This is a genomic window from Devosia lucknowensis, from assembly GCF_900177655.1.
In the GTDB taxonomy this organism is placed as follows: Bacteria; Pseudomonadota; Alphaproteobacteria; order Rhizobiales; family Devosiaceae; genus Devosia; species Devosia lucknowensis.
The window spans coordinates 908736-964558 of record NZ_FXWK01000002.1; the positions used below are offsets into that span (position 1 = coordinate 908736).

The 55823-nt window shown below is 64.4% G+C and carries 52 protein-coding genes and 1 tRNA gene (2 of these 53 cut by a window edge); 25 read left to right on the top strand and 28 right to left on the bottom strand.

Annotation, left to right across the window (positions count from 1 at the left end; all coding sequences use genetic code 11):
• On the bottom strand, nucleotides 1-827 hold the beginning of the coding sequence (locus CCK88_RS18840; protein WP_086471715.1) for a dipeptide ABC transporter ATP-binding protein. It extends 1018 nt beyond the left edge of the window; only the first 827 of its 1845 coding nucleotides appear in the window; its start codon is at nucleotides 825-827; its stop codon lies off the left edge, out of view.
• 70 nt (nucleotides 828-897) lie between these two features.
• Nucleotides 898-2637, bottom strand: coding sequence for an ABC transporter substrate-binding protein (locus CCK88_RS16790; RefSeq protein ID WP_244557572.1), 1740 nt, complete (start codon nucleotides 2635-2637; stop codon nucleotides 898-900).
• A gap of 294 nt (nucleotides 2638-2931) precedes the next feature.
• On the opposite strand from CCK88_RS16790, the gene CCK88_RS16795 reads away from it, so the two are divergent.
• Together CCK88_RS16795 and CCK88_RS16800 are read left to right on the top strand one after the other, a co-directional pair.
• Nucleotides 2932-4179, top strand: a complete 1248-nt coding sequence (locus tag CCK88_RS16795; protein WP_086471717.1) for a metal-dependent hydrolase family protein — start codon at nucleotides 2932-2934, stop codon at nucleotides 4177-4179.
• A gap of 29 nt (nucleotides 4180-4208) precedes the next feature.
• On the top strand, nucleotides 4209-6266 hold the full coding sequence (locus CCK88_RS16800) for a prolyl oligopeptidase family serine peptidase (protein WP_086471718.1): 2058 nt from the start codon (nucleotides 4209-4211) through the stop codon (nucleotides 6264-6266).
• Nucleotides 6267-6353: 87 nt separating this feature from the next.
• On the opposite strand, the gene CCK88_RS16805 is transcribed toward CCK88_RS16800, so the two are convergent.
• From CCK88_RS16805 to CCK88_RS16835, 7 genes are all read right to left on the bottom strand, one after another.
• A complete protein-coding gene (locus tag CCK88_RS16805) occupies nucleotides 6354-8273 on the bottom strand; it encodes a glycoside hydrolase family 127 protein (RefSeq protein ID WP_086472017.1) in 1920 nt (639 codons plus the stop codon).
• A gap of 14 nt (nucleotides 8274-8287) precedes the next feature.
• Nucleotides 8288-9154 (bottom strand): carbohydrate ABC transporter permease, encoded by an 867-nt coding sequence (locus CCK88_RS16810; protein ID WP_086471719.1) that lies wholly within the window; start codon nucleotides 9152-9154, stop codon nucleotides 8288-8290.
• Nucleotides 9151-10077, bottom strand: a complete 927-nt coding sequence (locus tag CCK88_RS16815) for a carbohydrate ABC transporter permease (protein ID WP_086471720.1) — start codon at nucleotides 10075-10077, stop codon at nucleotides 9151-9153. The genes CCK88_RS16810 and CCK88_RS16815 overlap by 4 nt, the downstream gene beginning before the upstream one ends.
• Before the next feature lie 192 nt (nucleotides 10078-10269).
• Nucleotides 10270-11508 carry an ABC transporter substrate-binding protein gene (locus CCK88_RS16820; protein ID WP_086471721.1) on the bottom strand — a complete coding sequence of 413 codons (1239 nt, stop codon included), beginning with the start codon at nucleotides 11506-11508 and terminating at the stop codon, nucleotides 10270-10272.
• 46 nt (nucleotides 11509-11554) lie between these two features.
• The gene (locus CCK88_RS16825; protein ID WP_086471722.1) at nucleotides 11555-12568 is read right to left on the bottom strand and encodes a LacI family DNA-binding transcriptional regulator; all 1014 of its coding nucleotides are present in this window, start codon (nucleotides 12566-12568) and stop codon (nucleotides 11555-11557) included.
• Between the two features lie 204 nt (nucleotides 12569-12772).
• Entirely contained in the window at nucleotides 12773-13231 is a 459-nt protein-coding gene (locus CCK88_RS16830) for a GNAT family N-acetyltransferase (protein ID WP_140049029.1), read from the bottom strand.
• Nucleotides 13228-13629, bottom strand: coding sequence for a rhodanese-like domain-containing protein (locus tag CCK88_RS16835; RefSeq protein WP_086471724.1), 402 nt, complete (start codon nucleotides 13627-13629; stop codon nucleotides 13228-13230). Before CCK88_RS16835 ends, CCK88_RS16830 begins: the two co-directional genes overlap by 4 nt.
• An 86-nt stretch (nucleotides 13630-13715) precedes the next feature.
• On the opposite strand from CCK88_RS16835, the gene ftrA reads away from it, so the two are divergent.
• Nucleotides 13716-14684 carry a transcriptional regulator FtrA gene (gene ftrA, locus CCK88_RS16840; protein ID WP_086472018.1) on the top strand — a complete coding sequence of 323 codons (969 nt, stop codon included), beginning with the start codon at nucleotides 13716-13718 and terminating at the stop codon, nucleotides 14682-14684.
• Between the two features lie 70 nt (nucleotides 14685-14754).
• On the opposite strand, the gene CCK88_RS16845 is transcribed toward ftrA, so the two are convergent.
• Nucleotides 14755-14830, bottom strand: a tRNA-Ala gene (locus tag CCK88_RS16845).
• Between the two features lie 78 nt (nucleotides 14831-14908).
• Nucleotides 14909-15925 (bottom strand): NAD-dependent epimerase/dehydratase family protein, encoded by a 1017-nt coding sequence (locus CCK88_RS16850; protein ID WP_086471725.1) that lies wholly within the window; start codon nucleotides 15923-15925, stop codon nucleotides 14909-14911.
• A gap of 70 nt (nucleotides 15926-15995) precedes the next feature.
• On the opposite strand from CCK88_RS16850, the gene CCK88_RS16855 reads away from it, so the two are divergent.
• Nucleotides 15996-16556, top strand: coding sequence for a TetR/AcrR family transcriptional regulator (locus CCK88_RS16855; RefSeq protein WP_170926537.1), 561 nt, complete (start codon nucleotides 15996-15998; stop codon nucleotides 16554-16556).
• Nucleotides 16557-16696: 140 nt separating this feature from the next.
• Here the strand turns inward: CCK88_RS16855 and CCK88_RS16860 are convergent, their stop codons facing one another.
• Nucleotides 16697-17698, bottom strand: a complete 1002-nt coding sequence (locus CCK88_RS16860; RefSeq protein WP_086471727.1) for a Gfo/Idh/MocA family protein — start codon at nucleotides 17696-17698, stop codon at nucleotides 16697-16699.
• A gap of 185 nt (nucleotides 17699-17883) precedes the next feature.
• On the opposite strand from CCK88_RS16860, the gene CCK88_RS16865 reads away from it, so the two are divergent.
• The 3 genes from CCK88_RS16865 to CCK88_RS16875 all read left to right on the top strand — a co-directional run bounded on the left by CCK88_RS16865 (nucleotide 17884) and on the right by CCK88_RS16875 (nucleotide 20400).
• Complete coding sequence (locus CCK88_RS16865; protein ID WP_086471728.1) at nucleotides 17884-19239, top strand: hypothetical protein; 1356 nt, start codon at nucleotides 17884-17886, stop codon at nucleotides 19237-19239.
• Nucleotides 19236-20054, top strand: a complete 819-nt coding sequence (locus CCK88_RS16870) for a COG3904 family protein (protein ID WP_244557573.1) — start codon at nucleotides 19236-19238, stop codon at nucleotides 20052-20054. Before CCK88_RS16865 ends, CCK88_RS16870 begins: the two co-directional genes overlap by 4 nt.
• A 67-nt stretch (nucleotides 20055-20121) precedes the next feature.
• Nucleotides 20122-20400: a hypothetical protein gene (locus tag CCK88_RS16875; protein WP_140049030.1), complete on the top strand. Its 279-nt coding sequence runs from the start codon at nucleotides 20122-20124 to the stop codon at nucleotides 20398-20400.
• Here the strand turns inward: CCK88_RS16875 and CCK88_RS16880 are convergent.
• Entirely contained in the window at nucleotides 20390-21592 is a 1203-nt protein-coding gene (locus CCK88_RS16880; protein ID WP_086471730.1) for a GGDEF domain-containing protein, read from the bottom strand. The genes CCK88_RS16875 and CCK88_RS16880 overlap by 11 nt on opposite strands.
• A 65-nt stretch (nucleotides 21593-21657) precedes the next feature.
• On the bottom strand, nucleotides 21658-22671 hold the full coding sequence (locus CCK88_RS16885) for an LLM class flavin-dependent oxidoreductase (protein WP_086471731.1): 1014 nt from the start codon (nucleotides 22669-22671) through the stop codon (nucleotides 21658-21660).
• A 221-nt stretch (nucleotides 22672-22892) separates the two neighbouring features.
• Between CCK88_RS16885 and CCK88_RS16890 the strand changes: the two genes are divergently transcribed.
• On the top strand, nucleotides 22893-23462 hold the full coding sequence (locus tag CCK88_RS16890; protein WP_086471732.1) for an acyloxyacyl hydrolase: 570 nt from the start codon (nucleotides 22893-22895) through the stop codon (nucleotides 23460-23462).
• Between the two features lie 27 nt (nucleotides 23463-23489).
• On the opposite strand, the gene CCK88_RS16895 is transcribed toward CCK88_RS16890, so the two are convergent.
• A complete protein-coding gene (locus CCK88_RS16895) occupies nucleotides 23490-24680 on the bottom strand; it encodes a BaiN/RdsA family NAD(P)/FAD-dependent oxidoreductase (RefSeq protein ID WP_086472020.1) in 1191 nt (396 codons plus the stop codon).
• A 441-nt stretch (nucleotides 24681-25121) separates the two neighbouring features.
• Between CCK88_RS16895 and CCK88_RS16900 the strand changes: the two genes are divergently transcribed.
• The 3 genes from CCK88_RS16900 (at nucleotide 25122) to CCK88_RS16910 (ending at nucleotide 28160) form a co-directional block, all read left to right on the top strand.
• On the top strand, nucleotides 25122-26165 hold the full coding sequence (locus CCK88_RS16900; RefSeq protein ID WP_086471733.1) for an aspartate-semialdehyde dehydrogenase: 1044 nt from the start codon (nucleotides 25122-25124) through the stop codon (nucleotides 26163-26165).
• Nucleotides 26166-26400: 235 nt separating this feature from the next.
• Nucleotides 26401-27279, top strand: coding sequence for an EamA family transporter (locus tag CCK88_RS16905; RefSeq protein WP_086471734.1), 879 nt, complete (start codon nucleotides 26401-26403; stop codon nucleotides 27277-27279).
• Nucleotides 27279-28160, top strand: a complete 882-nt coding sequence (locus CCK88_RS16910) for an EamA family transporter (protein ID WP_086471735.1) — start codon at nucleotides 27279-27281, stop codon at nucleotides 28158-28160. The genes CCK88_RS16905 and CCK88_RS16910 overlap by 1 nt, the downstream gene beginning before the upstream one ends.
• 41 nt (nucleotides 28161-28201) lie before the next feature.
• Here CCK88_RS16910 and CCK88_RS18575 read toward each other — a convergent pair whose 3' ends face one another.
• The 3 genes from CCK88_RS18575 to CCK88_RS16925 form a co-directional block, all read right to left on the bottom strand.
• A complete protein-coding gene (locus CCK88_RS18575; protein ID WP_140049031.1) occupies nucleotides 28202-28558 on the bottom strand; it encodes an EF-hand domain-containing protein in 357 nt (118 codons plus the stop codon).
• A gap of 159 nt (nucleotides 28559-28717) precedes the next feature.
• Nucleotides 28718-28969, bottom strand: a complete 252-nt coding sequence (locus CCK88_RS16920; RefSeq protein ID WP_086472021.1) for an EF-hand domain-containing protein — start codon at nucleotides 28967-28969, stop codon at nucleotides 28718-28720.
• 391 nt (nucleotides 28970-29360) lie between these two features.
• A complete protein-coding gene (locus CCK88_RS16925; RefSeq protein ID WP_086471736.1) occupies nucleotides 29361-29999 on the bottom strand; it encodes a carbonic anhydrase in 639 nt (212 codons plus the stop codon).
• A 72-nt stretch (nucleotides 30000-30071) separates the two neighbouring features.
• On the opposite strand from CCK88_RS16925, the gene CCK88_RS16930 reads away from it, so the two are divergent.
• The gene (locus tag CCK88_RS16930; RefSeq protein ID WP_086471737.1) at nucleotides 30072-30278 is read left to right on the top strand and encodes a DUF1737 domain-containing protein; all 207 of its coding nucleotides are present in this window, start codon (nucleotides 30072-30074) and stop codon (nucleotides 30276-30278) included.
• Between the two features lies 1 nt (nucleotide 30279).
• On the opposite strand, the gene CCK88_RS16935 is transcribed toward CCK88_RS16930, so the two are convergent.
• Nucleotides 30280-30873 carry an NUDIX domain-containing protein gene (locus CCK88_RS16935; protein WP_086471738.1) on the bottom strand — a complete coding sequence of 198 codons (594 nt, stop codon included), beginning with the start codon at nucleotides 30871-30873 and terminating at the stop codon, nucleotides 30280-30282.
• Between the two features lie 190 nt (nucleotides 30874-31063).
• Between CCK88_RS16935 and CCK88_RS16940 the strand changes: the two genes are divergently transcribed.
• Nucleotides 31064-31480, top strand: a complete 417-nt coding sequence (locus CCK88_RS16940) for a hypothetical protein (RefSeq protein WP_086471739.1) — start codon at nucleotides 31064-31066, stop codon at nucleotides 31478-31480.
• Nucleotides 31481-31560: 80 nt separating this feature from the next.
• Here the strand turns inward: CCK88_RS16940 and CCK88_RS16945 are convergent, their stop codons facing one another.
• On the bottom strand, nucleotides 31561-33576 hold the full coding sequence (locus tag CCK88_RS16945; protein ID WP_086471740.1) for a methyl-accepting chemotaxis protein: 2016 nt from the start codon (nucleotides 33574-33576) through the stop codon (nucleotides 31561-31563).
• Nucleotides 33577-33864: 288 nt separating this feature from the next.
• Between CCK88_RS16945 and sdhC the strand changes: the two genes are divergently transcribed.
• From sdhC to CCK88_RS16970, 5 genes are all read left to right on the top strand, one after another.
• A complete protein-coding gene (sdhC, locus tag CCK88_RS16950) occupies nucleotides 33865-34251 on the top strand; it encodes a succinate dehydrogenase, cytochrome b556 subunit (protein ID WP_086471741.1) in 387 nt (128 codons plus the stop codon).
• A 1-nt stretch (nucleotide 34252) separates the two neighbouring features.
• Entirely contained in the window at nucleotides 34253-34645 is a 393-nt protein-coding gene (gene sdhD / locus CCK88_RS16955) for a succinate dehydrogenase, hydrophobic membrane anchor protein (protein WP_086471742.1), read from the top strand.
• Nucleotides 34646-34650: 5 nt separating this feature from the next.
• Nucleotides 34651-36462 (top strand): succinate dehydrogenase flavoprotein subunit, encoded by a 1812-nt coding sequence (gene sdhA, locus CCK88_RS16960; protein ID WP_086472022.1) that lies wholly within the window; start codon nucleotides 34651-34653, stop codon nucleotides 36460-36462.
• 128 nt (nucleotides 36463-36590) lie between these two features.
• Nucleotides 36591-36881, top strand: coding sequence for a hypothetical protein (locus CCK88_RS16965; RefSeq protein WP_140049032.1), 291 nt, complete (start codon nucleotides 36591-36593; stop codon nucleotides 36879-36881).
• Between the two features lie 43 nt (nucleotides 36882-36924).
• Entirely contained in the window at nucleotides 36925-37707 is a 783-nt protein-coding gene (locus CCK88_RS16970; protein ID WP_086471744.1) for a succinate dehydrogenase iron-sulfur subunit, read from the top strand.
• 129 nt (nucleotides 37708-37836) lie between these two features.
• Here the strand turns inward: CCK88_RS16970 and CCK88_RS16975 are convergent, their stop codons facing one another.
• The 4 genes from CCK88_RS16975 to CCK88_RS16990 form a co-directional block, all read right to left on the bottom strand.
• The gene (locus tag CCK88_RS16975) at nucleotides 37837-38193 is read right to left on the bottom strand and encodes an iron chaperone (protein ID WP_086471745.1); all 357 of its coding nucleotides are present in this window, start codon (nucleotides 38191-38193) and stop codon (nucleotides 37837-37839) included.
• A 99-nt stretch (nucleotides 38194-38292) separates the two neighbouring features.
• The gene (locus CCK88_RS16980) at nucleotides 38293-39846 is read right to left on the bottom strand and encodes a hypothetical protein (protein WP_086471746.1); all 1554 of its coding nucleotides are present in this window, start codon (nucleotides 39844-39846) and stop codon (nucleotides 38293-38295) included.
• An 84-nt stretch (nucleotides 39847-39930) separates the two neighbouring features.
• Complete coding sequence (locus tag CCK88_RS16985; RefSeq protein ID WP_086471747.1) at nucleotides 39931-40887, bottom strand: DMT family transporter; 957 nt, start codon at nucleotides 40885-40887, stop codon at nucleotides 39931-39933.
• A 143-nt stretch (nucleotides 40888-41030) separates the two neighbouring features.
• Complete coding sequence (locus tag CCK88_RS16990) at nucleotides 41031-41960, bottom strand: tyrosine recombinase XerC (RefSeq protein WP_086471748.1); 930 nt, start codon at nucleotides 41958-41960, stop codon at nucleotides 41031-41033.
• A 133-nt stretch (nucleotides 41961-42093) separates the two neighbouring features.
• On the opposite strand from CCK88_RS16990, the gene CCK88_RS16995 reads away from it, so the two are divergent.
• The 7 genes from CCK88_RS16995 to CCK88_RS17025 all read left to right on the top strand — a co-directional run bounded on the left by CCK88_RS16995 (nucleotide 42094) and on the right by CCK88_RS17025 (nucleotide 52060).
• On the top strand, nucleotides 42094-44262 hold the full coding sequence (locus tag CCK88_RS16995; RefSeq protein WP_086471749.1) for a primosomal protein N': 2169 nt from the start codon (nucleotides 42094-42096) through the stop codon (nucleotides 44260-44262).
• 245 nt (nucleotides 44263-44507) lie between these two features.
• Entirely contained in the window at nucleotides 44508-45068 is a 561-nt protein-coding gene (locus CCK88_RS17000) for a F0F1 ATP synthase subunit delta (RefSeq protein ID WP_086471750.1), read from the top strand.
• Nucleotides 45068-46603, top strand: coding sequence for a F0F1 ATP synthase subunit alpha (gene atpA, locus CCK88_RS17005; RefSeq protein ID WP_086471751.1), 1536 nt, complete (start codon nucleotides 45068-45070; stop codon nucleotides 46601-46603). The genes CCK88_RS17000 and atpA overlap by 1 nt, the downstream gene beginning before the upstream one ends.
• 22 nt (nucleotides 46604-46625) lie before the next feature.
• Nucleotides 46626-47513 carry a F0F1 ATP synthase subunit gamma gene (locus CCK88_RS17010; protein ID WP_086471752.1) on the top strand — a complete coding sequence of 296 codons (888 nt, stop codon included), beginning with the start codon at nucleotides 46626-46628 and terminating at the stop codon, nucleotides 47511-47513.
• 21 nt (nucleotides 47514-47534) lie between these two features.
• On the top strand, nucleotides 47535-48974 hold the full coding sequence (gene atpD, locus CCK88_RS17015) for a F0F1 ATP synthase subunit beta (RefSeq protein WP_086471753.1): 1440 nt from the start codon (nucleotides 47535-47537) through the stop codon (nucleotides 48972-48974).
• 85 nt (nucleotides 48975-49059) lie between these two features.
• Entirely contained in the window at nucleotides 49060-49485 is a 426-nt protein-coding gene (locus CCK88_RS17020; RefSeq protein ID WP_086471754.1) for a F0F1 ATP synthase subunit epsilon, read from the top strand.
• Nucleotides 49486-49897: 412 nt separating this feature from the next.
• Nucleotides 49898-52060: a methyl-accepting chemotaxis protein gene (locus CCK88_RS17025; RefSeq protein ID WP_086471755.1), complete on the top strand. Its 2163-nt coding sequence runs from the start codon at nucleotides 49898-49900 to the stop codon at nucleotides 52058-52060.
• Here CCK88_RS17025 and CCK88_RS17030 read toward each other — a convergent pair whose 3' ends face one another.
• The 4 genes from CCK88_RS17030 to CCK88_RS17045 all read right to left on the bottom strand — a co-directional run.
• The gene (locus CCK88_RS17030; protein WP_086471756.1) at nucleotides 52061-52747 is read right to left on the bottom strand and encodes an aspartate/glutamate racemase family protein; all 687 of its coding nucleotides are present in this window, start codon (nucleotides 52745-52747) and stop codon (nucleotides 52061-52063) included. It lies immediately after the preceding gene.
• Nucleotides 52748-52751: 4 nt separating this feature from the next.
• The gene (locus CCK88_RS17035; RefSeq protein WP_086471757.1) at nucleotides 52752-53288 is read right to left on the bottom strand and encodes an RNA pyrophosphohydrolase; all 537 of its coding nucleotides are present in this window, start codon (nucleotides 53286-53288) and stop codon (nucleotides 52752-52754) included.
• A gap of 10 nt (nucleotides 53289-53298) precedes the next feature.
• Complete coding sequence (locus CCK88_RS17040) at nucleotides 53299-54435, bottom strand: divergent polysaccharide deacetylase family protein (protein ID WP_086471758.1); 1137 nt, start codon at nucleotides 54433-54435, stop codon at nucleotides 53299-53301.
• Between the two features lie 86 nt (nucleotides 54436-54521).
• Nucleotides 54522-55823, bottom strand: partial view of a S41 family peptidase gene (locus CCK88_RS17045; RefSeq protein ID WP_086471759.1) — the 3' portion only. 123 nt of this gene lie beyond the right edge of the window; only the last 1302 of its 1425 coding nucleotides appear in the window; its start codon lies beyond the right edge, outside the window; the stop codon is at nucleotides 54522-54524.

Genomic DNA, 55823 nt, shown 5'->3' on the forward strand with positions numbered 1-55823 from the left:
AGAAGGAGGCTCGGGGGCTGGCCGGGAATGGAGGGCAGGGCGCCGCGCGTCTCGTGGCTGGGCGACGAGCGCAGGAGGCCCAATGTGTAGGGGTGCGCCGGCGCGGTCAGCACTGCGTCGCCCGGGCCGCTCTCCATACGATTGCCGGCATACATGACCATGGCATGATCGGCGATGGACGAGAGCAATTCGAGATCGTGCGTCACCATGATGATGGCCGTGCCCAGTTCGCGCCGCATCTCGTTGAGGAGCGCGATGATCTGGGCCTGCACGGTGACGTCGAGGGCCGTGGTCGGCTCGTCGGCAATCAGCAAAGCCGGGCGCAAGACAATGGCCATGGCGATCATGACGCGCTGGCGCATGCCGCCGGAAAACTGATGCGGATAATCGTGGACGCGCTTGTCGGGATCGTGGATGCCGACGCGGCCCAGAATGTCGACGGCTTCGCGCAGCGCTTCGGCCTCGCTCACCTGGCGATGGGTGCGGATGGCTTCGACGATCTGCGCGCCGACAGTGTAGAAGGGATGCAGGCTCGAAAGCGGATCCTGCGAAATCATGGCAATCCGGTTGCCGCGCAGCCGCTGCATGTCCCTGGCCGGGAGATCGAGCAGGTTCTTTCCCTCGAAGATTATTTCGCCCGAAATGACGGCGCCGGGCAACAGGCCCATGATGGCCTGGGACAAGACGCTCTTGCCCGAGCCGGATTCTCCGGCAATGCCGAACAGCTCCTCGGCTGCCACGTCGAAGGACACGTCCCGGGCGGCGTGGACATGCCCATCGCCGGTCGGAATGTCGATGGTGAGGTGACGAACGGAAAGAACGGTCATGAACGGAGAGGTCGCCCGGGCCTGAAGTGGGGAGGCCGGTTGCGCCGGCCTCCTGGGATTGGTGTCGCGATCAGCGGCTCAGCCAGACATTGGTCCAGTCGCCATTGCCGCCAGCGGCATAGGGCAGGAAGTTCTGCACTGCGGCACCGTGATAGAGAACGGTGGTCTGCGAGATCAGCGGCACGGTGGGCGGGTTGGCCATGACGATTTCATCGACCTGGTTCCAGAGCTTGGCTGCTTCCTCGAGATCGGACGTTGCCAGTGCCTTGGCGGCGATCTCGTTGGCCTCTTCGTTGTTGTAGTCGGAGAAGTTGAAGGTGCCGTGGGTGCCGTCATAGGTATATTGCGGCTGGAAGATCGAGCGCGCTGCGCCACCCGGCCAATCCGGCGACCAGCCCGATGGGACGAGATCCCACACGCCGTTGAGCGCGTTGTCGAAATTGGTGATGAGGCGCGGGTAGAAATCCGAAGCCGGGGTCGGCACCAGTTCGACCTTGAACCCGGCGGCTTCAAGGCTCGCCTGCAGCACCTGGGCCTCCGCCGCGCCATTGCCGGCATTGCGGAACGGCATCTTCAACGACAGGCCATCGGGATAGCCGGCTTGTGCCAGAAGCTCCTTTGCCTTGGCCGGGTCGCCTTCATTGTTGTTGGTCGGATAGGGCGCGAAATCGTGGTGGCCCAGAATGCCCAGCGGGAAGATGCCGTTGAGCGGCGTCGCAAATTCGGGCCCGCCCAGCTGCTGGACGATGGCGGCCTTGTTGACGGCATAGTTCAGCGCCTGGCGCACCAGCGGATCGCGCAGCGCCCCATCATTGTTTTCCGAAACGGTGTTGATCCAGATCATGCGCGAGCTGCCTTCGGCCAGCGTCGAGATTTTCTCGTCGCCCTGCATGGTCAGCATCTGCACCGTCACCGGCGGCACGTTGATGTCGTAGAGCATGTCGCCGTCGCCCGACTGCAGCTGCTGCATGGCGGCATCGGGCTGAACGCCGGCAACAACCTCGATGGTGTCGACATAGGCCTTGCGCAGCGGATCGCTCTCGGCCTGCCAGGCCGGGTTGCGCACCAGGGTCACCTGCGTATCGGGCGTGTAGGAGTCGATGGTGTAGGGGCCGCTCGAAATGAAGTTCTCGCGATATTCCGGGCTGTCGGGAAGGTAGTCGAGCACTTCCACCGGCGCCGGCGTCGTGACCGGCAGGGTGAGGAGATAGATGAAGTCGTTGGCCGCATATTTGAGGCGGAAGACAACCGTGTCGTCCGAGGGCGTTTCGATGCCTTCGACGTCCCCGGCCTCAATATAGGCCTTCATGGCCTCGACGGTCGGCTCGACGTCGGCAAAGCCGGCACAGAACTCGGCATAGCCAACGATCAGGTCTTCGAAATAGGACACGGCCGGATTGGGCAGCGAGGGATTGCAGATGCGCATGAAGCCGCGCTCGATGTCGGCCGCCACGATCTGGCGCGCTCCATCAGGCGCATCCCAATTGGCGCCCTGACGCAGCTTGAACGTGTAGGTCAGGCCCTCATCGGTGGGCACGGGAACGCTGTCGGCAAGGTCGGCCTGCGGCGCGATCTGCTCGTCGGCGTCGTTGGAGGCCGCGAAGTTGATCAGCTGGCGGGTGACGGCGCGGAAGAAGCTGCCGGTGTCCGCCGTGGCCGGCGGCACGGTGTCGAAGCGGTCGATTTCGGCGGTGCCCAGCACGCGCAGCGTACCGCCGGTCTGGGCATCCTGCGCCAGTACGCCCGTCGATCCCAACAAGGCGAGCGTCAGGCCCGCCAGAGCCATCCTGGCAGATGTGCGATGTGTCATTTGTTCCCTTTCTGCCCTTGCGGCAGTTCCCTTCAGCCCCGTGATCGCAGTTAAGCATCCCCTCAGGCGCCGGCGACCAGTGTCTGAGCATTTGATCAAACGCATGCATAGTAGGGGCCCGGTTGTGGCGATGTCAACGCGGGGCATCCCGCAAAAGCGCGTGCAACAGTCGCTTCGGCAGTTTTGTGATTTTTTGATCAAACGACTTTACAGCTGCCGGTGATGCCGACACATTAGCGCCGCACATCGGCCGGTCGCGGCCCGACATCCCGTGCGCGCCGGAGGATTTTTTATATGGCTGCCATTGCTTTAACCAACGCTACCGTGTTCGATGGACGCCGTGACGAAGCCATTCCGGGCATGAACGTGCTCGTCGTCGATGGCCGGATCGAGGCCGTCACCGATCAATCCATCTCCGGCAAGGGCGTCACCGAATACGATGTCGGCGGCCGCACGCTGATGCCGGGCCTGATCGACGCACATGCCCATGTCTTTGCCATCAACCTCGTCGCCGAGCACGACCGCAACATCCCGCTCACCGAGATGACGGCGCGCGCCGTGCCGCGCATCCGCAAGATGCTCGATCGCGGCTTTACCAGCGTCCGCGATGTGGCCGGCGGCGATGTCGGCATCCGCAATGCCATCGCCGGGGGCTTTATTCCAGGGCCACGTCTTTTCGTCGGCGGGCCCGCGCTCAGCCAGATCGGCGGCCACGGCGATCACCGCAGCACAACCGACGAAAGCCTCGATATCGACCTCAATTCGAGCGCCTTCTACTTCACCTGCCGCATCGTCGAGGGTGTCGACAATCTGCGCAGCGTCGTCCGCAACGAATTGCGCAAGGGCGCCGACCACATCAAGGTACTGGCCTCGGGCGGCGTCGGTTCGCCCACGGACGCCATCGACGTGCCCCAGTATAGCGAAGAGGAAATCCGCACCGTGGTGCGGGAAGCCTCGGTGCGCGGCAAATATGTGTGTGCGCACGCCTATGAAAGTGCAGCGATCGCCCATTCCATCCGCGCCGGCGTCCGCACCATCGAGCACGCCAACCTGATCAACAGCGAAACCGCCAGCATGGTCGCCGCTGCCAATGCCTTCGTCGTGCCGACGCTCGTTGCCTACGAAGTGACTGCACAGCACGGCGAGCGCCTTGGCCTTTCCCCCTATGTCATGCAGAAGCTCAACATGGTCAACGATGCCGGCATCGTCATGCTCGGCCTTTGCGAGGACGCAGGCGTCAAACTCGGCTTCGGCACCGACCTGATGGGCGACATGGAATTTGCCCAGCTGCAGGAATTCACCATCCGCGCCCGCGTGCAGCGTCCGGTGGACGTGCTGAAGTCGGCGACGTCGGTCAATGCGGAAATCGTTCAGCGCCCCGATCTGGGCGTCATCGCGCCCGGTGCCACAGCCGACATCATCGTTGTCGACGGCGATCCGCTCAAGGACATCGCCATCCTCACCGAACCCGAGAAAAACCTGCGCCTGATCATGAAGGAAGGCCAGATCTACAAGACCGATCTCGGCGCCAAGTCCGCCTGAGCCCTTCCTTTCCAGCGCGAGTGCCGCCCATGACTTCTCAAGACCCGCTGACCTTCGATACGCTCTACAGCGAACCGAGCATCATCGGCACCCTGCCGATCGCGCCGGCCTGGTCGGCCGACAGCGAGCGGCTGGCCTTCCTGTGGAACGACGAGGGACACACCTTCAAGGACATCTGGGTCTGGGACAAGGACAGCCAGACGCGCCGGCGCGTCACCCATCTGGGCGCCGGCCGGACCAGCGGCGAGCCCTCCGGGATCTCGGAGCTTGCCTGGGTGAATGCCGACCAGCTGGCCTTTGTCTTGGCGGGCCAGCTTTATCGCACGGACCTGAGCGGCACGATCCAGCCGCTCGCCATCGGAAGCTCCGGCATCACCGCGCTGGCCGCGTCGCCGGATGGCAAGGTGCTGGCGTTTCGCTCGGGCAACAGCCTCGTGGTCGTCGCGGCCGATGGTGCAGGCCAGCCCAGAACGATTCTGAGCGGCTCCACCTTCGTCGGCGTCGAGTCCTTCCAGTGGACGGCAGATGGCCGCCTCGTGCTGGTCGAGGCGGACGACACCAATACCCGCAAGATCGAAATTCCCTACGACGCTCAGGGCGAAGCGCGAAAGGACCGGTTCGTACGGGCCTTCCCCGGCGATCTCCTGACGCGCCGCCGCGTCGGCCTCGTGAGTGCCGCTGGCGGCGATGTCACCTGGTTTGACCGCTTGGACGCGGAGGATGCCATCTGGGGCTATGGAGTCTCGCCAGATGGCAAATCGGTGTTCGTCAGCAGCAGCGATCTTTCGATCAAGAACTACACGATCTTCACCTTCGACGCCGAAACCGGCGCCCGGACGACATTTTATGCTGCCCACGATCCCATAAAGATCCGACCGGACTGGCAGGTCGCCTTCGCGCCGGACGGCGATGGGCTTATCGTCCTCAGCGATCCCGATGGGTTCAACCACCTCCATCGCCTGCGACGGGCCGGTGGCGCGCTCGAGCCGATTACGGCCGGTCGCTGGGAGATCGCCGAGTTCTTCCTCGATCCCAAAGGCACGGTTCACTTCATTTCCAACGAGGCGCACCCGGCAGAACGCCACCTCTATTCGGTCCGGATGACGGGTGGTGACGTGACGCGTATCACCGGTCCGGCCGGCATCCATGTGCCCACCCTGGCTCCGGATTTTTCCGTCTTCGCCGATCTCTTCAGCGACGACATGACCCCGCCCGAACTTTTCGTGCAGTCGCTCGGCACGACCGACACGCCCCATCAAGTGACCCAGTCGCCCTTGCCCGCTTTTGCCGGGCGCAGATGGGCGAGCGTGCGCTACGTCCCCTTCAAAAGTCACGTCGATGGCGCAGAGCTCATGGCCCGCGTCATGCTGCCTCACGGCTTCGAGCCCAACGGCACCCATCCGATGGTCGTGGGCTCCGTTTATTCCGATGGCTTGCTCAACCAGTGGGGTGGCCGCGCGGCTCATCCAAGCTGGGGCATAGACCAATATCTGGCGTCTCGCGGCTTCGTCGTCGTCAGTCCCGAAATCCGCGGCAGCTTCGGTCGCGGCAAGGACTGGAACCGCGCCATGCTCAACAGCTATGGCACGCAGGATATCGAGGACATCGCCGATTGCGTCACGACGCTTTGCGAGCTCGGCTATGCGGACGCCAAGCGCGTCGGCATCTGGGGTTCGAGCTATGGCGGCCTCATGACGCTGATGTCGCTGTTCAAGAAGCCCGGCTTTTATGCCGCGGGCTTTGCCGGGGCACCGGCCACCAATGTCTGGCATGCCTATCCCGAGCAGGGCTGGATCATGGGCCTGACCGAAGGGGAGGACTACATCGAACGCTATCGGGCCCAGTCGGCCCTGTTCCATACTGCCGGCCTCGAAGATGCCCTGACCATCCTGCATGGTACCAAGGACGAAGTGGTTCTCTACGCCGACACGATGGCCCTCGTTGAAAAGCTCATCCGTCAGGGCAAGACGTTCGAGCTGGTCTCACTGCCCGGCACCGGCCACGCTTGGGCGAAACAAGACCGCACCCTCACCCGCTTCGCCTACGGCAAACTGGCGGCCTTCTTCGAGAGACACCTGAAGTCGTAGGCGGGAGCACACTGCCGGATAGCTGCTTTTGATGGTGATGCCGATTTCGAGCACAAACCTCGAAATCGGCGTGGCACCATGCGCCCGCTACTGCGTCGCCTGCCGTGTCCAAACCAGCATTTCGCCGGGCTCCCGATTGTCCCACAGATGATAGGGCACCAGCCGGACCGTAGTGGTTTGGGTGTTAGCGGCCTTTTCAGCGTAGAGGTCTGCCCCCCAGGTCTCGGCATTTTCGCGCAGTGCCGGCAGATCGATGGCGATGGCACCGCGCAGATCGGGGATAGCGGCGGTTTCCGCCCGGCCGAGGCCGCGCTGGAGCAGGATGGAGTTGAGGCCGGTGCCATTGTCGGTGGCTTCGAGGCAATAGACCAGCGGGCCGCGCATCACGGCGACGCGGCCGGCATCCTGACGGACGCGGGGATTAGCGCGCAGGACGCGCGGCTCGAGCGGAAGGTCGAGGGCAAGGCGATCGCCCTTCTGCCAGGTGCGGTCGAGCCGAGCATAGCCATCAGCATCGACTGCGAGGTCGACGTGCTGGCCGTTGACGGCGAGTTTTGCGCCGCGGGCCCAGCCGGGAATGCGGAGGGACACGGCGAAGCGGGCCGCGGTTTCTGGCTCGATGGCGATGTCGATGGCGCCTGACCAGGGGTAGTCGGTATTCTGGGTCAGGGTGAACCTGGCGCCGTTGGCGAGGACAACGCGAGCCTCGCTCTGCGCGTAGAGGTGAATGGCGATTTCGTCATCGGCGACGGCGTAGATGTAGGAGCCGAGGGAGGTCACCAACCGCGCGATATTGGGCGGGCAGCAGGGACAGGCATGCCAGGTCCAGCGGTGGTGCTTGCCGGTGGATTCGAGGGGATTGTCGTAGAAGAAGGTTTTGCCATCGGTCGAGAGGCCGGTGATGGCGCCGTTGTAGAGCGCCTGCTCCATGGTATCGGCATAGACGCGCTTGGGGCCGCGACCGAGCATGCGCGAAGCCCAGAAGACGAGGCCCACAGAGGCGCAGGTCTCGGCATAGGCGGTGTCATTGGGCAGGTCGTAATAGTCGGTGAAGCCTTCGTTGGATTCAGCCGGGCCGATGCCGCCGGTAATATACATCTGCTTCTGCGTAAGGTCGGCCCAGAGCGTTTCGAGCGCGGCGGTCAGGCTGTCGTCATTGTATTCGGTCGCAAGGTCGGCCATGGCCGAATAGAGATACATGGCGCGCACGGCATGGCCGACCACCTTGGTCTGTTCGCGCACCGGAAGATGGGACTGGTTGTATTCGAGCGTGTTCTTCTGGACGCCCTTGGGATCGCGATTGTGGGCGACCGCTTCCTCGATGAAGAAGTTGGGCGCTTGGCCGCGCTCGTCGACGAAGAATTTCGCCAGGTCCATATAGGCCTGGTTGCCGGTAACGCGGGCGAGCCGGACCAGGGCCAGCTCGATTTCCTCGTGGCCGCAATAGCCGGGCACCTGGCCCGGGCCCTTGCCGAATTTTCTGACGCAGTAATCGGCCATGCGGCACATGACGTCGAGAAACTTGCGCTTGCCGGTGGCCTGGTAATAGGCAACCGCGCCTTCGATCATGTGGCCGGCGCAGTAGAGCTCGTGGAAATCCCTGAGATTGGTCCACTTCCATTCGGGCTTGATGCGCTGAAAGAAGGAATTGAGGTAGCCGTCCTCGTCCTGCAGCTTCTCGTACATGTCGATGATGGCATCGGCCCGGGCTTCAAGCTCCGGGTTGGGCTTGCGATAGAGCGAATAGGCGATGGTCTCGATCGATTTGCCGAGGTCGCTGTCCCAGAACATCTGCGGCGTGCCGAGCCAGTGGATGATGGGAATGACGATGCCCGGGCTCGGCACATCGGGGTTAACCTGTTCGAGCATGCGCGCTTCCACGCAGCGATCGAGCAGGATGGCGGCGGTATGGTCGCAGACGGCGTCCTGCCAGTCGCCCCAATAGCCGCCAACGGTGACGGAGGGGACGGGCAGGGGACGGAACTGACGTGTGCTCAAAGGGGTCATTTGGCTTTCCATGGTCATTTGACGGCGCCGGCCATGAGGCCGCGCATGTAGTAGCGTTGCAGAAGGAGGAAGACGACGAGGCAGGGGATGGTCATGACCATGACGCCCGCCTGCACCGCTCCCCAGTTGATGGCGCCGAGCCGACCGGCACGGACGGCGGTCATCAGCACCGGCAGGGTGTATTTGTCGTTGTCGGAAAGCAGGATCAGCGCCGCAAGGAACTCGTTCCAGGCGTTGAGGAAGGCGAAGATGCCGACAGTGGCAATGCCGGGCATTACCAGCGGCAAGAGCACGCGAACCAGAAGCGTCCAGTCGTTGGCGCCATCGATGCGGGCCGCCTCCTCGATTTCGCGCGGCACGGCGTCAAAGGCGTTGCGCATCATGAACACAGAGAAGGGCAACTGCAGGGTGACATAGACCAGCATCAGCCCGACAAGCGAATTGTTGAGCCCGAGCCGCGCCAGGATGATGAAGAGCGGGGTGAGGATCGACTGGAAGGGGATCATCAGCGTGGCGATGATCAAGACGAAGAAGACATTCTTGAGCGGGAAGCGGAAGCGGGAAAAACCGTAGCCGGCCAACACCGAGACAAGGACGGTGAGGACGACCGTGCCCAGAGACACCAGCAGCGAATTGACGGTGTGCTGCCAGATGCCGGCGCCGAAGAGGTCAAGCGTCGCATAATTGTCGAAGCTGATGCCCGTGGTCGGCCAGGGCGGCAGCGGCGGGGTCGCGGCTTCTGCGCCCGGGCGCAGCGAGGCAAGGCCGGCCCAGATGAACGGCGCAAGGAAGAAGAACGAGGCGAGGACGCCAAAGGCGTGAAAGCCGATATTTCCCAGGCGTTTGCGGCCGCGGATGGGGGCGTTGGCAAAGTCGGTCATTTGTCTTCGTCCTCGCGCAGGAGCCAGAGCTGGATGACCGAGAGCGCGACGAGGATGCCGAGGAGCGCGATGGACAGCGCCGAGCCATAGCCGAGCTGGAAGGACACGAAGGACTGGTTGAAGATGTAGTAGACCACCGAGATCATGCGGTTCTGGGGGCCGCCCGAGGTCATGATGTAGAACTGATCGAAGGCCAGCACCGAGCCGGTGACTGAGAGGATCAGCGCCAGCGCCAGGGTGCGGCGCATCAGCGGCAGGGTGATCATGCGGAAGCGCTGCCAGGCGGTGGCACCGTCGATGCGGGCCGCCTCGATGAGGTCGGTCGGGATGGACTGGAGGCCGGTAAGCAGGATGATCATGGTAAAACCCACGATCTTCCACACCACCATGACGATGATGGTCCAGAAGGCGCCGTCGAAGGTGGCAAGCAGGTTGGCACTGCGTCCAGTGACGCCGAACATCCTGAGGATGGGGCTGAAAAGCCCGCTGTCGACATTGGCGAGCCACACCCAGAGCAGCGAAGCGGTGGCGAGGCCGACCACGACCGGCATGAAGAAGATGGTGCGGTAGGCGCCGACGCCGCGCCGCTCGCGCTCGACAAACAGGGCCAGCGGGAAGGCCAGCGCGAAAATGGCGATGGTGACGATTACGGTGTAATAGCCGGTGAAACTCAGCGCCGACAGGAAGCGGTTGTCGGTCAGCATGCGCGTGTAGTTGCCAAGCCCGATCCAGCTCGGCGACCCCAGGAGTGGCCAGTTGTGAAAGCTCATCCAGACGGTGAACACAACCGGAGCGATAAAGAAGACAATGACCAGCGCCACGGCCGGGGCAATGTAGAGAAGGCCCAACCATTGTCGACGCGCGGAGCCGCGGAGGCGGGGAGCCGTTGCGGTCGCAAGAGGCGAGGCGGCGGTGATGGTCATGGTCGGCTCCGGCTACAGGCGAGGCTCGGTACGGGTGGGAACACCCCCACCCGGCCTCCCCCTGAAGGAGGGGGAGGAGAAGGGACAGCGTGTGACTGTAGGACCTGCCACACACTCAGAGCTGCCCCTCCCCATTCTTCAGGGAGTGGTTGGGTGGGGGTTCTGACCCCACCACCCCTGCTCGACAAACGCTTAGGGCGCGTTGTCGATGATCGACTGCATTTCGGCCTGGGCATTGGCGAAGGCGCCATCCACGTCGTCGCCGTAGATCGCGGCATTCGTGAACGTGGCCCAGGGGCTGTTGGCGCTGTTGATCAGGTCGTTGAAGAGCAGCGTATAGGGCGTTTTGGCGACGCTGATCGCGTCGACGGCGACCTGCAGGCGCGGGTCGAGGCCTTCGAGCGTCTCGGAGGCGATGTCGAGCCGGGTCGGCAGCGAGCCGTTCTGTGCCAGGATTTTCTGACCCTCGGGAGAATAGGCGAACTCGATGAATTCCTGCACGGCCGCGAGGCGCGGCGTGCCCTTGGTGACGACGATATTGTCGCCGCCGGCAAAGGACGAGGTGCCGCCATCGATGCCGGGAATCATGATGACGCCGAAATCGACATCCGGGTAGTCATTGATCAGCGAGCCCATGCCGAAGGCACCGATCGACTGGTGGCCGATCTTGCCATTGGTGAAGCTCATGAAATTGACGCCGTTATCGGTGGCCGAGCCTTCGGGCACCAGGTCCTTTTCAACCATCGAGCGATAGGCGTCGACGGCGGCGCGCATCTGTGGCGTGTCGAGGGTGGCGGTTTGGCCATCCTCGGAGAGAATGTCGGCACCCGAAGCCCAAGTGAGCGGGGTGAAGGTGAAGATCATGCAGCCGCCGCAATTGCCGCCCGAGAAGTAGAAGCCGTAATTGTCGCCGCCGAGGGCGCGGATCTTTTCGCCATTGGCTTCGACTTCCGCCCAGCTGGTCGGGCCGACTTCGGGGTCGAGTCCGGCCTGTTCATAGAGGCCCTTGTTCCAGGCGAGGATCGAGGTTTCAACGAGGAGTGGCAGGCCATAGACCTTGTCCTCATAGGTGCCGAGCTTGACGTGCGATGGCGCGAGGTCGTCGAAATATTCAAGGCTCGAGGCCCAGGGCGTCAGGTCTTCGAGCTGGCCGGCCGCAGCGAAGGCAGGTGTATAGATAAGATCAAGCGAGAGGGCATCGGGGGCCTGACCGCCGGCAATGGCCGTCGCATATTTCTGCACCAGCTCGGCGAAGGGCACTTCGGTCAGCGCGATCTGGTTTTCGTGGCTGGCATTGTAGGCGTCGGCCAGCGCGGTAAAGGCGGTGCCGATGCCGGTGCGCACCCACATGTTGATGGTTTCCTGTGCCATGGCATTGGACACCAGGCACAGCGAGGCAAGACTGGTCGCAGCCAGTAGTTTGCGGATCATGGTTTCACTCCTCCCAAAGTGGACCCGTACGCCGGTCCTCGCGTTTTCAGCTGCGGGGACCACCCCCGCAGGATTGTCTGACCACAAGCGTGCAGGGCAGCTTGCGAATTCCCGGCGCGACGGCCTCCCCCGCCGCCAGAGCCAGAACCAGGCGGCCGGCTTCGCGGCCCAGTTCCTTCAGATTCATGTCGATCGTGGTGAGCGGCGGGCGCGTGGCTTCGGCCACGATCTCCCAATTATCGAAGCCGACGACCGAAACATCGGCCGGAAGCGACACCCCGCGCTCGCGCAGGGCATCGACGACGCCGCGGGCAATCTGGTCGTTGCCGCAGAAGATGGCATCGGGTTTTTCACCCGCTGCATCCCAGAGCCGGGCGACGGCTTCGTGTCCCCATTGCTCGGACCATGTGCCGAACAGCACTTGGGCATCGGCTCCGACCGCGGCTCGGTAGGCACCCGCACGCTCTTCCACCGAGGCAAAGCTGCGCGGCCCGGTGACATGCACGATGCGTTGCCGCCCCAGACCCTTGAGCCACTCGACGGCCTCGCGTGAGCCCGCCGCATCGTCCGAAACCAAGCTCACGCCATTTTCCGGCGCCTGGGTGAAGGCATAGACCACCGGTACGGAGAGGTTTTCGAGATCCACCGGCAGTTGCCGGTCGATGCGCTTGCCCGAAGCGATGATGCCGTCGACCTGCTTGTCGAGCATGGCATCGACATGGATTTTGGCCAGCGCCGGATCATCTTCGATGGCGCAGAGGAAGACCGAGACACCCTGATCGACCAGCGCCTCGGAAACCCCGGCCATCAGCGGCAGGGTGAAGCGGCCATAGGTGTCATTGGTCAGGAGGCCAATGGTGAAGCTGCGCTGGTGCAGCAGCGCCCGCGCCATGGCGTTGGGGCGAAAGCCGAGCCGAGCCGCCACATCCTTGACCCGACTGCGGGTCTCATCGGTCATCCTGCCGGTGTCGTTGAGGGCCTTCGATGCCGTGGCGATGCTGACGCCGGCGGCAGCGGCCACGTCGTAGATCCGGACACGCGTGCTGGTGCGAATTGACATCAAACGCCTTGAGAAAAGGATTTCTTAAGCGAGGTTAAACCTTTTCTCTTATCAGTCAAGTAGTGTGTTTGACGTGACATGCCGGGCCGTGTGCGTCGGCTGCGTACCCATGTCGGCCGCTGACCAAAAACCTGTTTCAGGTGCCCCAAGTGTCGGTCGCCGCGCACTATTCTTCCGACTTCGTCCGTGCAGGACGCGCCTGCGCTACAGGCGAATTTGCGACGATATCGCGAGGCTGTAGCGTATTTTATCGGCTGCGACGGCGCCTTCACGACGGTAGAATGCATCTGCCTCGAGGTTCCACGCAGGGGTCTGCCATTCCATGCGGTCGACCCCTTCGTCCAAGGCGATCCTCCTGGCTCCAGCGAACAGCAACTTCCCTATTCCCTGCCTGCGATCGTTTTGTGCGACATAGAGGCAATCGAGATGTGCGAAGCGGCGTGCCCTCCAGACGGACCAATCGAAGGTGACAGCTGCGTAGCCCAAAAGCTGACCGTCGCGGTCCGCCACGATGAAGCGAACGGGCATGCCTGGTACCGCCATGACGGCCGCGAGCGCATCAGTGCTGAGGGGAGCGACGCTCCTTTCAAAGGCCGCGTGCTCCTCGATCAACCTATGAAGGGCTGGCACCTCCTGCAGCGTCGGCTTGCGTATCAACGTCACTCTGCCTCGGCCTTTGCCAGCTCGAAGCCCTCGTCGATCCAGCCTGTCATCCCGCCTGCCATGATCTTGACCGGACGGCCGAGTTCGGCAAGACGCAGAGCCCCGCGCGCGGCGCCGTTACAGTGGGGACCGGCACAGTAGGTGACGAAGACGGTTTCCGGGGGCCACTGGTCCATCCTCGAGCGCACGATCTTGCCGTGGGGCAGGCTGATCGCGCCCGGGACATGTCCGGCAGCGAAGAGGGCGGGACTGCGAACGTCCAGCAGGACGAAATCTGGCTCATGAGCAAGCGCGCTACGAACATCCCAGCAATCGGTCTCGAACGTGAATTCGGCTGCGAAATGCTGCCGCGCCAGGTCGCTGGGGGCTGCGGCAATTGTGGTAACGGCGCTCGGCATAAATGATCTCCCTGAGGTTCTGCCGCTAGTTCGCAGGGCGGATGGTCATTTCGCAATTGGCAGGATAGACAAAGTTCATGAAGATCATGCCAAACACAACTGGTCCCCTTGTCGTTGCCCTTCTCTACGATGGTCTTTGCACCTTCGAATTCGGCATCGTGGCCGAGATTTTTGGTCTGGCACGGCCGGAAATGCCCGTCGGCTGGTACCGCTTCGCCAGTTGCGCGATCGAGGAGGGACCGCTTCGTGCGCATGGCGGCCTGAAGTTCACGCCGGAACACGGGATCGATCTTGTCGATCAGGCCGACCTGATCGTGGTGCCGGGCTGGAAAGGCGCCGACCACCCTGTTCCGCCGCAGCTGGTCGAGCGGCTCCGGCGTGCTCACGAGCGCGGCGCGCGGCTGGCTTCCATATGTTCAGGAGCGTTTGTTCTTGCCGCGACGGGACTGCTCGATGGAGCGACGGCAACGACCCATTGGCGCTACGCCGAGACGCTGGGTGACCGGTTCCCTGCCGTCGCTGTCGACAGGGCGTCCCTCTACCGCTCTCACGGCCGAATATATACGTCGGCCGGCAGCGCAGCCGGCATCGATCTGCTGATCGAAATTGTCCGGCAGGATTTTGGAGCCGATGCCGCCAATTCCGTGGCGCGGCGTCTCGTCATGCCCGCGCATCGCCTGGGCGGACAGGCACAGTATCTCGAGCGGCCTGTCCCGGCGCCCCATCAGTCGGAGGTTGCGCCGCTGCTCGACCGCATACGGGCGGATCTGGCTGGGTCATGGACTGTGTCCAGAATGGCCTCCGAATGCAGAATGAGCCTGCGCACTTTCGTCAGACGGTTTGTCGAGGCGACCGGCGTATCGCCGGGCGAGTGGGTGACCGCCGAGCGGATCGAGCAGGCCAAACGGCTTTTGATCGAACGGCGCCACGGACTCGATGAAATTGCGCTCGCCGTCGGCATGGGCTCGGTCGACACGCTGCGCCATCATTTCCGCAAACGCATGGGCATCAGCCCCAAAATATTCAGGGATCAGTTCAGTACGAAAACGGAATGAACACGGACTTGTCCCGCCTGATCGTCCCACCAGGCAAATCCCATTACTAAGGCTTCGATTTTCATTGGGGTGGTGGAGCTGAGCGGGATCGAACCGCTGACCTCGTCATTGCGAACGACGCGCTCTCCCAACTGAGCTACAGCCCCGCACCGCTCTTGTATATGGAGCCAATCGGCTCCATCGGCAAGGGGCGAGGGCCGGGTCGCTCTGGCGGAGCGGTGCATCTAGACGAGCCTGTAGGCGACGAGACTTTCGCCGGTCGCGACCAGGGCGTCCTCGGATGATATCAACGGACGGTCGAGGAGCGCAGCGGCGGCGGAGGCGTCGAGGCGCTTGGCATAGCCCAGCTCGCCGATATTGTCGCGCACGTCGCGATCGAACAGGGCGTAGAGGCGAACGGCCCAGTCGGGCATTTCCAGACGGGGGACGCGCTTATCGGGGAAGCGTGACCGCAGGATGCGCGCCGCCGCGATGAAATAGATGGGTTCGACGGCCATGGGGAAGCGCTGGCCTCCGGCAGCGGGCGCGGTCATGGCGGCGACGTGGGCGGCGGCGACATCGCGTACGTCGACCGGGGTGATGGGTATGCGCGGCGCGGCCGGCACGGACCCATCGAGCAGGCGCTTGACGAGAATGGCGGAGGTGCCGGGATCGTCATCGAGCAGCGGGCCGAAGATGGCGCCGGGATTGATCGTGACAAGATCGTTGTGGCGGCCGGCCGCGTCCATCAATTCCCAGGCCCGGCGCTCGGCGCGGGTCTTGGATTCGATATAGGCGTTGACCGGACGGCCATCGAGGCGGGTCCAGTCTGCGGCCGTAAACTGCGGCGCGTCCACCTTTTCGTGGCCATAGGCGATGGCCGCCATGGAGGAGGTGAGGACCACACGCTCCACCCCGGCAGCGAGCGCCGCCGCGAGGGCCCGCTCGGTGCCGGCGACGGCAGGGCCGATCAGCTCGTTGCGATCCTCGGGCATCTTGAGCTGGAACGGCGAGGCGGTGTGCTGGAGAAAACGCACGCCGCGCATCGCCTTTTCCCAGCCGGCATCGGCGCCCAGGTCGAGGGCGACGAAATCGAGGCGGTCGATGTCGGCCCCGGCACGCGCCAGAGTCTCGCGGACCCGGTCGGCCTTCGAGAGGGAGCGGACGGAGCCGCGTACGCGGTAGCCGGCCTCGAGCAGAGCCAGGGCGACATGGCCGCCCAGGAAGCCGGAAATGCCGGTGAGAAGTACCGTATCGGACATGGTTCACTCCTTGATTTGAACGAAATATACGAGTATCGTTCAAATAGTTCAATATGTGGAGCGTAATTTGGTGACGGGTGCATCTCCGCGACGGTCGAACAAGCGTGCGCGTGTGCTGGCTGCGGCCAGTACCCTATTCCTGCGCAACGGGATCAGGGCCACGACCATGGAAGCGATCGCCCGCGAGGCGCAGATCGCCAAGCCGACGCTTTACGCCCAGTTCGCCGACAAGCACGCGATCTTTTCGGCGCTGCTTGAACAACTTGTCGCCGACAAGCATGCCGCCTTCGATGCCGCCCTAGGTGGTGAAGGCGCCGTGACCGAACGGACGGGGCGGGCGCTGGCGGCAAAATTTGGTGTGATTTCTGCCGCCCTCGCGGGGGCCGCGCATGTCGAGGAACTGTTCGCGGCCCATTACGAAGGCGCGGCCCTGTTTGAGCGATCCAACCAGCGGATTGCCCAAAAGCTGGTCTCGGTCTTTGGAGAGGCCGGTGTCGCGGCGCCGGAGCGCCTGGCTTTTCTCGTGCTGGCGGCTGCCAAGGGCGTGGCCGAGGCAGGGATTACGGAAGCGCGCCTTGCCGATGACCTGATGCTGCTGGCCGAGCGGCTGGTAGGGCCAGAGGTAACCTAGCCGACAGGTTGTCTCGATCCTTCAACGTCGTCACCACCCGGCTCGACCGGGTGGTCCACGCGATGCCTCCAGAAGGTGGGTTGCCCGGTCAAGCCGGGCAATGACGATAGAGTGGAGGGCAAAGGGAGTTCCGACGCCTGCTAAACCTTCGCCCACGCCCCCGTCTTTTCGCTTTCAAAAATGGCGTCGATGACCCGCATCGAGGCAATGGCATCGTCAACGCCCCAGGGCAGCGGCTTGCGGCCAAGCACGGCCTGGGCGAAGGCCTCGGCCTGTTCGGTGTACTGATCGCAGGCGGGCAGGATTTCGCGCCGGGCCAGCGAGCCATCGAAGGGGGCGCCGGTATCGACCGTGATGGCGGTGCGCTCATTGGGCGGGGCGTTGAACGGAATGATGATCTCCGCCTTGCCCTTCGTGCCGAAGACCTGCACGCGCTGATGTGGCGTGGCCTGGGTGGAGCAGGTGAAGCTCAGCTGCCGTCCGCCGCCGAAATCGGCGAGGACGCTGGCCAGGCGATCGGTGCCGAAACCGGGGTCGCGCTCGACCAGGGAAACGACCCGCTCGGGTTCGCCTTCGAAGAGATAGCGCCCCGCGGTAATGGGATAGCAGCCGATATCCATGATGCCGCCACCGCCGATATCGGACTGGTTGCGCACATTGGCAGGATCGACATTGTGGTAGGTGAACACCGCGTTGATGGAGCGGATGTCGCCCAGTTCACCCGAGCGGATGATCTCGCGTATGCGCGCCCATTGCGGATGGAAGCGCACCATGAAGGCTTCGAGAACGATGATGCCGTCGGGAATGTCGCGCAACTGCTCGGCTTCGCGCGCCGACAGCGCGATCGGCTTTTCGCAGAGGACATGCTTGCCGGCCCGGGCCGCGGCCAGTGTCATGGGGACATGGAGATGGTTGGGCAGCGGATTGTAGATGGCGTCGATATCAGGATCGGCAAAAAGCTCTTCGTAGGAGCCGTGGGCCCTGGCAATGCCGAGCTGGTCGGCCGCGGCGCGGGCCTTGCCGGCGTCGCGCGAGGCGATGGCGACGACCTCGGAACTGGGCGAGCGCTGGATGGCCGGCGTGACCTTCTGCATGCCGATATTGGCGGTGGACAGGATGCCCCAACGAATTTTATCGGCCATGACGGTCTCCTCGATTGCTCCACGTGCCTACGCTTGCCAAGCGGGTCAGCGCAAGGGGTCGCGGGGAAAACCACTCACCGAGATGTCATCGGCGCCTTCCTGCAGTCTGCCTCGGTTCCGCCGCCAAACCCGTGTTAACGTGCGCTTAAGGCCCGGTGGCGGGCCGCTTGCATCCGGGGCCATCAATGCAGCTCAAGCCTAATGCCTTCCGCCTGCACGAGACCGCGCGCGGCGTCGAAACCATGAGCCGGTTCGCGCTGGCCGTGCTGGCGCTTGCGTCCGGCGTCTACACCTATCTCGGCGTGCGCGACCTTCTCGACGGGTCGGCGACGTTCGTCTTCTTTGCCGCCATCATCTATTCGGCCGCCGTGTCGGTCGCCATCTACGCGTTCTGGACCTTCATGCTGCGCTTCGTGCCACTGGTGGTGAGCGGTGCGCAGCGGGCGGCGATGTTCGTTACCATGCTGGTGGGATGCGGGATGATCATTGCCATGAGCTCCTGGCTCAACGCCGCGGCGCTGGCGGGTTCGGCAGCGCTGGAACAGCATATGGCGGTGACGCTGCAGGGCTATGCCGAGGATCTGGACAATGCCCATTCGCGGGCCCTGGCCAGCCAGAGCCTGCTGCCCGACGTCGAACGGGCCGCCGCGCGGTTCTCGACCCTGGCGCAGGACGAGCGCGAAAGCGGGGCGCTGACGGGAACGACCGGCTCGGGCAGCGTCGTGCAGCTGCTGACCCAGATGAGCACGCAGATGAACCAGCTGGCCGGCACGATCTCGGGATCGCGCGAGGAGGTCGCTGGCCTGTTCACCCAAGGGTCGGACCGCCTCGCCACCATGCGCGAGCTGGTGTCCACACCCGGAGCCATCGGCCCACGCTCGGATGCCTTCCAGGCGGAGGCCGTGCAGCTGACGGCCCTGATTGCGGCGCTGCAGCAGACCGATGTGGCAGCCTCGGTGAAGCGGGCCGCCAGCGACCTGTCGGCCGGCTTCATCGCGCCGGTGGCTGATGGCAGCGTGGGCGATCTCGCCAACCGCCAAACGCAGGTGATGGAAACGGTGCGCGTGTCGGTGGATGCCCAGTCGGCAGCCCTGACGGCGGCGGCCGACGAAATCCTCGCCACGCCGGCGGTCGAACAGCGCCGCTTCGTGCCATTGTCGTCGGCGGAAGCGGTTATTCGCTACTGGGGTGATTTCATCCCGTCCTGGGCGGGCGCGATCTCCATCGACCTCCTGCCGGTGGTGCTGGTGCTGACGCTGATGATCGTCAACGATGCGATGCGCCGCGAGGCGGAAACGCTGCAGGAGGCCGAAACCATCACGGCCGCGGAAATGCTGCGCGCCATGGCGCTTTACAAGCGCATGGAAGCGGAAGGCGGTGCGGAGGCTGCCGCCGCGCTGGCCCCGCACATTGCCGAGATCGACACGCCGCAGCCGGCGGAGGGGTCGCCCCCCCAGGAAAAACCGGCAGCCGAGGACGGGACCGTCACGCCGATCGATGCGGCGCAGCGCAAGCGGGGCGACGGACCGCGGCCGGCATGAAGAGCGACGCCAATGCCCGGGCCGATAGCGACGAGGGACCATTCTACCGGCATCTGATCGCCTCGCTCGCGCGCATCGAGGATGGCGCCATCCTGCGCTTCGCGTTTTTCGCGCTGCTCGCGGGGACGATGGGGGTGCTTTACGTCGATTACCGGGAACTCAATGCCAATGCCCCGGCCGACCTGACCTACCAGCCGCAGCCGATCCTGCCGCCGGCCTCGACCGAGGATGGCGGCGGGCGGGCGCGTCCGGATCTCACCACCGCGCCCGACGTGCTCGACGAACCGCTCAGCATCGGCCTGGGCAGCGGCGGCGTGCTGAGCCTCACCGGGACCATCGATCCCGGATCGGGGCAGCGCTTTGCCGACGAGATCGCGGCGCGTGGGGAATATGTGTCAACGGTGCTGCTGGATTCGCCGGGCGGGTCGGTCAACGATGCCCTGGAGATCGGTCGGCTGATTCTCGAAAAGGGGCTTTCGACCGAGGTGCGCGACGGCGGGCTCTGCGCGTCGTCGTGTCCGATCATTTTCGCCTCCGGCACCGAGCGGATTGCCGGGCGGGATGCGGCGATCGGCGTGCACCAGATCTATGCGGCGGCGCTCAGCGCCTCGCCCATCGACGCGTTGAGCGTGGCTGGCGTGGCCATGTCCGACGCACAGAACGTCACCGCGGAGATTACCCGGCACCTGGGAGAGGCCGGAGTGGATCCGGCACTCTGGATCCATGCGCTCGAGACGCCACCGGACCGCCTTTACTACTTCACGCCGGAGGAACTCGAGCATTATCGGCTCGTCACAGACATGCCCGATAATTGAATGATCGCAGCGGGAACCGATGGAGGATCGGCACCGTTGCGGCACAAAAAGCTAGGGAGGCCAAAAAATGACACAAGCCCATATGTTGACCCGCCACCGGGACATCCAGAACTGGGTGAACGACCGCGACGGACGGCCGGCGATCGCCCGCGTGCGCGACAGGTTCGGGGACCAGCGCGCGCAGCTCAAGCTGCGGTTTTCGCGCTGCCCGGAGGGAACCGAGGATGCGGGCATGAGCCCCTGTTCGTGGACGGCGTGGCTTGCAGAACTCGATCGCCAGCAGCTGGCGCTGCGGATCGAGCCCAGCGGCGACTGCCAGATCGTGGCGCGTCAGATCATGAACTAGAGGTGCCTTCGCGGCGTCCCTCCAGCGGCCGCCGGACATCCGCCACGGCCAGCCGGACGCAATCGCGTCCGTCGCTCTTGGCCTCGTAGAGTGCGGTATCGGCCCGGCGCATGAGGTCGGCCAGATGATCGGTGGGCATCAATTGCGCCACGCCGAACGAAGCCGTGACCGCCTGATCGAGGCCGGTGGCTGACGCGGGCATGGTGCGGAAGGCGTTGCGCACGGTTTCGGCGAAGAGTTTGCCAGTCGAAAGGTTGGCGCCCGGCAGGAGCGCGGCGAATTCCTCGCCCCCCAGGCGGGCAATAACCGAATGGGGCGCGGCGCAATTTCGCAGGACAGCGGCGAAAGCGGCGATCACCTGGTCGCCTGCGGCATGGCCGAAGCTGTCGTTGATGCTCTTGAAATGATCGAGATCGGCCACGACCATGACGGTCGGGATGCCCGAGCGGGTGGCGACCGACAGTGCGCGGTCGCCCTGTTCCTCGAAGCCACGGCGATTGAGCAGGCCTGAAAGCGTATCGGTTTCGGACTGGGTGGTGATTTCGGCCATGACATCGCGGACGATGATCAGCAGCAGCAAAAGCCCGTTGGTGATCAGCAGCAAGGCGCCCAGGGTCTGGGAATAGGCGGCGTAGTTCGATGCCAGATAGGCCTGCGGCAGCGTGCCGGAGCCGATGCCGATGGCCATGAACGGCTTGATCAGGAATTGCAGGCCCGAGGCCACGAAGAGCGCAAGGAGCGCATAGTCGAGCGCACGCTTCTGACGATGGGCGATGACGACGAAGATGCCCACGGTTTGCACCAGCGCATAGGGCAGCTGATAGAGAATGTTGCGCTCGAGCGTCGTCCGCGGCCAGTCGAGAATGGTGATATTGAGCGCCAGGGATGCGACCAGCAGCGCCAGCAGCAGGCGATATGGGGGCTTGACCCGATAGTGATGGGCGAGGCCGACGACGCCGCTGGCCAGCGCCAGAAGAAAGACCGCGAAGATGCCAAAGCTCACCAGTCGGTGGTCCTGCTGGTAGGGCAGGACGAATTCGAGCACCATGTTGAGTGCGCCGAAGCCATAGGAAAAGGCGAGCCAGCGCGCGCCGATGGCCGAGCGCCGGAGGGCCGCGACAACGCCAAAGGCGCTGGCGAACATACCGGCGACAAACAGATTTATGGCGAGCACAAAGGCAGCGGCGCTCATGAAGGCAATCCCGTCAGGTTGCCGTAATCTTATCCGCTGGCGCAGAACGAGACGTTAATGCGTGATCAGGCGGCGCGGGGTGCGACACCAAGAGCCTCGGCGATGAGCGCGAATGAGCGACGGCGTAGCGCGTAGGAGTGGATGGTGGTCGTGATCATGACCTCGTCGGCACCGGCTTCGGCGGCCTTGTGGGTGATCGCCTCGGCCATCCGCTCGGGGCTGCCCACCATCCAAAGCGCGGACTGATGTTCGATGATCTGCTGCTGCTGGGGTGAAAGCGTGTGGGCCGCGGCCTCTTCTGGCGAGGTCAGCTGGCGCTGCTCGCCGGTGAGGAAACGGGCCCAGTTGACGGCCTGCGAGGTGGCGAGAAATTTCGCTTCCTCGTCAGTGGGGGCGGTGATCACCGAGAGGCACAGGATGGTCCGGGGCTCCGGAAAATCCTCGGACGGTTGAAATGCCTCGCGATAGGCGGCGAAAGCCGGCGCGGCGGGCGTATGGCTGAAATGGGCGGCAAAGGCATAGCCGAAGCCGATCTGGCCGGCCGCTTGGGCGCTGGCACCCGAGGAGCCGAGCAGCCACTTGGGCGGCAGCCGCACGCCGCCCGGGGACACCGGGACGCGCGAGAAGGGGTGATCGGCGGGAAATCCGTCCTCGTCGAAGGCGATGAGTTCGGACAGATAGGCGGAAAATTCCTCGCCGCCGCCCGAGCGCAGCGCGCGCATGGCATAGCCGTCGCCGCCCGGTGCGCGGCCGAGGCCGAGGTCGATCCGGCCAGGATGGAGGGCTTCAAGCGTGCGGTAGGCTTCGGCGATGCGCAAGGGCGCGTGGTTCAGCAGCATGACGCCGCCCGAGCCGACGCGAATTCCCGCCGTCGCAGCCGCGGCACTGCCGATGAGAATTTCCGGCACGGACGAGGCGATCGAGGGCATGCCGTGATGCTCGGCATACCAGAGCCGCTCATAGCCCAACCGGTCCGCTTCCTGCGCCAGAAGCACGGTTTCGGTCATGGCCTGCTGGGTCGTCGTGCCCTGGGCGATGGGGGCGAGGTCCTGGAGCGAGAGCGAAAACGGGGCGGGCATGGCAAAGACTTTCGGCAATTGAATTCATCGGTAAATCACGATGATGGGGCCAAAGGTCAAGGGCCAGACGATCAAATGCGCTTGCCTTGGCCATTCAAACGGCCTTTACCGTTCGGATGATGAGGGCTGGGGCCGGGTGCTTTTTCGTGACGGCGTGGCTGTTTCGCTCTTGACCGGAGCCGTGCGACCGCGCGTTATCGGGCGCAGTTTGGGGACACAACATGCGCGCGCGACTTTTGTCCGGTCTGCTGCTCACCGTCATCGCATCATCCTGTGCCGTGCTTCCGGCCGTTGCACAGGACTTCGGCATTTCAGAAGTGCGTGGCGGCATTTTCGCCCATAGCGCCGACGAGCCGGGCGCGCTGTTCGGGGTGTTCAATACCTCGCGCATTCAGGACCTCAATGTCGAAATGCTGTTCGACACGCCGACCCTGACCGAATGGGTCAGCTGGGGCGAGGTGCGGCCACATCTGGGGGCTACGGTCAATTTCGGCGGGCTCGAGAGCATGATCTATGCCGGTGTCAGCTGGACGGTGCCGGTCTTTGACAGCCCGGTCTTCGTCGAAGCCAGCTTTGGCGGCGCGGTGCACAATGGCGCGGCGCTGGTGGCGACCTATCCCGCCCGCAATCTCGGATGCTCGGTGCTGTTCCGCGAATCCGCCAGCATCGGCGTCAAGGTGAGCGATACCGCATCGGTCATGGCGACGGTTGAACACGCGTCCAACGCCAATCTCTGCGCCGACAATCGGGGTCTCACCAACCTCGGCATCCGCTTCGGCTGGACGTTCTAGGCATCGTCCCTTAGCCCACAGGCTGGCTCAGGCCGCCTGTCCGGCGGACCAGCCCGAGGCCCAGGCCCACTGGAAATTGTAGCCGCCCAGCCAGCCGGTGACGTCGACCGCCTCGCCCACGAAGAAAAGTCCGGGCACCGATCGGGCCATCATGGTCTTGGCGTCGAGGCCGGTGGTGTCGATGCCGCCCAACGTCACTTCGGCCGTGCGATAGCCTTCGGATCCGACCGGCTTGAGGGTCCAGCGCTGCACCTGCTCGGCAACCGCCATCAGCTTCCTGTCGGAAAAATCGCCGATCATGCCGGGCATGTCGATGATATCGCCCAATAGCTGCGCCAGCCGCTTGGGCAGGCGTTCGGACAACACGGTCTGGACGTGCAGCCTGGGCGTTGCCTTGCGCGCCTCGCGCAGCATGTCGAGGGCATCCTGGCCGGGCAGAAGGTCCACCGTGATCGCATCGCCCTCGCGCCAATAGGAGGAAATCTGCAGGATCGACGGGCCGGAAAGGCCGCGATGGGTAAACAGCAGCGCTTCCTCGAACCCGGTCTTGCCGTGGCGGACGATGGCATTGGTGGAGACACCGGCCAAGGGCTTGAGCAGTTCGAGCGCGCCCGGCTCGAAGGTGAGCGGAACGAGAGCGGGCCGGGTATCGGTGACAGTGAGCCCGAACTGGCGCGCGATGTCGTAGGCGAGACCAGTCGCGCCCATCTTGGGGATGGACTTGCCGCCCGTCGCGACCACGAGGCTCGATGTCGTCACCCGGCCGTCGCCGACCATGACGTCGAACCCGTCGTCGGTTTTTTCGATCGAGCCGACCTGCCGGCCGGTCCAGATCGCGGCCCCTGCGGCTCGGAGGTCGTTGGTGAGCATGGACACGATCTGCGTTGCCGGACCGTCACAGAAAAGCTGGCCCAGGGTCTTCTCGTGGAAGGCGATGCCCTGCTTCCTGACCCGCTCGATGAACATGTCGGGCGTGTAGCGCGACAGGGCCGACAGGGCGAAGCGGGGGTTGTTGCTGAGGAAACGGTCGCGGCCCGCGGTGTGTGTGGCGTTCACATTGGTAAAGTTGCAGCGGCCGCCGCCCGAAATGCGGATTTTCTCGCCAGGATCGCGGGCGTGATCGACAACCAGCACCTTGCGACCGCGCTTGCCAGCTTCGATACCGGCCATCATGCCTGCGGCCCCGGCACCCAGGATGATCACGTCGAAGTCTGGCATGTTTTTATCCTTGTCTTTCTGCACCTCTCCCTTTCGGGGGAGAGGTCGGCGCGCAGCGCCGGGTGAGGAGCCAGAATGGAGGCGTATGCCAAAAGGCGCCCCTCACCCCAACCCTCTCCCCCAAAGGAAGAGGGGGCGCAAGAGCCAAAGCGCTGCGGCCAAGACAGCCGCAATCGGCATTGACTCTTTCCTATATCAGAGTATGAGAAGTCCTGCTCTCTGATAGGAAGCATAGTTCGTCATGCGCTGCCGCAGCACTTTTGCCGCTCTTGCCACCACCCGGCTCCCCGCCGGGGGCATGCTCGCCATGACCAAAACCACCAAAACCGCCTGACGCTTTTCCCCGGGTCGCTCTCCCGACGGGGAGAGGCTCAAAGACAAGACCGCGATGGATAAAGACCATTGCGCGGGGGCGGAAATGGCAAGGGACCGGAGTTCCAAATGGGTTATCGCGTCGCAGTCGTCGGTGCCACAGGCAATGTGGGCCGCGAAGTTCTCAACATCCTGGCCGAGCGCAAGTTTCCGGCCGACGAGGTCTTCGCGCTGGCCTCCTCGCGTTCCATCGGCAAGGAACTGTCCTACGGCGACAAGATCCTCAAGACCAAGGACCTGCAGCATTTCGATTTTTCGAGCGTCGACTTCGCCATCATGTCGGCCGGCGGCTCGATCTCCAAGGATTGGGCCCCCCGCATCGCAGCGGCCGGCGCCATCGTCATCGATAACTCGTCCTATTGGCGCTATCACTCCGACGTGCCGCTCGTGGTGCCGGAAGTGAACGGCCACGTGCTCGAGCGCTGGCTCGCCGACGAGAAGCGCACCGGCATCATCGCCAATCCCAACTGTTCGACCGCACAGCTGGTGGTGGCGCTCAAGCCGTTGCACGATCATGCCAGGATCACGCGCGCCGTGGTCTCGACCTACCAATCCGTTTCCGGCGCCGGCAAGGAAGGCGTGGACGAGCTGTGGAACCAGACCAAGGGCATTTTCGTCAACGACAGCCCGACACCCCAGAAGTTCACCAAGCAGATCGCCTTCAACGTCATCCCGCATATCGATGTGTTCATGGAAGACGGCTACACCAAGGAAGAATGGAAGGTGCTTGCCGAAACCAAGAAGATCCTCGATCCCAAGATCAAGGTCACCTGCACGGCGGTACGCGTGCCTGTCTTCGTGGGCCATTCGGAAGCGGTGAACCTGGAATTCGCCAACCCCATCAGCGCCGACGAGGCCCGTGACATCCTGCGCGAAGCGCCGGGCATTTCGGTGCTCGACAAGCGCGAGGCCGGTGGCTACGCGACGCCCGTGGAAACGGTTGGCGAATACGACACCTATGTCAGCCGCATCCGTGAAGACGTTACGGTGGAAAATGGCCTCGCCATGTGGGTTGTCTCGGACAACCTGCGCAAGGGCGCGGCCCTCAACACCATCCAGATCGCCGAGACGCTGATCGAGAAGGGCTACAAGGCCCGCGCCCTGGCGGCTTGATGCGCTTGGGGCCCACAGTCTCGGTGTGAGATCGGGCCCATCAGCACGCACAGGTGTCATCCCGGCCCTCGCCGGGGTGACATCGACGTTGGATCGTCATAGGGCCTTCAAGGGTCTGCGGCCCAGCGCGGTACTTGCCGCCCCCACTGATCGTTGCAGGGGCGCTTTGCCGATTTCCGCTCTTGAGGGGCGCGCGGTCCGGGCGTAGAAGCAGGGCGTACCGGACGTTACTCCCATGCCCTTGCGCGATCTCCTGCTTGTTCTTCTTGTCGTGGCCACCTGGGGCATCAACTTCGTCTTCATCCGCTGGGGTGTGGAAGAAGTGCCGCCGCTGTTCATGACCGGCCTGCGCTATGTCGCGGCGGCCCTGCCAGCAGTGTTTTTCGTCCGCCGGCCCAATGTGCCGCTGGGGACGTTGCTCGCCTATGGTTTTGCCATCGGCGTCGCCCAGTTCGGCCTCCTGTTCATGGCCATCAGCCTCGGCATGCCGTCAGGACTGGCGTCGCTGGTCATGCAACTGCAGGCGTTCTTCACTTTTGCCCTGGCCTTCGTGTTCCTGGGCGAGCGGATCAACCGCTTCCAGCTCTTGGGCGCAATCATTGCCTTTGGGGGCATTGCCGTCATCGCGCTGGAGCGGCTGGAGTTTCACGTCCTGCTGCCGCTGCTGATGTGCGTGGCCTCGGCGTTTTTCTGGGGCCTGTCCAATATCGTCATCAAGAAGGCCGGGCGGATCGACATGTTCAGCTTCGTTGTGTGGTCGAGCCTTGTGCCGCCGCTGCCACTGTTTGCGCTTTCCTTCATGATCGAGGGGTTCGGCGCAGTGGCGGAAGGGCTCACCGGCATCACCGGGCTGGGTGTCGCCTCGATCGCCTTCAATGGCTATGCGGCAACGCTGGTCGGCTTCGGGCTCTGGAGCGCCTTGCTCAGCCGTTATCCGGCCAGCACGATTGCGCCCTTTTCGCTGCTGGTGCCGGTGGCCGGCATGATCAGCGCGGCCGTGCTGCTGGGCGAGATCATCACCGGACTGGAAGCGTGGGGGAGCGCGCTGGTGTTCGCCGGGCTCATGGTCAATGTCTTCGGCCCCCGTCTCCTTGCCCGGGCGAGGGGCGCCTGATGCCCATCCGCCATATCCTTCTGGCGCTGCTGGTCGTCGCCATCTGGGGCTTCAACTTCGTCGTCATCAAATTGAGCGTCGAAGCCATGCCGCCGATCTTGGCAGCAGCGCTGCGGTTCACTGCCGCCGCCCTCCCTGCCGTGCTGTTCATTCGGCCGCCCAGGGCGCCGGCCTGGATCGTCATCGGATTCGGGCTCAGCTTCGGCTTCGCGCTTTATGGCTTTCTCAATCTCGGCCTGGCCTGGGGCATGCCGGCGGGCCTCAGTTCGCTGGTGCTGCAGACGCAGGCCTTTTTCACCATGGTGATGGCCTTCGTGCTGCTGGGCGAGCGCCCGAGCCGCTTCCAGGTGATCGGCGCCGCGATCGCCTTTGGCGGCATTGCCGTGATCGCAGCCGAGCGGCTGGAAATGACCAACCTGCTGCCGCTGCTGCTCGTCATCCTTGCCGCCATCAGCTGGGGCCTCGCCAATGTGCTGACCAAGAAGGCCGGCACGGTCAATGCCGTGTCGTTCACGGTCTGGGGCGCGCTGGCCGCGCCATTGCCGCTGTTCGGCCTGTCATTGCTGATCGAGGGGTGGCCGGCCATCGCGGCGGCACTGACGACATTTTCGTGGAGCGATGCGGCGCTGATCGCTTTTCTCGCCTATCCCGCGACCCTTCTGGGTGGCGCCATCTGGAGCTGGCTGCTGGGGCGGCATCCGGCGTCGGTGGTCGCGCCGTTCACGCTCCTCGTGCCGATCACCGGGCTGGCGTCAGGCTATCTGGTGCTGGGCGAAACCATCACCGGCATCGAAGTGGTCGGTGGGCTGCTGGTGATCTGCGGGCTGGTCGTGACCTTGCGCAAGGCGCGCAAGAGCGAACCGCCGATCCGGCTGGACTAAGCGGAAAAGAGAAGGCCGCCCGAAGGGGCGGCCTTTGCGAATTAGTTGGTATTGAGCAGGGATGTGCCTGCATCGCCCGATGGGGCCGGTTCGGGCGCGGGGGCAGGGGCCATGCCATCGAGTGGCGCCGGCGCCATAGCGCCACCGTCCATCGGGGCGGGGGCGAGGGTCGCGGGCTGGAGGCCGTTGAGCTCTTCGGCATTGAGACCGCCGCTGCCGTCAAGGTCTGCAGCAGCGAACTGTTCCTGGGTCAGGTCCGGCCAGACGGCCTGCAACTCGACGAAGCTCAGCTCGCCATTGCCGTCGGTATCGACGTCAGCAAAGTTGAGCGGCGCCTGGGCCAGGGCGGGGACCGAAAGGGCGGCGAGGGCCGCAAGGCCCAGAACAAACTTTTTCATGCAAAAACTCCAGATCGGGGTGTCTTCACCCCATCATAAAAACAGCCGCAGCCACCCCGGGGGGAGTTGGGGTGGCTGGCTGGGCTGCCCCCTAAGGAAGTCGAGCATCCGGCGCTCTAGGGCACGCCGGGAGGGGCGCTCAAGGGGGCGGTGCCGCCCTTACTGGGCAGCGGGAGCCGCGGAAGCAGCGACAAGGGCGTCGTATTCTTCAGCGGACAGTTCACCATTGCCGTCGGTGTCGGCAGCGGTAAATGCCTCTTCGGTCAGATCAGGCCATGCCACCTGTGCTTCGGCGAAGGACACGCCGCCGCTGGCATCGGTATCCACCGAAGCGAAGTCGGTGGCAGCCTGGGCCATGGCGGCAGTGGACAGACCAAGAGCGAACAGAGTGGTCAGAACGATCTTCTTCATGGGATTTTGCTCCATGTTGACTTTGGGAGGTTTCGGCAAGGGAGGATCCTTTGCCGACGGGTCGCTCTCCGGCGGCCCGTGACCAAGACAATCGCGGCGCTTTGTGGCTCGTGCTGGTCCGCAGATGGGCGCGTTTGGACAAATCTCGGGACTATTTTCGGGCGCTGGCAACACGTTGAAAACAAACATGTCTCAAATCACGGATCGGTGAACACCACGTCTTGCGATGCATCCGCTCACGGGTGAGTGATGTGTTTGGGGCAGCGTTCGTACAAGTTTGCGGCCAAACCGGGCGCCCGAAATATAAGCTGTGACTATAGTTGCTTATAAAAGCAATCACTCCGGACGATGCCGGGGTGATGGAAGTCTTTCTGCAATAATCAGATGTCGATCAAAACGTCGGGCGGATAAAATCGCCGCTTTGATCCATGATCCACAGTTCGCCCGTCGAGATATCGAACCAGGCGCCGTGCACGGCGAGCTTTCCTTCCGCTTCAAGTGCCGCGACATAGGGAAAGGTGCGCAGGTTGCGGATGGAATTGCGGATGGAGATGCGTTCGAGCGCCGTCTGCTGCTCGCTGGCAGTCATCATCTTGTTGGTGCCAAGCTGGCCGGGCAGTTCGCCGAGCATGCTCATCCACTTGCCGATGAAGTCGCCCTCGTCGAGGGGGCTGTAATCGGGGTTGAGCGCCGCCTTGATGCCACCGCAGCGCCCGTGGCCCATGATGACGATGTTCGCGATGTTGAGACCCTTGATGGCGAATTCGATCGCCGCCGAGGTGCCGTGCTGGCCGCCGTCCGGCTGGTAGGTCGGGACCAGGTTGGCGACGTTGCGCAGCACGAAGGCTTCGCCGGGGCCGCAGTCGAAGATCATTTCCGGCGCCGCGCGGCTGTCGCAGCAGGCGATGATCATCGTTGAGGGGGTCTGGCCGATTTCCGCGAGGTCGCGGATGCGTTCCTTCTCCCGGGCGTAACGCCCGGCCATGAAGTTGGCGTGGCCGTCGAGCAGGTGCTGAGGAAAGTTGTGCATGCAACTCGATTAGCTGTAAGAGGCGACAAGATCAATCACCGGCAGATGCATGCCGGGACATGGGGGACATGCATGCTGATCTATCGTTTCCTCACCGGCGAGGACGACAGCGCCTTTTGCCACAAGGTCACCAAGGCGCTTTCGGAGGGATGGCAGCTGCATGGCGGCCCGACCTATGCCTATGACGCGGTGAGCAAGAAGATGCGCTGCGGCCAGGCGGTCACCCGCATCGCCCGGGACCAGCCCTACGATCCCGACAAGAAACTGATCGACTTCTGAGCTAGCGCGCCCCGGGCAGGAGCCCCGCCCGTTCCAGCGCCAGATGCTGGAGCATGATGATAGTCTTGCCATCGGTCATGGCGGGCGTGCCGAGCAGGCTCAAAGCATCGGCCAGCGGGAGCTCAACCAGTTCAATCTCCTCGCCCTCGGCCTCGAGGCCGCCGCCGGCATGGCGGAGCGTCGTCGCGTCATAGGTGCCGATGTAAAGACTCACCTTCTCGGTCACCGAACCGGGCGAGGCGTACATGTCGCAGACGAAGCGGATGTCGCGAGGGGCATGGCCGGTTTCTTCCAGGGCTTCGCGGGCTGCCGCGACGGCCGGCGCTTCGCCGTCCAGAAGCCCGGCGCAGGCTTCGAGCAGGTCGGGCTCGTCACCGTTGAGCAAAGCCGGGTAGCGGAACTGGCGCACCAGCAAGACCGTGTCGCGCACCGGATCGTGCAGCAGCACGGCGGCGGCATTGCCATGGTCGTAGACCTCGCGATTGAAGCGCTGAACCGTGCCGTCGCGGCGCGTGTAGTCGATCGTACTGTCGGTCAGCCGTCCCCAGTTCTCGGACAACAGTCGCGTCGAAACGACAGTCACTCTCTGGCTCATGCGTGTCTCCCATTGGTCGTGAAGGGGCATAGCCGGTCTCGACCCGCGGCGGAAGTCTCGGCTTCGTCGCGCTTTCCCAAACTGAACGCCGGCTAAATGGCAGGTTCACGCCGGCGTGAACTGGCCTCGGCTAGAAGGCGCTCCATCAGCGGCGACGCAGCGTCGTCCGCATTCGCACTGGAGACCACCCATGACCAAGACCACTCTCACCCTCGCCGCCGGCCTCGCCCTTGCAACGCTCGCCATGGTCGCGCCAAGCCAGGCTGCCACCCGCAGCGTCACCATCGGCATGGATACGTTTGCCGATCGCTGCGTCCAGCAGGGCGGCTTTTTCGAAGCCGCGGCACCTGTTCTGACCTGTCACACCGAAAGCGTTCGCGTCGATTGCGCCTTTGCCACCAGCCACGACGCCAATTGTGCCTGGCCAGGCATCGACAACCGCGTCGCGGTCAATCGCCTGATCGGCATGGGCGACAGCAGCTGGACCTCCAGCACCGGCGGCGGGGTCAAGAAGGGCGGCGGCATCCAGCAGCCGGACCTGCCGATCGACAATGGCGGTGGCGGCGGCGGCATCGATCTGCCGGATCTGCCGATCAAGTGGAAGTAAAAAGACAAACCGCCGGGGCATGACCCCGGCGGTTCCTTCTTGAGCGTCGAGCCGGTTTCCGACGATCGACCGGCCAGTCGTCAGAACTCGTTCCAATCCTCGGCGGCAGCGCCACCAAAATAGGCCTTGGCGGCTTTCTTGACCTTGCCCATCAGGGCGCGCGCGCCGGTGTCGGCGGCGGCGGGCTTTTCAGCGGGGGTGATCACGCGCAGCGTGCGGCCATCGGCCAGGGTGAAGGTCTCCACGAGGCTGTCGAGCTTGCCGGCCTGGCCTTCGGTCTGTTCGATCGAGGCGTTCATTTCTTCCACCAGCGCTGCATTGTGCTGGGTCATCTCGTCCATCTGCCGCACTGCGACATTGACCTCGGCAATTCCGTCGGCCTGGGTCTTGCTGTCGCTGGCTATGGTTTCCATGACCGAGGCGGTCTGGCGGACGCCGGCGATGATGTCGCCCAGCCGCCCGGCCACATCGGCCACGAGGCGGGTGCCGTTGCGCACTTCGGTGGCGCTTTGCTCGATCAGCACCTTCACCTCCGAGGACGCCTGTGCCGCGGACTGGGCGAGACGACGCACTTCCACGGCCACCACGGCAAAGCCCTTGCCGGCTTCACCGGCGCGGGCCGCTTCCACCGAGGCGTTGAGAGCGAGCAGGTTGGTCTGGAAGGCGATGTCGTCGATCAGCCCGATAATGTTGGAAATCTTGCCCGAGGAAGTCTCGATGGCGCTCATGGCGGAGGTCGCCTGATCCATCACGGCGCTGCTGGCTTCCACCACATGGGTCACCTTGTCGGTGCTGGCGCTGGCGTCGCGAGCCCGCTCGGCGTTGAGCGAGACGGTGGTCGCCATCTGCTCCATGGCCGCAGAGGTCTGCTCGATGGTCGCAGCCTGGCGTGTGGTGCGCTCGGAAAGGTCGTTGGCACCGGCCAGGATTTCGGCCGTGGCCGTCTTGAGGGCACGCGAGGTCTCGCGCAGCTCGCTCACCATTTCGGCCAACTTGTCGGCGACATTGTTGGTCGAGGCCTTGAGCCGCCCGAAGGCGCCGGCATAGTCGCCCTGCATGCGTTCGCGCAGGTCGGCCCGGGAGAGGGCGCCCAGAACGGCATCGGCTTCATCCAGCGCCGTTTCGATCGAAGTGAGCATGCCATTGAGATTGTCGGCGATGCGGTCGATCTCGGGATCGCCATGGTGGCTGTCGAGACGGGCGGTGAAGTCGCCATTCATGGCCCGGGCAATCACGCCGTCGAAGGCAGACTGGAAGCGGGCCATGGTTTCGGCGCGGGCGCTGGTGCGTTCGGCTTCGGCGCGCTTGTTGACTTCGGCTTCGGCCACCTGGCGGCCATTGTCCCGGAAAGTCTCGAGGGCGCGGGCCATCTCACCCAGTTCATTCTTGGCCTCAGTTCCAGAGATGGCGACGTCGTAGTCGCCGCCAGAGAGTGTGCGCATCGTGTCGGTCATGCCGCCGATGGCACGGCCCAGCCAGCGGGCGGTGACGGCCGCGACGCCGATGCCGATGACGAGGCCGACAAGACCGACGGCGACGATGAAGATCAGCTGCAACTGCTGCTGGCTGGCAATCTGCGGACCAAGGGCGTTCTGCGCATCCTTGGCGCGATCGCTCATGGCATTGTAGAGTTCGCTCATCTGTATGCCGAGGTCGCGCAGCTGGGTGGTTTCGGCCGTCGCATAGGGGTCGGCACCACCAGCGATGGCGGTTTCGAGCTTGGTAAAGGCTGCGTCGTACTGCTGGGACTGAATGGTTACGGTCTCGATGGCATCCACCGAGACAGGATCGTTGACGAAGAAGGCCATGCCGTCGGCATCGGTGGTGCCGACGTCGAGGATCATTTCGCGAACACGAGCGGCCTGGTCGGCGGTCGGGGCTTGCAGGTAGTCGCCGAATTCCTGGCGCAGGGTTTCGACGTCGCGCACATAGTCGTTGATTTCCAGCGATTGGCGGGCCGCGTCGCGGTATTGATTGAACAGGCCTTCCGCCAGGAATGCCATGGCGACGGCCATGGCCGCGATGACGAGGATAACGGCGACAACGCTGACGAAGGCGGCGTAGATGCGGCCTTTTACGCTGGAAATGAGCTTCATCTTCAACTCCGAAAGATGCGTATAAATTCCAGCAAGGAAACTAATTATTGTTTACCATAGGCGCGGGAAACGCCGTTTTTTTGTGCAAACTACGGATTTTTCCGCATGCGCCATCGGCGAAAAACGAACAGGTTGTGCGCTAAGCGAACAAAGTGCGGGATGCGCCGAAAGTTGGACGGTGATGCCGGGTCGAGGCTTTGATTTCGTAACCATTGGGCGCTAAACACTCGAACCATTCCAAACTGGACGCGGCGACCTGCCGCAGCAGCAAGGCCCCGGATACGCCCCATGTCGGTCAGAGCCCGCCCTACGTCACCGCATCTGCAGATCTATCGCTGGACCGTCACCATGACGATGTCCATCCTTCACCGGGCCACCGGTATCGCCAATTACGCCGGCATGGCGCTCCTGGCGATCTGGCTCGGCGCGGCTGCCTTCGGGCAGGATCAGCTGACGATGGTCAACTACATCTACGGCAGCTGGTTCGGCCAGATCGTACTCTTCGGCTTCACCTGGAGCCTCGTGCATCACATGTGCGGCGGCCTGCGCCATTTCGTCTGGGACACGGCTGCGATGATGGAGCCGGGCCAGCGTGAAGCCATGGCCTGGGCCACGATCATCGCTTCGGTGATCATCACAATCCTGATCTGGACCGCTTTCGTGTGGATGGCCTGATATGCGTGAAACCGTCATAACCACCCAGACCATCGCCAATCCGAAGACCCACTACGGCGATGCCCGCGCCTCGACGCGGCACTTCATCACCCAGCGCGTTACCGGCGGCTTCAATGTCGTCTTTCTCGCGCTCCTGCTGTTCGTGGTCGTTCGCCTCGCCGGCCAGGATCGCGCCGATGTCGTGGCGCTGCTGGCCAACTGGTATATCGGCGTGCCTCTGGCGGTGCTGATCGCTATTGCCGCCGTTCACATGCGCAACGGCATGCGCGACACGCTCGAGGACTACATGCATGGGCGCATCTATAGCCTCGCCATGATGCTCAACACGCTGTTCTGCCTGGCCGTCGCCCTCGTCGGCGCCGGTTCCGTGCTCAAAATCGTCTTCTGGGGTTGATCGAGATGGCCAATTACGAACTGATCGACCACGAATTCGACGTGGTGGTGGTCGGCGCCGGCGGGGCGGGCCTGCGCGCAACCCTGGGCATGGCCGAGCAGGGGTTCAACACCGCCTGCATCACCAAGGTTTTCCCGACCCGCTCGCACACCGTCGCAGCCCAGGGCGGCATTGCCGCCTCGCTCCAGAACATGGGGCCCGACAGCTGGCAGTGGCACATGTACGACACCGTCAAGGGTTCGGACTGGCTGGGCGACAACGACGCCATGGAATACCTGGCGCGCGAAGCCCCGGCCGCGATCTACGAGCTCGAGCACTATGGCGTGCCGTTCTCCCGGACGCAGGAAGGCAAGATCTACCAGCGTCCGTTCGGCGGCCACATGACCGAATTCGGCGATGGCCCGCCGGTGCAGCGCACCTGCGCCGCGGCCGACCGCACCGGCCACGCCATCCTCCACACGCTCTATGGCCAGTCGGTCAAGAACGACGCCCAGTTCTTCATCGAATATTTCGCGCTCGACCTGATCATGGGCGAGAACGGCGAGTGCCAGGGCGTCATCGCCTGGAAGCTCGACGACGGCACGCTGCACCGGTTCCGCGCCAAGCTGGTGGTTCTGGCCACCGGCGGTTACGGCCGCTCCTACTTCTCGGCGACCTCGGCCCATACCTGTACCGGCGACGGCAACGGCATGGTGGCCCGCGCCGGCCTGCCGCTGCAGGACATGGAATTCGTGCAGTTCCACCCCACCGGCATTTATGGTGCCGGCGTTCTCATCACCGAGGGCGCGCGTGGCGAGGGCGGATACCTGACCAATTCGGAAGGCGAGCGCTTCATGGAGCGCTATGCGCCCAACGCCAAGGATCTGGCATCGCGCGACGTCGTCAGCCGCTGCATGACGCTCGAAATCCGCGAGGGACGTGGCGTCGGTCCCAAGAAGGACCACATCTATCTCCACCTCGATCATCTCGATCCCAAGGTGCTGCACGAGCGCCTGCCGGGCATTACGGAATCGGCCAAGATCTTCGCCGGTGTCGACCTGACCCGCGAGCCGATCCCGGTGCTGCCCACCGTGCACTACAATATGGGCGGCATTCCCGCGAACTATCACGGCGAGGTGCTCAACCCCACCGCCGAGGACCCAAACCGCATCGTGCCGGGCCTGATGGCCGTGGGCGAAGCGGCCTGTGCCTCGGTGCATGGCGCCAATCGCCTGGGCTCGAACTCGCTGACCGACCTCGTGGTGTTCGGCCGCGCCGCGGCCCTGCGCGCCGGCAAGGTGCTGGACAAGGCAGCCCCGGTTCCGGGGATCAACAAGGCCGAGGACGACAAGATCCTCGCCCGCTTCGATCGCCTGCGCAATGCCAACGGTTCGCAGCCGACGGCCAAGCTGCGCGACGAGATGCAGCGCACCATGCAGGCCGATGCGGCGGTGTTCCGCACTTCGGACTCGCTCAAGAACGGCGTGGCCGCCATGGGCGAAATTTACAAGCGCCTGCCGGACGTCAAGGTCACGGACCGCTCGCTGATCTGGAATTCCGATCTCGTGGAAACGCTCGAGCTCGAGAACCTGATGACCAGCGCCATCGCTACGGTCGTCTCGGCCGAGGCCCGTCACGAGTCGCGCGGCGCCCATGCGCATGAAGATTTCCCCAATCGCGACGATGTGGAATGGCGCAAGCACACGCTGGCGCATGTGAATGTGGAGACCGGCGATGTGACGCTGGGCTACAGGCCCGTCATCACCGATCCGCTGACCCCGCAGGACCAGGGCGGCATCGATCTCAAGAAGATCGCGCCCAAGGCCCGCGTCTACTGAGGTGTGCCACCTCTGCGACGAGCGCAGCTATGACGACTTTCGCCCGGCGCCCTGCGCGCCGAGCGATGCAAACAAGCAAGTTGAGACGGGTGGCCGCCCCGGCGCCGCCCCCGATGCCGGAGCCGAAAATGCGGACATTTCTCGTGGCGATCACGCTTCTGGCCTCGAGCAGCCTCGCCGTGATGGCGGCGCCGCCGAGCGCGGAACAGAAGGATGAATTCTACCGCGTCTGCATGGGCATCGCGCAGGATGCGGCGCTCTGCGGGTGCAAGGCGGACGCGGCCATGACGCTGATCGACGCGCGGTTCATGGACGTCGTCATCAGCTCGATGAAGGGCGGTTCGCCCGACGCATCCGACTACGACGCGTACAATACCTACGTCGCCAAATCGAACCAGATCTGCAAGCCGAACTATTGAGCTTTACGGGCGACCCAAGCGTCCGCTGAGAGGATATAAAACGATGGCCGAACTGACTTTGCGCAAGGCCGACCAGCCGCAGAAGGGCAAGACCTGGCCCAAGCCGCAGGGCGCCACGCGCCTCCGGGAATTCCACATCTACCGTTACGATCCGGACACGGAGGCCAATCCGCGCATCGACACCTATTTCGTCGATCTGGACAATTGCGGGCCGATGATCCTCGACGCGCTGCTCTACATCAAGAACAACACCGACCCGACGCTGACGCTCCGCCGCTCCTGCCGCGAGGGCATCTGCGGCTCGTGCTCGATGAACATCAACGGCCTCAATACCCTGGCCTGCACCAAGGGCATGGACGACTCCTCGGGTCCGATCAAGATCTACCCGCTGCCGCACATGCCCGTGGTCAAGGACCTCGTGCCTGACCTTACCAATTTCTATGCCCAGCACCGGGCGATCGAGCCCTGGCTCAAGACCACTTCGCCCACGCCGGAAAAGGAATGGACGCAGTCGGTCGAAAACCGCGCCAAGCTCGACGGGCTCTACGAGTGCATCCTCTGCGCCTGTTGCTCGACCTCGTGCCCGAGCTATTGGTGGAACGGCGAAAAATATCTCGGGCCCGCCGCGCTGCTGCAGGCCTATCGCTGGCTGATCGATTCGCGCGACGAGACCACGTCCGAGCGCCTCGACAATCTCGAAGACCCGTTCAAGCTCTATCGCTGCCACACCATCATGAACTGCGCCAAGGTTTGCCCCAAGGGCCTCAATCCGGCCAAGGCGATCGCCCAGATCAAGAAGATGATGGTGGAGCGCAAGGCGGCCTGAGGCCTAGCAGCCTCACCGGCAGCATATCTACAGGGTCACCCCGGCGCAGGCCGGGGTTCAATTTGGAGCCGCGCATGCATCCCGGACCTTCGCCGGGATGACACCCTGGCGCGCGAGATTTTCTGAGCTTCAGAGCCCCAATTCCGCCCGCGACGCCTGCGCCAGTGCCGCAATCAGCTCATCCGGCATCGGCCTGGCCGGCGAAAACGTCACGCCGGTCTTGCTCGCCTTGAGACCCGCCGCGGCAATGGCCTCGGCCTGCGTGCTGATCGCGCCCTTGCTGACATAGAGCCCGCACTGCTTGCTGAAGGCGCCATAGCCGGCAGCGACCACACTTCCCGTGCCAAAACCCGGCATGTCGTAGCGCATGATCTCATCAAGGCCCGGCAAGGCGTGAGCCAGTCGCGCGCGCAGATGGGTCAGGAGCGGCTGGAGCGTTTCGGGTGCGGCGTCGATATAGGCGTCATGATCGGCAAAGTTGGACATGAGCCCATCTTGTGCAATCGCGCCGGTCCGTGCAACCCGCCAAAACGAAGCGGCGGGACCCGAAGGCCCCGCCGCGTCTTCACTCTGTGGCAGCAGGGCTCAGCGCAGCACGATCTTGCCCTGTTCGAAAAGCGCCTTGCAGTCGGCGGCGTCCTTTTCAAGGTCGCTGTCGAGCAGGGTCGAGGCAACGCCCGGACCTTCGAAGCGCGGGTCGTCGCAGATGTTGTCATTGGCGTAGGACGAGGAATTGTCGCCGAAGTCGATTTCCGAGGAATCGTAGGGCGCGCCCAGGATGTAGTTGGGGTCGAAGACCGGCTTGATCGAGATTTCGCCGGCTTCCTCGAGGGCGCGGCAATCGGTGGCATCACCCATCACGTCGTAGCTCGAAAGTTTCTTGGCCATGCCCGGACCGGCAAAGCGCCAGTCGTCGCACTGGCCGTCATTGGCCCATTCCGAGGTATCCGAGCCGTAGTCGAAGGCGCCGCCGAGCTGTTCGGCAGACTTCAGCGAGGCCGTTCCGGCGAGGAAGGCGGCACGGCAATCGCTGGCATCCTTCATGCGTTCGCTGTCGGATGGATCGGATACGACGCCCGAGCCGACAAAGTCCGGATCGTCGCATTCGCCGTCATTGGGCCACGCACCGCTGTCATCGCCGAAGTCGATACGGGCTGCGAGCGCCTCGATCACCGAGCTGGAGACCGGCGTCATCGGGGCATCGCCGGCTTCGCTCGCCAACGTGATCGTGCCATCCTCGAACGCCTTGCGGCAGTCGGTGGCGTCGCGCATGATATCGACATCGGATGGCTCGGTGGCCATGCCTGACCCGACGAAGCGCGGGTCGTCGCATTCCTGGTCGTTCGCCCATTCCGAGCTGTCGTCGCCAAAGTCGATATCGGCGATGGTGGTGGCGTCGCTCTCACCCACCAGCGTCACGGTGCCGGCCTCGAAGGCGGCACGGCAATCGGTGGCGTCGCGGCCGATATCGACGTCTTCCAGTTCGGAGGCCGAACCGGTGCCGGCAAAGCGCGGATCATCGCATTCGCCGTCGTTGGCCCATTCGGACGTGTCGTCACCGAAGTCGATATCTTCGGGACGCGTGCTGGCGGGTGCGGCAGTCGCCGCAGTGTCGTCGCCATCGGTGTCGACCAGGCTGATGGAGCCGGCTTCGAACAAGGTCCGGCAGTCGGTCGCGTCCTTGGCGATGTCGGCATCCTCGAGTTCGCTGGCCATGCCGGTGCCGGTGAAACGCGGATCGTCGCATTCGCCGTCATTGGCCCATTCCGAGCTGTCATCGCCGAAGTCGATCGCAGGCCGCGCCGTGTCGGCGGCCGGCTCGGCGGTTTCGGTCGTGGCCGAGGTTGCCGGCGCTGCGGCCAGCTTTCCATCCTCGCCGTCGGCCAGGGTTATCTTGCCATCTTCAAAGGCGGTGCGGCAGTCGGTGGCATCCTTGCCGCGGTCTGCGTCTTCCAGCTCGGCAGCCGAACCTTCGCCGGTAAAGCGTGGATCGTCGCACTCGCCGTCATTGGCCCACTGGGACGAATCATCGCCGAATTCGATGTCGGCACTGGTCTGCGCCAGGCTCGGCCCGTTCAGGCCTGCGACAAGGATCAGCACGAGGCTCGCCGTGCCCAGACCCCGGTTGAATGCACGCATGAAATGGTCTCCCTCAACACTCAGATGCCGCTTTAGTGATCACCACCTTATAGCGGCTTTATGGCAGCCAGAAGTGAGAATGCGTCAGCTCGGTTCCTCGGCCGCCGCGCGATTGCGCGTTTCGCGACGGGCAAACCACCACGATCCGAGCAGCACCATGGCCGTGCCCAGCGCATGGATCCAGGTGAATTCCTCGCCCAGGATGAAAACGGCCAGAACAATGGTGATGATCGGTCCGAACGAGGCCGTGGACGAGGTGGCGCGCGGTCCGATACGGGCGATGGCGCCGTTGAGGAGGAACGACGGCAGCACCGTGCCGAAGACGCCCAGCATCAGCCCCAGAAACCAGACATAGGGCGAGAAGGTCGCATAGGTCGATGGCCCGTCGACCACGAGGCTTTGGCCGATGGCGAGCACTGCCGCAGTGGACATGCCGATGCAGGTGAAGAGCGCCGATCCGATCGCCAGCATCTGGCGCTTGGCGAAGTGCTGATAAAGCGCGAATGTCAGGGCGGATCCCAGAACCAGGGTGGTGCCGAGCAACAGGCCGTCCGGGCGTACCGTCAGGTTCCAGGCGAAGATGACGAGCAGGCCGCCATAGCTCAGCAGCATGGCCGGCACGAGGTTCCAGTTCATGCGATCGCCGAAGAACCAGACGCCGAACAGCAGGACGAAGAACGGGTAGGTGAACAGTACCAGCCGTTCGTATTGCGCGGACACGAAGGCGAGGCCTGCGAAGTCGAGATAGCTCGAAAGATAGTAGCCGAGGGCGCCAACGGCCATGGTGGCGGCAAGACGGCCCGGCGTCAGCAGCGGGCGCAGCTGCGGGTTGCGCCGCATCAGGGAAACGAGGATGACGAGATACACCGGCAGCGCCACGAGCATGCGCAGCGCCAGCGCCGCCTCGGTGCTCACGCCCTCGGCGAAGGCGAGCTTGATGAAGATGCCCTTGGTCGAAAAAAGCGCGGCACCGGCAAGCGCGAGGCCGAAGCCAACGGAGTCGATCGAGGTGGAGCTATGGGCGGGAGCGGGCGTGGTCATGGGCAAGTTTTTATGCCCGCGCGTCGCGCTTTCAAAGCCGCCTTAGCCACTTTCCGTCCAGCGGCACCAAGGCTGTTATCGGATGTCGACCACCCACGGTTGCGCCCACGAACCGTGGAAAGGAAAAAGCCCGTTGGAAACCATCAACCGCGCGGATGCGCCTTGGCGTAGCTTTCGAGCAGCCGCTCGGTGTCGACCTGGGTGTAGATCTGCGTCGTCGAAAGGCTGGCGTGACCCAGCAGCTCCTGGATGGCGCGCAGGTCGCCGCCGCGGCCCAGGAGATGGGTCGCAAAGGAATGCCGCAGCGCATGCGGCGTGGCCGATGGTGGCAGGCCAAGCGCCGAGCGCAGGTTTTCCATGCGCAGCTGGATAAGGCGCGGTGACAGCGGACCGCCCCGCTTGCCGCGGAACATCGGTTCATCCGCCTCGGGCTGGAAGGGCGAAAGCGCGAGATAGGCGTCGATGCTCTGGCGGACCGCGCCGATCAGCGGCACCAGGCGCACCTTGCCACCCTTGCCGGTGACCCGCAGCGTATCGCTTTCGAGATCGGCACGGGTCAGAGACAGGGCCTCGGAAATGCGCAGGCCAGCGCCGTAGCAGAGGGCGATCACCGCCATGTCACGTGCGCCGATCCATGGTTCTTCTTCCATGGCCTCTGTCTCGGTGATGGTGCGCTTGGCCTCGACGACGCTCAGCGCCTTGGGCAGCGAGCGGGCGACCTTGGGGGTGCGGACGACATTGAGCGCGTCCGTCGCCAGCGTGCCGTCGCGCTCGAGAAAGGCGAAGAAGCTCTTGAGCGAGGACAGCACGCGGGCCAGCGATCGCGAGCCGAGCGTTTCCGTGCGGCGCTGGGCCATGAACGCCCTGATATCGGCGCCGCGCATGTCCCTCAGCGCAGCGAGGGTGACAGGACCGCCCATATGGCCGGCAAGGAAACTCATGAACTGGTCGAGGTCGCGTCCATAGGCTTCGAGGGTCTTGGGAGCCAGGCGACGGACCGCGCCGAGGTCGCGCAGCCAGGCAAGGATGCGGTCCCGGACGAAGTCATCGGTGGCAAAGGCGCTGTCGGTCATGCATCCAGTCTATTGGGCGAGGGTGAACGGATCCCTAGCGTCGCCCTGAACACTCCGTGAACGTCGGGCCGGGTATGGGGCGGATGGAATCGCTTGCATTGGCCGCGCCGTGGTGCGAACAGAACAGGCACAAATGATCGATCGCCCGGACATTGTCGCAGTCATGGTGGGGGTGGCCGTCGAGGGCCCCTACAGCTATCGCGTGCCCGAGGGAATGCTGGTGGAGCGCGGGTCCATCGTGGCGGTGCCGCTCGGGCCCAGGCTGATCCTTGGCGTGGTCTGGGGGCCACCCAAGGATCTCATCGCCCACAACCGGCTGCGCGATATTGCCCATGTCTATGACGTTCCCGCCCTCAGCGAGGAATTGCTGCGCACGGTGGAATGGGTGGCCCGCTATACGCTGGCCGCGCCCGGGCAGGTGTTGCGCGGGGTGCTGCGCTCGCCCGAGGCGCTGGATGCGCCCAAGCCGGTCATCGCCTATCGCCGCACCGGGCACGAGCCGGAAAAGCTCACGCCCGCACGGCTGCGCGTCCTCGATTGCCTCATGGACGACATGGCGTGGCCCAAGCCGGCCCTGATCGGCGCCAGCGGCGTCTCGTCATCGGTGATCGACGGGCTGGAGCGGGCAGGGGCGGTGGAAAAACTCGAAATCCCGGCACCCCCGGTGGTGATGCCGCCCGATCCCGACGACAATCCGGCCCGGCTCAGCCCCGAGCAGCAGGCGGCGCTCGACCAGATCCTGGCACTCGACGCCCACCAGTTCGGCGTCGCGCTGCTCGATGGCGTCACCGGCGGCGGCAAGACCGAGGTGTTCTTCGAAGCCGTGGCCGATACGCTGCGCGCCGGACGTCAGGCACTGGTGCTGCTGCCTGAAATCGCCCTCACCAATACCTTCATCGACCGCTTCACCCGCCGGTTCGGCACGCGGCCCGCCGAGTGGCATTCCGACATGACCCCGGTGCAGCGCTCCAAGGTGTGGCGCGGGGTGCTCGAGGGCACGGTGCGGGCCGTGGTGGGCGCCCGTTCGGCACTGTTCCTGCCGTTCCGCGAGCTGGGCCTGCTGGTGCTCGACGAGGAGCATGACGGCGCCTATAAGCAGTCCGAGGGCTTCACCTATCATGCCCGCGACATGGCGGTGCTGCGCGCCAATCTTGCCCAGGCCCGGGTGGTCCTCTCCTCGGCGACGCCTTCGGTGGAATCGCGCAACAATGCCAATGTGGAGCGCTATGCGCATGTGCGGCTCGAAAGCCGGTTTGCGCAAGCGGCCATGCCCGATGTCACGGCCATCGACATGCGCATCGACGGGCCGGAGAAAGGCGAGTGGATCGCCCCCGGCCTCGCGCGTGAAGTGTTCGCGGCGCTCGACCGGGGTGAGCAGGCGCTGCTTTTTCTTAACCGGCGCGGCTATGCTCCGCTGACGCTCTGTCGCTCCTGCGGGCACCAGTATCAATGCCCCGATTGCTCCGCATGGATGGTTGAGCATCGCTTTCGCGGCGTGCTCATGTGCCACCATTGCGGCCACGAGATGCGCACGCCCAAGGCCTGCGGGGAATGCGGCGAGCCCGAATCGCTGGTGGCGGTGGGGCCGGGCATCGAGCGGGTCGCTGAAGAAGCGGCAGTGCGCTTCCCCGATGCGAGGCGCGTGCTGCTGTCCACCGACATGGGCAGCCATGCCCAGCTGCGCGAACGCTTCTCCGAAGTCGAACGCGGCGAATACGATCTCATCATCGGCACGCAGCTGGTGTCCAAGGGGCACCATTTCGAGAAGCTCTCGGTCGTTGGGGTGCTCGATGCCGATCTCGGGCTCGCCCATGGCGACCCTCGCGCTGCCGAAAAGACCTTCCAGATCCTAACCCAGGTGGCCGGTCGCGCCGGCCGGGCCTCGCGCCACGGCAAGGCGTTTCTCCAGACCTACCATCCCGATCACCCAGTCATGAAGGCGATGGTCTCGGGCGATCGCGAGGCCTTTTATGCCCAGGAGCTGCTCGCACGGGAAGCCGGCGGCATGCCGCCCTTCGGCCGCCTTGCAGCGCTGATCGTTTCGGCCAACGAACAGCAGTCGGCCATGGCCTTTGCGCGGTTGCTGCTGTCCGCCGCGCCGATGGCCGAGGGCGTGCGCCTTTTCGGCCCGGCGGACGCGCCCATCGCCATGATCCGCGGTCGACACCGGGTGCGCCTTCTGGCCCAGTCGGGCAAGGATTTCGACCTTTCGGGCTATATGCGCTTCTGGCTCGGCAATGCCGAAAAGCCCAAGGGCGACGTCCGGATCCAGATCGACATCGATCCGATGAGCTTCATGTAGGTTTTTGCGCGTGTGGGCCGGTGGCCGTCGCGCTGACTTCACGCCCCGCCTGCGACACTTTCGACACGTCTGAATCCGCCCCCGATGCCTTGCATGGCCGGCTTGGCCTGTGTTAGAGCGGGCGCGACTTTTATAGGGGTCCGGCTCGAACCCCGTTTCCGAGCACGTCCAAGCGTTCAAAACCCGCCCGGGCTCCGGTCAACGGAACCACCAAGAGGGTCGGCTAAAAAGAGGGTGAAGCGGCATTGGCAGCGCAGAATTCAGTGCTTACCCAGATTGCGCGGCCATATGCGTCAGCGCTGTTTGATCTCGCTCAGAGCGAGAACCAGCTGGCTCAGGTCGAGACCAGTCTCTCCGATGTTGCCCGCCTGATTGGTGAAAGCGACGATTTCTCGCGCTATCTGCGCTCGCCGGTGATTTCGGGCGACGTCAAGGCCTCGGCGCTCAACGCGATCCTGGGCAAGGCGACGGTCAATCCGCTGGTTGCCAACTTCCTGCGCCTCGTGGCCAAGAACGGCCGCCTCTTCGCGCTCGATACCATCATTGCCGTGTTCCGCGAGCTGGCTGCTGCCGCACGCGGCGAAGCCACGGCCGAGGTGACCTCGGCTGCTCCGCTGACCGATGCGCAGGCCAAGTCGCTGGCCGAGACGCTCAAGGCCAAGCTGGGCAAGACCGTCACGCTCAACCAGTTCGTTGATCCCTCGCTGATCGGCGGCCTTCAGGTGAAGGTCGGCAGCCAGATGATCGACTCATCCCTCAAGACAAAACTCGCTGCGATGAAGATCGCCATGAAAGAGGTCGGATAATGGACATCAAAGCCGCGGAAATTTCTGCGATCCTCAAGGACCAGATCAAGAATTTCGGCCAGGAAGCCCAGGTTTCCGAAGTCGGTCAGGTGCTCTCCGTCGGTGACGGTATTGCCCGCGTCTACGGTCTCGACAACGTGCAGGCCGGTGAGCTCGTGGAGTTCCCGGGCGGCGTCAAGGGCATGGCCCTCAACCTGGAAGCCGACAATGTCGGCGTCGTGATCTTCGGCACCGACCGTGCCATCAAGGAAGGCGACGTCGTCAAGCGCACCGGCGCCATCGTGGATACCCCGGTTGGTCCGGGCCTGCTCGGCCGCGTGGTCGATGGCCTGGGCAACCCGATCGACGGCAAGGGCCCGATCGTCCACACCGAGCGTAGCCGCGTCGACGTCAAGGCGCCGGGCATCCTGCCGCGCAAGTCCGTGCACGAGCCCATGTCCACCGGCCTCAAGGCCATCGACGCGCTGATTCCGATCGGCCGCGGCCAGCGCGAGCTGGTCATCGGTGACCGCCAGACCGGCAAGACCGCCATCATTCTCGACACCTTCCTCAACCAGAAGCCGGCCCACGAAGCCAATGCTTCGGACACCGACAAGCTCTACTGCATCTACGTCGCCGTGGGTCAGAAGCGCTCGACCGTCGCCCAGTTCGTGCGTCAGCTCGAAGAATCGGGCGCGCTGCCCTACTCGATCGTGATCGCCGCAACCGCTTCGGACCCGGCTCCGCTCCAGTACATCGCGCCGTTCACCGGCTGCGCCATCGGCGAGTGGTTCCGCGACAACGGCAAGCATGCCGTGATCGCCTATGACGACTTGACCAAGCAGGCCGTTGCCTACCGTCAGATGTCGCTGCTGCTGCGTCGTCCGCCGGGCCGCGAAGCTTACCCGGGCGACGTGTTCTACCTGCACAGCCGTCTGCTCGAACGCGCTGCCAAGATGAACGAAGACCATGGTCTTGGTTCGCTGACCGCTCTGCCGGTCATCGAAACGCAGGCAAATGACGTGTCGGCCTATATCCCGACCAACGTGATCTCGATCACCGACGGCCAGATCTTCCTCGAGACCAACCTGTTCTTCCAGGGCATCCGCCCGGCCGTGAACGTCGGTCTCTCGGTGTCGCGCGTGGGTGGTTCGGCCCAGGTCAAGGCCATGAAGCAGGTTGCCGGCTCGCTCAAGGGCGAACTCTCGCAGTATCGCGAAATGGCCGCCTTCGCCCAGTTCGGTTCGGATCTCGACGCTGCGACCCAGCGTCTGCTGAACCGCGGTGCGCGCCTGACCGAGTTGCTCAAGCAGCCGCAGTTCAGCCCGCTCAAGACCGAAGAACAGGTCGCGGTGATCTTTGCCGGCGGTCAGGGCTACCTGGACTCGGTTCCGGTCGCCAAGGTCCAGGATTTCGAAAAGCACATCCTGTCGAACCTGCGTTCCAAGCACGCCGATCTCTTGAAGACCATCGCGACCGAAAAGGCTCTGAGCGACGATACGCGCGCCAAGCTGAAGTCGGCTCTCGACGACATCAAGAAGACCTACGCGGCCTAAAGCCTGAAGGAGACGACAGGCAATGCCGTCGCTAAAGGACCTAAAAAACCGGATCGACTCGGTCAAATCGACCCAGAAGATCACCAAGGCCATGCAGATGGTCGCGGCGGCCAAGCTCCGTCGTGCCCAGGAAGCCGCCGAAGCCGCCCGTCCCTATGCCGAACGCATGGGCAAGGTTCTGGCAGCGCTCGGCGCCGTCTACGATGGCCAGGAAAATGCACCGGTGCTGCTTGGCGGCACCGGCAAGGACCAGGTGCATCTGCTCGTGGTCGCAACCGGTGAACGTGGTCTGGCCGGCGGGTTCAACTCGTCGATCGCCCGCCTCGCCCGCGACCATGCCCAGAAGCTCATCGCCCAGGGCAAGACCGTCAAGATCCTGACCGTGGGCCGCAAGGGCCACGACATTCTGCGCCGCCAGTATCCGGAATTGATCGTCGATACGTTCAACTTCCGCGAGGTCAAGCAGGTTGGTTTCACCCAGGCCCAGCAGGTCGCCGACAAGGTGCTTGCGATGTTCGCCGCCGGTGAATTCGACGTGGCGACGCTGTTCTTTGCCAAGTTCGGCTCGGTGATTTCGCAGGTGCCGACGGCCCAGCAGATTATTCCGGCCAAGCTGGAAAAGGTCGACGGCGAAGGCGAAGCTGCGGCGTCTGCCGTGCCTTACGAATATGAGCCGAGCGAAGAAGCCATCGTCGAGGATCTGTTGCCCCGCAACATCTCGGTGCAGGTGCTACGCGCGCTGCTCGAAAACTCCGCCTCGTTCTACGGTGCGCAGATGTCCGCCATGGACAACGCGACCCGCAATGCCGGGGAAATGATCGGCAAGCTGCAGCTGAGCTACAACCGCCAGCGCCAGGCCCAGATCACCAAAGAACTCATCGAAATCATTTCGGGCGCGGAAGCGCTCTAACCGCATAGCGAGGACGAACAAATGGCAGACAAAAAGGCCGGTCGCGTATCGCAGGTCATCGGCGCCGTCGTCGACGTCGTTTTCGACGATCACCTGCCCGCCATCCTGAACGCGCTTGAAACCACCAACAATGGTCAGCGTCTGGTTCTGGAAGTTGCCCAGCACCTGGGTGAGAACGCCGTGCGCACCATCGCCATGGACACGACCGAAGGTCTGGTTCGCGGCACCGAAGTAAACGATACCGGCGCTTCGATCTCGGTTCCGGTCGGCGACGAGACCCTCGGCCGCATCATGAACGTCATCGGCGAGCCGATCGACGAAGCCGGTCCGGTTGTCACCTCCGGCCGTCGCGAAATCCACCAGGAAGCGCCGTCCTTCGTCGAGCAGTCCCCGGAAGCCGAAGTGCTGGTCACCGGCATCAAGGTCGTTGACCTGATCGCTCCCTACGCTCGTGGCGGCAAGATCGGCCTGTTCGGTGGCGCCGGCGTGGGCAAGACCGTGCTGATCCAGGAACTGATCAACAACGTCGCCAAGGCGCATGGTGGTTACTCGGTGTTCGCCGGCGTGGGTGAACGCACCCGCGAAGGCAACGACCTCTACCACGAAATGATCGAATCGGGCGTGAACAAGGACCCGCATGAGAACGGTGGTTCGGCCGCCGGTTCCAAGTGCGCCCTCGTGTTCGGCCAGATGAACGAGCCCCCCGGTGCCCGTGCCCGCGTCGCTCTGACCGGTCTGACCGTCGCCGAGCACTTCCGCGACCAGGGCCAGGACGTGCTGTTCTTCGTGGACAACATCTTCCGCTTCACCCAGGCTGGCGCCGAAATGTCGGCTCTGCTGGGCCGTATTCCGTCTGCCGTGGGTTACCAGCCGACGCTGTCGACCGACATGGGCGCGATGCAGGAACGCATCACCACCACGACCAAGGGCTCGATCACCTCGGTGCAGGCCGTGTACGTGCCCGCCGACGACTTGACCGACCCGGCGCCGGCAACGACCTTCGCTCACCTTGACGCGACGACCGTTCTCAACCGCGCCATCTCGGAAAAGGGCATCTACCCGGCCGTGGATCCGCTGGCTTCGAACTCGCGTATTCTTGACGCGAACGTCGTCGGTCAGGAGCACTATGACACCGCCCGTCAGGTGCAGTCGATCCTGCAGAAGTACAAGGCTCTCCAGGACATCATCGCCATCCTGGGCATGGACGAGCTTTCCGAAGAAGACAAGCTGACCGTGGCCCGCGCCCGCAAGATCGAGCGCTTCATGTCCCAGCCCTTCGACGTGGCCGAAGTGTTCACCGGTTCGCCGGGCGTGTTCGTGCAGCTCGAAGACACCATCAAGGGCTTTGCCGGCCTCGTGCGTGGTGACTATGACCACCTGCCCGAAGCTGCCTTCTACATGGTCGGCACGATCGAAGACGCCGTTGCCAAGGCCCAGAAGCTGGCTGCCCAGGCTGCCTAATTTTGCAATTCGGGCTCGCCGTTCGCGGCGGGCCCTCTGCATAGACCCCCGCGTTTCGGGCTATCTCCGTTAAGGGACCAAAAGAATGGCTGAAGGCCTCAAGATCGAGATCGTGTCGCCTGAGCGGCTGGTGTTGTCCGAGACCGTCGTTTCGGTCACCGTGCCCGGCACGGAAGGCTATTTCACCGTGATGCATGACCACGCGCCGTTCATGACGACGCTGAAGCCGGGCTTCATCACCGTGACCAAGGATGCCGGCACGGCCGACATCTATTTCGTCAAGGGTGGCTTCGCCGACGTTTCGCCGACCGGCCTGACCATTCTGGCCGAGCAGTCAGTGCCGTTCACCGAATTCGACCATGCCGACCTGCAGACGCAGATCCAGGCCGCGCAGGACGAGCTCACTCGCGCCGAAAGCCCGGAAGACAAGTCCTACGCCCAGGAAGTGGTGTCGGGCCTGCTCAACCTCGCAGTCGAAGCCCAGCAGCTCAACGGCGCGCACGTCCACTAAGCGACACCCACGCGACCGACTTCCGAGTGCCCGCGCCAGCGGGCACTTTTGTTTTAGGGCCACCGCGTCGCGCTGTCCCATGCAACTGCTCCGCCCTCGGGCTTGACCCGAGCGTCACTTCCCCGCGCACCGAAGCGGCAAGGGAAGGACGCGCGCGCCCGCCGGGCAGGCCCCACAGCGGAACAACATATTGGATGGGGCGGTCGTGTTGGCGCTGGATTCCGGAGCCAGTGCACGATCCTCAAGAGCAATTTTTTGCTTTGAAAACGGGCAGTGCGCTCAGCGATTGAGCAAGCCTCTGATATTGCTTGAGATTTGTCCCCTCTCAACTCCTGATTAACCCTTAGGCCGCATGCTGCAACCTGGGCATAGGGAAACCGGGCAATGACGGCCGGTGCTCGGGGGTACGATCATGGGTTCCATCCTGCGCAACATGCGCCTCACCTTCGCCATTTCCAGCATGACGATCGGGGCGATCACGCTGGCCATCCTGGCGGTGCTCGGCGGGCTCTATTTCAGCCTCAGCCGGTCCGTGGCCGACGATGAAGCCAAGGCGCTGACCGATACCACCCGCATTGCCGCGCAGATCCTGCAGGTCAACCTGCCCAGCCTCGAGGTTGGCGTGGACGAGGCGGGCAACGTCGTTTCGCTCTCGGCGCGCAGCATGCCGCGCTTCCGCACCCACGACGTGATCGACACCGTGGCGCGTGTGGCCGGACAGGACGTCGCCGTCTATGTCTACGATCCCGAAACCGGGCCGGACATGATCGTGGGCAGTACGAGCCTTGTCGATCCGCTCGGCGAGCGACGCCTCGGTGAAAGCCTGGTTGCAGGGATGCCGATCTTCGATGCGCTCGCCGCCAACCAGGCCGTGCAGTCGCAGGCACACTTCGCCGGTACGAACTATCTTCTCAACTACGTGCCCATCGCCACGGCCGACGGCGTCGTCATCGGGGCGCTTATGGTGGCCGTCGACCGGGCACCGCTGGTTGCCGTGCTGGCGAGCACGATGACCGTGCTGGGTGCGGTCGCGCTCGCCGGGCTCCTCGTCACCGGCATCCTTGCGCTCTTCGTGGCCCGCAAGCTGATGCGGCCCATTCCACAATTGGCCGGGGTGATGGAGGCGCTCGCCGAGGGGCATCTTGACGCCGAAGTCCCCTACACGGCCCAGCGCAACGAGATCGGGGCCATGGCCCGCGCGGTCGAAGTGTTCCGCAGCAATGCCGTCGAAAAGGCCGCGCTCGATGCGCAGGCGCGCCAGCATCTGGCCGAGGCGGCCGATCATACCGGGCAGCTGCAGGCCATTTCGCGCAGCCAGATCGTCGTCGAATTCTCGCTCGACGGGACCGTGCTGACCGCCAACGATAATTTCCTCGCCCTCCTCGGCTATCGTCTCGAAGACGTGGTCGGGCGCCCCAATGCGCTGTTTCTCATCGACGCCGATCCGGCCAGCCCCGGCTACCGGGAATTCTGGCACGATCTTTCGCAGGGGGCGTTCAAGAGTGGCGAATATCGCCGCCGCACCCGTTCCGGCCAGGAAGTCTGGATCCAGAGCACGTTCACGCCGATCTTCGATGCCGATGGCACCGCCTACAAGGTTGTGCAGTTCGCCACCGACGTGACCGCCCGCAAGACCTCGGTCGCGGCCATCGGCACGGGCCTGCAGCAGCTGGCCGAGGGTGATCTCACCAGCACTATCGCGACGCCGTTTCCGCCCGAATTCGAGGATCTGCGGTTGGCTCTCAACGGCACTGTCGAGCGCTTTGCCGATGTGGTGGGGCAGTTGCGCGAAACGACGCGCGCCCTGCGCACCGCCAGTGGCGAGTTGCTGTCCGGCGCCAACGACCTTTCCGAACGTACCACCCGCCAGGCCGCGACGATCGAGGAAACCTCGGCCGCGATGGAGCAGCTGGCCGCGACGGTGGCCAGCAATGCCGGCATGGCCGAAGAAGCGGCGGGCAAGGCCGAGACCGTATCGCGCGTTGCTGCCGAAAGCGGCTCGGTGATGGGCGAGGCAACCGGGGCCATGGAGCGGATCAGCCAGTCCTCGGCGCGCATTTCCAACATTATCGGGTTGATCGACGACATCGCGTTCCAGACCAATCTGCTGGCGCTCAATGCCTCGGTGGAAGCGGCGCGGGCCGGTGACGCGGGCAAGGGCTTTGCCGTCGTGGCCGTGGAAGTGCGGCGGCTGGCACAAAGCGCGGCCAGCGCCTCGGCCGATGTGAAGGCCCTGGTCGAGCAGAGTGCCAGCGAGGTCGAGGGCGGTTCGCGTCTCGTCAGTGCGGCCGGCGACAAGCTGCGGGCCATGCTCGACGCGGTGCGCGAGAACAGCGATCTGGTGCGTTCCATTGCCCGGGCGAGCCGCGAACAGGCGGCCTCGATCGAGGAGGTCAACACGGCCGTGCGCACGCTCGATCAGATGACCCAGCACAATGCGTCGCTGGTCGAGCAGACCAACGCCGTCATCGCCCAGACCGAGGGCCAGACGCAGTCCCTCGATATGATCGTCGACGTGTTCACGCTGGGTGAGGATGATGCCGAACCCGGTCGTGCCAGCAGCCGCGCCGCCTGATCAGGCCAAGGCGGCGCCCACCAGCGCGCGGGCATGCAGTTCGGTCGTGTCATAGGTGGGCAGGGCGGACGAGCTGTCGTCGATCAGCATGCCGATTTCGGTGCAGCCCAGGATCACGGCCTGGGCCCCCCGGGCCGCCATGCGGTCGATGGCCGCCTGGTAGACCTGGCGCGATGCGTCCCTGACAATGCCCTTGCACAGCTCGTCGTAGATGATGCCATTGAGATTGGTGTGATCCACTTCGGGCACGATGGGCGTGAGGCCGCGGCTGGCGAGGCGTTCCTTGTAGAAGCCCATTTCCATGGTGAAGCGCGTGCCCAGGAGGCCCACGGTATCGAAGCCGTCGGCCAAGAGGGCATCGGCCGTCGGATCAGCGATGTGGACGAAGGGAATGCCGACGCCCTCGAGCATGAGATCGGCCACGACATGCATGGTATTGGTGGCAAGGCCCAGCACCTGGGCCCCTGCATCCTCGAGCGAGCGCGCCACGGCGTTCAGCTGCCGGCCGGCCTCGTCCCAATGGCCCAGCGACTGCAGTTCGGCGACAGGGGCGAAATCAACGGAGTGCAGGATCAGCGGCGCCGAGTGCAGGCCGCCGCGCAGGCGGGCCGTCTCGCGGTTGATGGCGGCATAGTAATGCGCACTCGATTCCCAGCTCATGCCGCCGATGAGGCCGATGGTCTTCATGGCCTCAGCCCTGGCCGAAGCGTTGCGGAATGTCGCGGAAGGCATCGACCACGAGGTCATAGGCCGGCCGCTTGAACGGCACGATGAGGCCCGGCACGCGGCTCAGGCGCTCCCAGCGCCACGCGCCGAACTCGGCCTTGTGCTTGCCGCCACCGGGCGCAACGACGTCGATTTCGGCCTCGTTGCCGGTAAAGGCAAAGGCGAACCAGCGCTGGCGCTGGCCGCGGTATCTGCCCTTGAAGGCGACTCCCAGCAGCTCGTCAGGCAGATCGTAGTGGATCCATTCCGGCGCTTCGGCGAGCAGGCTCACGGAGGTCATGCTGGTTTCCTCGTAGAGCTCGCGCAGGGCCGCGGCCAGAGGATCTTCCCCCGCGTCGATCCCGCCCTGCGGCATCTGCCAGGCAAAGCCCTGGGCTGCGGACTGGTCGGGATCGCCCTCGAACTTGCGTTGTCCGAGAAAGACATTGCCCGCCGGGTTGAACACGGCGACGCCGACGCAGTCGCGATAGGGCAGCGCTTCGCGAGCGGGCTTGGTGGTCATGGCGCAAACCTTATTTCATCAGGGCGCTTGCCGGGACAAGCGCGATGCCCTTGGCATCGAGTTCCCGCGCCCATTCGGACACGGCCTGCACCGAAATGGGCAGGGCGCTCACAATACCAATGGCGCTGCCCGTTTGCAGCGCCTGGTTTTCAAGGCTGGCAAGCGCCGACTGGATGGCTGCGCGGGCGGGGTTGACGTCGATCAGCGTCGAGGCGCGGGCAAAGGGCATGCGGTTGGCATTGGCCAGTTGCGGGGCCACGGAGCGGTTGGACGAGCCATCGTCCAGATAGCCCAGGCCACGGGCGCCAAGCTCTTCCATCACGGGCGCCATGTCGGCTGCCGAGGCCGTGAAGCGCGCGCCCATATTGTTGATGACGCCGATATAGCCGCCAAAGCGGGCCATCAGCCAGAACAGCTTCTCGAGATTGGCGCGCGGCTCCTCGTCGGTAAGGATCGTGTGGGGGCCGGGGTCGTTCTGCGGATAATCAAAGGGTTCGAGCGGCACTTCGAGCATCACTTCGTGCCCGGCGGCGCGGGCGGCCGCGACGGTGTTTTCGAGGCTGCGGCCGTAGGGCGCAAAGGCCAGGGTCACCTCGTCGGGCAACTGATCAATGGCGTCGAGCGAGCCCTGCTCGTTGATGCCGAGGCCGGTCACGACCACGGCGATCATTGGACCGCCCGCGGCCAGTGCCGCGTCGGCCGGACGGCGATAGGCGGCAAAGGGCGTGAGACCGGTTCCCGACATGCGCGGAATAGTGCCGGCCGAGGTTTCTTCGCTGAGATCGGGCAGGGCGCCGAAGCGATCGGGCACCTGGCCGAGCGCAGTGCCGCCTGATGGGCCCGGCTGGGGCAGCGCCACGACGGAGCCGCCTGCGGGAAACTGCTCGGGATCGGCGGTGATGGTGGCGGGGCGGCTGGCCGCCGAATGGGCGATGCTGTTGCCGTCGCGCGTCGAGGTGATCGCCACGTCCTGGCTCGGGCGGCCGCCATTTGGGTCGTCGACAAGGTAGAGCCGCAGCGCCACGCCGCCGATGATCAGGAAGATGGCGATGAACAAGAGGCGCGCCAGGGGGAAATGCATGCGCCCGCGCCGGTCCTGGTTCCGGCGCTTTCGCCCGGTCAGCGGCGTGGACAGATCATTGGCCATTGGCAGCGCTCATCCCCGGCTGGGTCGACATGGAATGCGGCGCGAATCAAGGCGTCGCATTCCCGATTCTAGCACGATCGCCGGGCCTATTCGGCCTTGGGCGGATAGGCGTCGTTGGTCTCTTCGCCCTTGATCAGCCGCAGTGCGTACTGGAGCTGGGTGTCTTCGGCCTTCTCGGCCGGGACATAGACGGACGAGCCGACGCTGGCTTCTTCCTGGCCCTCGATAGTGATGTGGCCTTCGAGGCCCGCTTCACCGATGATCTCGTCGCGGCCCTGGAATTCCTCCGGAACGACCTGCTTGATCTCGATGTCGGGGCTGATCCCCAGCGCCTGGATCGAGCGGTTGTTGGGCGTGTAGTAGCGTGCCGTCGTCAGGCGCATGGCGCCGTCGGGACCGAGCGAGATGATCGACTGCACCGAACCCTTGCCGAAGGAGCGCGTGCCCACGAGGGTTGCGCGCTTGTGGTCCTGCAGGGCGCCGGCCACGATTTCCGAGGCCGAAGCCGAACCACCATTGATCAGCACCACCACGGGCACATCGGCGATCTTGGCGTCGAGCGGATCGGGCACCGCGTCATAGCGAGCGCTTTCGCTTTCCGTGCGGCCGCGGGTCAGCACCACGGCACCACGATTGAGGAAGGCGTCGGCAACGTAGACGGACTGGTCGACAAGGCCGCCGGGATTGTTGCGCAGGTCGAGGATGATGCCTGCCGGCGCCACGCCGTCGCGGGCCTTGTAGATGTCCTCGATGGCGCGTTCGATGCCGACAAAGGCCTGTTCGGTGAACCGCGAGAGGCGCAGCAGGGCGATGTCGCCTTCGCCCTCGGCTTCGCCGCCTTCCATGCTCCAGCGCACGGCGCGCACGGAGATGATGCCGCGGGTCAGCGTGAAGTCCATCGGATCGGTCACGCCTTCGCGCACGATGGTGATCTTGACGTCCGTGCCGACCGGGCCACGCATCTTCTCGACGGCTTCGTCCTGGGTCATGCCTTGGACAGCCTGACCGTCGATCTCGTAGATCAGGTCGTTGGCCAGGATGCCGGCGCGGGCTGCCGGCGTGTCGTCGATGGGCGAAACGACCTTGATCACGCCCTCTTCCATGATGATTTCGACGCCCAGGCCGCCGAATTGCCCGGAAATGTCCTCGCGGGTGTCGTCATAGTCCTGGGGCGGCAGGTAGCCGGAATGGGGGTCGAGCGAGGTCAGCATGCCCTGGATGGCGGCACGGATCAGCTCTTCCTCGTCCGGCGGATCGACATATTCGGCGCGGATGCGGTCGAAGATTTCGCCGAAAAGATTGAGGTCAGAATAGATTTCGAGCGGATCGCGCGCCTCTATCGCCGCCTTTTCGGCCGCCGTGGGCTCGGCCTCCTCACCACTGGGATT

Bases quoted from the DNA above. Each gene is read 5' to 3' on its own strand.
- CCK88_RS16790 (WP_244557572.1), bottom strand. From the start codon at position 2,637: ATGACACATCGCACATCTGCCAGGATGGCTCTGGCGGGCCTGACGCTC.
- CCK88_RS16795 (WP_086471717.1), top strand. From the start codon at position 2,932: ATGGCTGCCATTGCTTTAACCAACGCTACCGTGTTCGATGGACGCCGT.
- CCK88_RS16800 (WP_086471718.1), top strand. From the start codon at position 4,209: ATGACTTCTCAAGACCCGCTGACCTTCGATACGCTCTACAGCGAACCG.
- CCK88_RS16805 (WP_086472017.1), bottom strand. From the start codon at position 8,273: ATGACCCCTTTGAGCACACGTCAGTTCCGTCCCCTGCCCGTCCCCTCC.
- CCK88_RS16810 (WP_086471719.1), bottom strand. From the start codon at position 9,154: ATGACCGACTTTGCCAACGCCCCCATCCGCGGCCGCAAACGCCTGGGA.
- CCK88_RS16815 (WP_086471720.1), bottom strand. From the start codon at position 10,077: ATGACCATCACCGCCGCCTCGCCTCTTGCGACCGCAACGGCTCCCCGC.
- CCK88_RS16820 (WP_086471721.1), bottom strand. From the start codon at position 11,508: ATGATCCGCAAACTACTGGCTGCGACCAGTCTTGCCTCGCTGTGCCTG.
- CCK88_RS16825 (WP_086471722.1), bottom strand. From the start codon at position 12,568: ATGTCAATTCGCACCAGCACGCGTGTCCGGATCTACGACGTGGCCGCT.
- CCK88_RS16835 (WP_086471724.1), bottom strand. From the start codon at position 13,629: ATGCCGAGCGCCGTTACCACAATTGCCGCAGCCCCCAGCGACCTGGCG.
- ftrA (WP_086472018.1), top strand. From the start codon at position 13,716: ATGCCAAACACAACTGGTCCCCTTGTCGTTGCCCTTCTCTACGATGGT.
- CCK88_RS16850 (WP_086471725.1), bottom strand. From the start codon at position 15,925: ATGTCCGATACGGTACTTCTCACCGGCATTTCCGGCTTCCTGGGCGGC.
- CCK88_RS16860 (WP_086471727.1), bottom strand. From the start codon at position 17,698: ATGGCCGATAAAATTCGTTGGGGCATCCTGTCCACCGCCAATATCGGC.
- CCK88_RS16865 (WP_086471728.1), top strand. From the start codon at position 17,884: ATGCAGCTCAAGCCTAATGCCTTCCGCCTGCACGAGACCGCGCGCGGC.
- CCK88_RS16870 (WP_244557573.1), top strand. From the start codon at position 19,236: ATGAAGAGCGACGCCAATGCCCGGGCCGATAGCGACGAGGGACCATTC.
- CCK88_RS16875 (WP_140049030.1), top strand. From the start codon at position 20,122: ATGACACAAGCCCATATGTTGACCCGCCACCGGGACATCCAGAACTGG.
- CCK88_RS16880 (WP_086471730.1), bottom strand. From the start codon at position 21,592: ATGAGCGCCGCTGCCTTTGTGCTCGCCATAAATCTGTTTGTCGCCGGT.
- CCK88_RS16885 (WP_086471731.1), bottom strand. From the start codon at position 22,671: ATGCCCGCCCCGTTTTCGCTCTCGCTCCAGGACCTCGCCCCCATCGCC.
- CCK88_RS16890 (WP_086471732.1), top strand. From the start codon at position 22,893: ATGCGCGCGCGACTTTTGTCCGGTCTGCTGCTCACCGTCATCGCATCA.
- CCK88_RS16895 (WP_086472020.1), bottom strand. From the start codon at position 24,680: ATGCCAGACTTCGACGTGATCATCCTGGGTGCCGGGGCCGCAGGCATG.
- CCK88_RS16900 (WP_086471733.1), top strand. From the start codon at position 25,122: ATGGGTTATCGCGTCGCAGTCGTCGGTGCCACAGGCAATGTGGGCCGC.
- CCK88_RS16905 (WP_086471734.1), top strand. From the start codon at position 26,401: ATGCCCTTGCGCGATCTCCTGCTTGTTCTTCTTGTCGTGGCCACCTGG.
- CCK88_RS16910 (WP_086471735.1), top strand. From the start codon at position 27,279: ATGCCCATCCGCCATATCCTTCTGGCGCTGCTGGTCGTCGCCATCTGG.
- CCK88_RS18575 (WP_140049031.1), bottom strand. From the start codon at position 28,558: ATGAAAAAGTTTGTTCTGGGCCTTGCGGCCCTCGCCGCCCTTTCGGTC.
- CCK88_RS16920 (WP_086472021.1), bottom strand. From the start codon at position 28,969: ATGAAGAAGATCGTTCTGACCACTCTGTTCGCTCTTGGTCTGTCCACT.
- CCK88_RS16925 (WP_086471736.1), bottom strand. From the start codon at position 29,999: ATGCACAACTTTCCTCAGCACCTGCTCGACGGCCACGCCAACTTCATG.
- CCK88_RS16930 (WP_086471737.1), top strand. From the start codon at position 30,072: ATGCTGATCTATCGTTTCCTCACCGGCGAGGACGACAGCGCCTTTTGC.
- CCK88_RS16935 (WP_086471738.1), bottom strand. From the start codon at position 30,873: ATGAGCCAGAGAGTGACTGTCGTTTCGACGCGACTGTTGTCCGAGAAC.
- CCK88_RS16940 (WP_086471739.1), top strand. From the start codon at position 31,064: ATGACCAAGACCACTCTCACCCTCGCCGCCGGCCTCGCCCTTGCAACG.
- CCK88_RS16945 (WP_086471740.1), bottom strand. From the start codon at position 33,576: ATGAAGCTCATTTCCAGCGTAAAAGGCCGCATCTACGCCGCCTTCGTC.
- sdhC (WP_086471741.1), top strand. From the start codon at position 33,865: ATGTCGGTCAGAGCCCGCCCTACGTCACCGCATCTGCAGATCTATCGC.
- sdhD (WP_086471742.1), top strand. From the start codon at position 34,253: ATGCGTGAAACCGTCATAACCACCCAGACCATCGCCAATCCGAAGACC.
- sdhA (WP_086472022.1), top strand. From the start codon at position 34,651: ATGGCCAATTACGAACTGATCGACCACGAATTCGACGTGGTGGTGGTC.
- CCK88_RS16965 (WP_140049032.1), top strand. From the start codon at position 36,591: ATGCGGACATTTCTCGTGGCGATCACGCTTCTGGCCTCGAGCAGCCTC.
- CCK88_RS16970 (WP_086471744.1), top strand. From the start codon at position 36,925: ATGGCCGAACTGACTTTGCGCAAGGCCGACCAGCCGCAGAAGGGCAAG.
- CCK88_RS16975 (WP_086471745.1), bottom strand. From the start codon at position 38,193: ATGTCCAACTTTGCCGATCATGACGCCTATATCGACGCCGCACCCGAA.
- CCK88_RS16980 (WP_086471746.1), bottom strand. From the start codon at position 39,846: ATGCGTGCATTCAACCGGGGTCTGGGCACGGCGAGCCTCGTGCTGATC.
- CCK88_RS16985 (WP_086471747.1), bottom strand. From the start codon at position 40,887: ATGACCACGCCCGCTCCCGCCCATAGCTCCACCTCGATCGACTCCGTT.
- CCK88_RS16990 (WP_086471748.1), bottom strand. From the start codon at position 41,960: ATGACCGACAGCGCCTTTGCCACCGATGACTTCGTCCGGGACCGCATC.
- CCK88_RS16995 (WP_086471749.1), top strand. From the start codon at position 42,094: ATGATCGATCGCCCGGACATTGTCGCAGTCATGGTGGGGGTGGCCGTC.
- atpA (WP_086471751.1), top strand. From the start codon at position 45,068: ATGGACATCAAAGCCGCGGAAATTTCTGCGATCCTCAAGGACCAGATC.
- CCK88_RS17010 (WP_086471752.1), top strand. From the start codon at position 46,626: ATGCCGTCGCTAAAGGACCTAAAAAACCGGATCGACTCGGTCAAATCG.
- atpD (WP_086471753.1), top strand. From the start codon at position 47,535: ATGGCAGACAAAAAGGCCGGTCGCGTATCGCAGGTCATCGGCGCCGTC.
- CCK88_RS17020 (WP_086471754.1), top strand. From the start codon at position 49,060: ATGGCTGAAGGCCTCAAGATCGAGATCGTGTCGCCTGAGCGGCTGGTG.
- CCK88_RS17025 (WP_086471755.1), top strand. From the start codon at position 49,898: ATGGGTTCCATCCTGCGCAACATGCGCCTCACCTTCGCCATTTCCAGC.
- CCK88_RS17030 (WP_086471756.1), bottom strand. From the start codon at position 52,747: ATGAAGACCATCGGCCTCATCGGCGGCATGAGCTGGGAATCGAGTGCG.
- CCK88_RS17035 (WP_086471757.1), bottom strand. From the start codon at position 53,288: ATGACCACCAAGCCCGCTCGCGAAGCGCTGCCCTATCGCGACTGCGTC.
- CCK88_RS17040 (WP_086471758.1), bottom strand. From the start codon at position 54,435: ATGGCCAATGATCTGTCCACGCCGCTGACCGGGCGAAAGCGCCGGAAC.